General features: G+C 46.2%; 48 protein-coding genes (2 of these 48 cut by a window edge). 5 read left to right on the top strand and 43 right to left on the bottom strand.

The window, feature by feature from the left end; translation table 11 throughout:
- The 4 genes from AC58U0_RS21140 to AC58U0_RS21125 all read right to left on the bottom strand — a co-directional run.
- A protein-coding gene (locus tag AC58U0_RS21140) for a Gfo/Idh/MocA family protein (RefSeq protein WP_497380954.1) crosses the window boundary here: on the bottom strand, positions 1–334 show its beginning. The gene continues 647 nt to the left of window position 1, outside the view; only the first 334 of its 981 coding nucleotides appear in the window; it begins with the start codon at positions 332–334; the stop codon falls past the left edge of the window.
- 69 nt (positions 335–403) lie between these two features.
- Positions 404–1,246 (bottom strand): carbohydrate ABC transporter permease, encoded by an 843-nt coding sequence (locus AC58U0_RS21135; protein ID WP_497380952.1) that lies wholly within the window; start codon positions 1,244–1,246, stop codon positions 404–406.
- Between the two features lie 26 nt (positions 1,247–1,272).
- Complete coding sequence (locus AC58U0_RS21130) at positions 1,273–2,220, bottom strand: carbohydrate ABC transporter permease (protein WP_497380951.1); 948 nt, start codon at positions 2,218–2,220, stop codon at positions 1,273–1,275.
- Between the two features lie 63 nt (positions 2,221–2,283).
- A complete protein-coding gene (locus AC58U0_RS21125; protein ID WP_497380950.1) occupies positions 2,284–3,735 on the bottom strand; it encodes an extracellular solute-binding protein in 1,452 nt (483 codons plus the stop codon).
- Positions 3,736–4,047: 312 nt separating this feature from the next.
- Here AC58U0_RS21125 and AC58U0_RS21120 point away from each other — a divergent pair, with 312 nt between their 5' ends.
- Entirely contained in the window at positions 4,048–5,220 is a 1,173-nt protein-coding gene (locus AC58U0_RS21120; RefSeq protein ID WP_497380949.1) for an ROK family transcriptional regulator, read from the top strand.
- Between the two features lie 214 nt (positions 5,221–5,434).
- Here the strand turns inward: AC58U0_RS21120 and AC58U0_RS21115 are convergent, their stop codons facing one another.
- Positions 5,435–9,481, bottom strand: coding sequence for an FIMAH domain-containing protein (locus AC58U0_RS21115; RefSeq protein WP_497380948.1), 4,047 nt, complete (start codon positions 9,479–9,481; stop codon positions 5,435–5,437).
- A 647-nt stretch (positions 9,482–10,128) separates the two neighbouring features.
- Here AC58U0_RS21115 and AC58U0_RS21110 point away from each other — a divergent pair.
- A complete protein-coding gene (locus tag AC58U0_RS21110) occupies positions 10,129–11,118 on the top strand; it encodes a helveticin J family class III bacteriocin (protein ID WP_497380947.1) in 990 nt (329 codons plus the stop codon).
- A 103-nt stretch (positions 11,119–11,221) separates the two neighbouring features.
- Here the strand turns inward: AC58U0_RS21110 and AC58U0_RS21105 are convergent, their stop codons facing one another.
- The 16 genes from AC58U0_RS21105 to serC form a co-directional block, all read right to left on the bottom strand.
- On the bottom strand, positions 11,222–11,953 hold the full coding sequence (locus AC58U0_RS21105; protein WP_497380946.1) for a glycerophosphodiester phosphodiesterase: 732 nt from the start codon (positions 11,951–11,953) through the stop codon (positions 11,222–11,224).
- 95 nt (positions 11,954–12,048) lie between these two features.
- On the bottom strand, positions 12,049–13,197 hold the full coding sequence (locus AC58U0_RS21100) for a hypothetical protein (RefSeq protein ID WP_497380945.1): 1,149 nt from the start codon (positions 13,195–13,197) through the stop codon (positions 12,049–12,051).
- Positions 13,194–13,949 carry a glycerophosphodiester phosphodiesterase gene (locus tag AC58U0_RS21095; protein ID WP_497380944.1) on the bottom strand — a complete coding sequence of 252 codons (756 nt, stop codon included), beginning with the start codon at positions 13,947–13,949 and terminating at the stop codon, positions 13,194–13,196. The genes AC58U0_RS21100 and AC58U0_RS21095 overlap by 4 nt, the downstream gene beginning before the upstream one ends.
- A 19-nt stretch (positions 13,950–13,968) precedes the next feature.
- A complete protein-coding gene (locus AC58U0_RS21090; protein ID WP_497380943.1) occupies positions 13,969–14,799 on the bottom strand; it encodes a carbohydrate ABC transporter permease in 831 nt (276 codons plus the stop codon).
- 13 nt (positions 14,800–14,812) lie between these two features.
- Positions 14,813–15,745, bottom strand: a complete 933-nt coding sequence (locus AC58U0_RS21085) for a carbohydrate ABC transporter permease (RefSeq protein ID WP_497380942.1) — start codon at positions 15,743–15,745, stop codon at positions 14,813–14,815.
- An 18-nt stretch (positions 15,746–15,763) separates the two neighbouring features.
- Positions 15,764–17,077: an ABC transporter substrate-binding protein gene (locus AC58U0_RS21080; protein WP_497380940.1), complete on the bottom strand. Its 1,314-nt coding sequence runs from the start codon at positions 17,075–17,077 to the stop codon at positions 15,764–15,766.
- A 266-nt stretch (positions 17,078–17,343) separates the two neighbouring features.
- Positions 17,344–18,102 carry an MgtC/SapB family protein gene (locus tag AC58U0_RS21075; RefSeq protein ID WP_497380939.1) on the bottom strand — a complete coding sequence of 253 codons (759 nt, stop codon included), beginning with the start codon at positions 18,100–18,102 and terminating at the stop codon, positions 17,344–17,346.
- A gap of 18 nt (positions 18,103–18,120) precedes the next feature.
- Positions 18,121–19,797, bottom strand: coding sequence for a glycerol-3-phosphate dehydrogenase/oxidase (locus tag AC58U0_RS21070; protein ID WP_497380938.1), 1,677 nt, complete (start codon positions 19,795–19,797; stop codon positions 18,121–18,123).
- A gap of 57 nt (positions 19,798–19,854) precedes the next feature.
- Entirely contained in the window at positions 19,855–24,267 is a 4,413-nt protein-coding gene (locus AC58U0_RS21065) for a lamin tail domain-containing protein (RefSeq protein WP_497380937.1), read from the bottom strand.
- A gap of 42 nt (positions 24,268–24,309) precedes the next feature.
- Positions 24,310–25,125 (bottom strand): HAD-IIA family hydrolase, encoded by an 816-nt coding sequence (locus AC58U0_RS21060; protein WP_497380936.1) that lies wholly within the window; start codon positions 25,123–25,125, stop codon positions 24,310–24,312.
- A gap of 122 nt (positions 25,126–25,247) precedes the next feature.
- Positions 25,248–25,997: an MBL fold metallo-hydrolase gene (locus AC58U0_RS21055; protein ID WP_497380935.1), complete on the bottom strand. Its 750-nt coding sequence runs from the start codon at positions 25,995–25,997 to the stop codon at positions 25,248–25,250.
- 178 nt (positions 25,998–26,175) lie between these two features.
- Positions 26,176–26,733 (bottom strand): glycerol-3-phosphate responsive antiterminator, encoded by a 558-nt coding sequence (locus AC58U0_RS21050; protein WP_057304860.1) that lies wholly within the window; start codon positions 26,731–26,733, stop codon positions 26,176–26,178.
- A 211-nt stretch (positions 26,734–26,944) separates the two neighbouring features.
- Positions 26,945–27,931, bottom strand: a complete 987-nt coding sequence (nrdF, locus tag AC58U0_RS21045) for a class 1b ribonucleoside-diphosphate reductase subunit beta (RefSeq protein WP_497380934.1) — start codon at positions 27,929–27,931, stop codon at positions 26,945–26,947.
- A 22-nt stretch (positions 27,932–27,953) separates the two neighbouring features.
- Entirely contained in the window at positions 27,954–30,038 is a 2,085-nt protein-coding gene (gene nrdE / locus AC58U0_RS21040; protein WP_497380933.1) for a class 1b ribonucleoside-diphosphate reductase subunit alpha, read from the bottom strand.
- The gene (nrdI, locus tag AC58U0_RS21035; protein ID WP_047677314.1) at positions 30,025–30,384 is read right to left on the bottom strand and encodes a class Ib ribonucleoside-diphosphate reductase assembly flavoprotein NrdI; all 360 of its coding nucleotides are present in this window, start codon (positions 30,382–30,384) and stop codon (positions 30,025–30,027) included. The genes nrdE and nrdI overlap by 14 nt, the downstream gene beginning before the upstream one ends.
- A 591-nt stretch (positions 30,385–30,975) precedes the next feature.
- Entirely contained in the window at positions 30,976–32,064 is a 1,089-nt protein-coding gene (serC, locus tag AC58U0_RS21030; protein ID WP_497380932.1) for a 3-phosphoserine/phosphohydroxythreonine transaminase, read from the bottom strand.
- Between the two features lie 142 nt (positions 32,065–32,206).
- Between serC and thpR the strand changes: the two genes are divergently transcribed.
- Both thpR and AC58U0_RS21020 read left to right on the top strand, forming a co-directional pair.
- Entirely contained in the window at positions 32,207–32,998 is a 792-nt protein-coding gene (thpR, locus tag AC58U0_RS21025) for an RNA 2',3'-cyclic phosphodiesterase (protein ID WP_497380931.1), read from the top strand.
- A gap of 115 nt (positions 32,999–33,113) precedes the next feature.
- Positions 33,114–33,974 (top strand): DUF421 domain-containing protein, encoded by an 861-nt coding sequence (locus tag AC58U0_RS21020; protein ID WP_497380930.1) that lies wholly within the window; start codon positions 33,114–33,116, stop codon positions 33,972–33,974.
- Positions 33,975–33,991: 17 nt separating this feature from the next.
- Here the strand turns inward: AC58U0_RS21020 and AC58U0_RS21015 are convergent, their stop codons facing one another.
- The 16 genes from AC58U0_RS21015 to liaF form a co-directional block, all read right to left on the bottom strand.
- Positions 33,992–34,612, bottom strand: a complete 621-nt coding sequence (locus AC58U0_RS21015; protein WP_497380928.1) for an NUDIX hydrolase — start codon at positions 34,610–34,612, stop codon at positions 33,992–33,994.
- Entirely contained in the window at positions 34,609–35,130 is a 522-nt protein-coding gene (locus AC58U0_RS21010; protein WP_497381018.1) for a mismatch-specific DNA-glycosylase, read from the bottom strand. Before AC58U0_RS21010 ends, AC58U0_RS21015 begins: the two co-directional genes overlap by 4 nt.
- Before the next feature lie 229 nt (positions 35,131–35,359).
- On the bottom strand, positions 35,360–36,589 hold the full coding sequence (locus AC58U0_RS21005) for a DUF1501 domain-containing protein (RefSeq protein WP_497380927.1): 1,230 nt from the start codon (positions 36,587–36,589) through the stop codon (positions 35,360–35,362).
- 15 nt (positions 36,590–36,604) lie between these two features.
- A complete protein-coding gene (locus AC58U0_RS21000; RefSeq protein ID WP_497380925.1) occupies positions 36,605–37,924 on the bottom strand; it encodes a DUF1800 domain-containing protein in 1,320 nt (439 codons plus the stop codon).
- Between the two features lie 110 nt (positions 37,925–38,034).
- Complete coding sequence (locus tag AC58U0_RS20995) at positions 38,035–38,586, bottom strand: NADPH-dependent FMN reductase (protein WP_497380924.1); 552 nt, start codon at positions 38,584–38,586, stop codon at positions 38,035–38,037.
- A 181-nt stretch (positions 38,587–38,767) separates the two neighbouring features.
- Positions 38,768–40,192, bottom strand: coding sequence for a type I glutamate--ammonia ligase (gene glnA / locus AC58U0_RS20990; RefSeq protein WP_171691892.1), 1,425 nt, complete (start codon positions 40,190–40,192; stop codon positions 38,768–38,770).
- 239 nt (positions 40,193–40,431) lie between these two features.
- A complete protein-coding gene (gene aroF / locus AC58U0_RS20985; protein ID WP_497380922.1) occupies positions 40,432–41,475 on the bottom strand; it encodes a 3-deoxy-7-phosphoheptulonate synthase in 1,044 nt (347 codons plus the stop codon).
- 130 nt (positions 41,476–41,605) lie between these two features.
- Positions 41,606–42,127, bottom strand: coding sequence for a DUF2062 domain-containing protein (locus AC58U0_RS20980; RefSeq protein ID WP_497380920.1), 522 nt, complete (start codon positions 42,125–42,127; stop codon positions 41,606–41,608).
- Between the two features lie 60 nt (positions 42,128–42,187).
- The gene (locus tag AC58U0_RS20975) at positions 42,188–43,144 is read right to left on the bottom strand and encodes a 4-hydroxy-3-methylbut-2-enyl diphosphate reductase (protein WP_497380919.1); all 957 of its coding nucleotides are present in this window, start codon (positions 43,142–43,144) and stop codon (positions 42,188–42,190) included.
- Positions 43,145–43,191: 47 nt separating this feature from the next.
- A complete protein-coding gene (locus AC58U0_RS20970; protein WP_497380918.1) occupies positions 43,192–44,664 on the bottom strand; it encodes a sensor histidine kinase in 1,473 nt (490 codons plus the stop codon).
- 1 nt (position 44,665) lies between these two features.
- Positions 44,666–45,355, bottom strand: coding sequence for a response regulator transcription factor (locus AC58U0_RS20965; protein ID WP_057304844.1), 690 nt, complete (start codon positions 45,353–45,355; stop codon positions 44,666–44,668).
- A 143-nt stretch (positions 45,356–45,498) separates the two neighbouring features.
- Positions 45,499–47,106: a S1C family serine protease gene (locus tag AC58U0_RS20960; RefSeq protein WP_497380917.1), complete on the bottom strand. Its 1,608-nt coding sequence runs from the start codon at positions 47,104–47,106 to the stop codon at positions 45,499–45,501.
- 143 nt (positions 47,107–47,249) lie between these two features.
- On the bottom strand, positions 47,250–47,663 hold the full coding sequence (locus AC58U0_RS20955) for a YugN family protein (RefSeq protein WP_057304842.1): 414 nt from the start codon (positions 47,661–47,663) through the stop codon (positions 47,250–47,252).
- 87 nt (positions 47,664–47,750) lie between these two features.
- Complete coding sequence (locus AC58U0_RS20950; RefSeq protein WP_497380916.1) at positions 47,751–48,401, bottom strand: response regulator transcription factor; 651 nt, start codon at positions 48,399–48,401, stop codon at positions 47,751–47,753.
- A complete protein-coding gene (locus tag AC58U0_RS20945; protein ID WP_057304840.1) occupies positions 48,391–49,458 on the bottom strand; it encodes a HAMP domain-containing sensor histidine kinase in 1,068 nt (355 codons plus the stop codon). The genes AC58U0_RS20950 and AC58U0_RS20945 overlap by 11 nt, the downstream gene beginning before the upstream one ends.
- Positions 49,459–49,467: 9 nt before the next feature.
- Positions 49,468–50,583, bottom strand: a complete 1,116-nt coding sequence (gene liaF, locus AC58U0_RS20940; protein WP_497380915.1) for a cell wall-active antibiotics response protein LiaF — start codon at positions 50,581–50,583, stop codon at positions 49,468–49,470.
- A gap of 269 nt (positions 50,584–50,852) precedes the next feature.
- Between liaF and AC58U0_RS20935 the strand changes: the two genes are divergently transcribed.
- Positions 50,853–52,142, top strand: coding sequence for an ammonium transporter (locus AC58U0_RS20935; RefSeq protein ID WP_497380914.1), 1,290 nt, complete (start codon positions 50,853–50,855; stop codon positions 52,140–52,142).
- A 43-nt stretch (positions 52,143–52,185) separates the two neighbouring features.
- Here AC58U0_RS20935 and AC58U0_RS20930 read toward each other — a convergent pair whose 3' ends face one another.
- From AC58U0_RS20930 to ytxC, 6 genes are all read right to left on the bottom strand, one after another.
- Positions 52,186–52,563 carry a hypothetical protein gene (locus AC58U0_RS20930; RefSeq protein ID WP_057305109.1) on the bottom strand — a complete coding sequence of 126 codons (378 nt, stop codon included), beginning with the start codon at positions 52,561–52,563 and terminating at the stop codon, positions 52,186–52,188.
- Between the two features lie 78 nt (positions 52,564–52,641).
- Positions 52,642–54,165, bottom strand: a complete 1,524-nt coding sequence (locus AC58U0_RS20925) for a methyl-accepting chemotaxis protein (protein WP_497380913.1) — start codon at positions 54,163–54,165, stop codon at positions 52,642–52,644.
- Positions 54,166–54,312: 147 nt separating this feature from the next.
- Positions 54,313–54,441, bottom strand: a complete 129-nt coding sequence (locus tag AC58U0_RS20920; RefSeq protein ID WP_268795912.1) for a hypothetical protein — start codon at positions 54,439–54,441, stop codon at positions 54,313–54,315.
- Positions 54,442–54,528: 87 nt separating this feature from the next.
- Complete coding sequence (locus AC58U0_RS20915; RefSeq protein WP_497380912.1) at positions 54,529–55,182, bottom strand: 3D domain-containing protein; 654 nt, start codon at positions 55,180–55,182, stop codon at positions 54,529–54,531.
- Positions 55,183–55,371: 189 nt separating this feature from the next.
- On the bottom strand, positions 55,372–57,306 hold the full coding sequence (thrS, locus tag AC58U0_RS20910; protein WP_497380911.1) for a threonine--tRNA ligase: 1,935 nt from the start codon (positions 57,304–57,306) through the stop codon (positions 55,372–55,374).
- Positions 57,307–57,653: 347 nt separating this feature from the next.
- On the bottom strand, positions 57,654–57,671 hold the 3' portion of the coding sequence (gene ytxC, locus AC58U0_RS20905; RefSeq protein WP_497380910.1) for a sporulation protein YtxC. 924 nt of this gene lie beyond the right edge of the window; 18 of the gene's 942 nt are visible here — the last part of the coding sequence; its start codon lies beyond the right edge, outside the window; the stop codon is at positions 57,654–57,656.

The following is a 57,671-nucleotide window of genomic DNA, read 5'->3' as shown; positions in this document are numbered from 1 at the left end:
CGTGCTGCTCGCTGACAGCGGCCATTTCATCCGCTTCCTCGGGCGACAATCCGATGGGCTTCTCGCAAATGATATGCTTCCCGTGACGGGCAGTCCTGAGAACAAATTCCTTATGCATATGAGTAGGCAGGCAGACGTCTACAACATCCGGCCCCGCCTCCGATACCATTTGATCGAAATTGAAATAAGCCTTTGTCTCTAATTTCCCAGCAAGCGCAAGGGCGGCTTCTTCCTGCATATCACACACACCGACAAGCTCAATACCGGGCATTCTAATCCATTCGGCCCCATGAGTACGGCCCATTGTACCGCAGCCGACTACAGCAATCTTCATGCAGCATTCTCCTTTTTGCAAAACAGAATTACCGGCGGAACGTCGTAAAACCGGTTCATGACTCTACATTTAACCCTTAACCGCACCTAAAGTGGCACCCTGCATAATCAACCGCTGGAACAACATGAACATAATGACCGAAGGCACCATCGCAATCGTCACTCCTGCAAACAACGTAACCCAGTCCGCTGTAAACTCCATCATTTTGTTGGCTTGGTACATCTGCACCGCAATCGTATATTTCTTGGGATCGCTCAAATAGATGAACGGCCCCATAAAATTGTTATAGAAGCCCAGGAATTTAAAAATCGCAACCGTAACAATCCCTGGAGTAGACAAGGGAACGATCACCCGCCAGAACACCTGGAAGATCGAAGCGCCGTCCATATGCGCACTTTCCTCCAAATCCTTGGGAAGCGACTTCATAAAGCCTCCGAGCAGCATCAGATAGAACACACTTTCTCCCAGGGAGGATAATAAGATTAACCCCGTTAAGCTGTTCGTCAAATGAAGCTCCCTCATGATCACGTACTGCGGCACCAGGGCGTTAATCCCCGGCAGGAATAAGGAAAGCATAATGAGGCCCCAGATCAACTGCCGTCCCTTAAACTCCATCCGGGTCAAAGCATAAGCGTTAAGCGTAGTAAAGAACAAGCTGAGTACAAGGCTTCCGCCTACATAATAAAGCGTATTTAGCAGCGAACGACCGAAGCCATATTCCGTCCAGGCTGTTGTGTAATTGGACCACTGCAGCTTTTTGGGAAGGCTCCAGATGTCCTTGAAAAATTCCGGATTGGATTTGAGAGACTCATAGAACACCCACACCAGCGGAAACAGTATCGACAAAGCCCAAACATACAGCACCAGACGCCATAGGACGTCCATTAACGTCATTTTTTCCTTCAATTTCATCTTCTCCCCGCTTTAAAAAGTAGGCTCTAATACTCTACGCTTCGGTTTGGCAGAAACTTATCCATCAGCAGTTTGGCCGTGATCAAGATGACGAAGAGAATCATACCGACAGCGGAAGCGTAACCGTAGTTGATGTACTCTTTACCGAAAGCAAGGTTGAACATATAGAGACCGATTACATCCGTGGAGCCGGACGGGCCGCCGTTAGTCATAATCAAAATAAGCTCGAACGTCTTGAGCGTGCTGATCACGAGGAATAGTGCACTGACCCGGACGACGGGCAGAATGAGCGGCAGCGTAATCTTGAATAACCGCGTCATATGTCCTGCGCCTTCGATAATAGCCGATTCATACAGCGACTTGGGAATGGCCGACATCGCATTTACGAAAATGATGACATAGAGCCCGACGCCACCCCAAACCCACGGAGGAATCAGCGCCCACAGTGCCGTACCTTCGCTGCCCAGCCAATAAAAATGGTTCATGTCGATCCCAAGCAGCTTCAAACCGCTGTTAAGCAGGCCGTACGTGCCGTCATATATGAATGCCCATAATAAAGCAACGACAACAATGGATAAGACGTTTGGAAAAAAAAACAAGATTTTCAGGAACTCATTCTCCACATAAGTCTTGTATGTGACCAGATACGCGAGCACTAAGGAAATGAGCACGACAAGCGCCGGTACCGTTGCCATAAAAATAAGATTGTGCTTAAGCGCCCGCCATACATACTCGTCCTGAATCGCGGTAACAAAGTTGCTGAGCCCTACATACTTGGAATCCGTTAGTCCATCCCAATCCAATAACGCATAGTAAACGGATAAAACATTCGGAAGCAGCGTAAACAGTAGATAGCCACCGAACGGCGGCACGACGGCCATGATTAGAAAAATCCACTTCTGCGTCCGCGCTTTATCCAGTCCCATGCTGCCGGAGGAAGTGGGTTTAACTTTCAGTACAGTGGGTTCGGACAAAGGGAAGTCAACTCCTATGAAGGGAAATGGTAAAGGGGAGAGAATCCCTCCCCGCCTATGAACTTATTTCTTCTGAGCTTCTACCGCTTTCTTGAGCAAAGCGTCCGCTTCTTCGAGAATCGGTTTCGGATCCTGCTTGCCTAATACGATCTTCACCGTGGCTTCTTCCACCATCTTATTGGCTTTGGCCAGGTTCGGATCGGAGATGCTGACGGTTCTGTGCGGCTTATAAGAACGGGCATCGTTATCCTTAATGTACTTTAGAATCGCCTGCGCAGAGGTGGACAGCTTAACGACTTTACTCGCATCGTCAATCAAATCTTTTCTCATCGGGAGAGCGCCTGCCTTTTCTGCGGCAAACTGTTGGTTATCTAGCGTCATCAGCCACAGAATGAATTCCTTGGACCACTTCTTATTTAGATCCGGCTTACCCGCCCACATGTATTGGAAGTTAGTGATTCCGCTTCGGATCCAAAGCTTCTGCTCCGCCTTATCCCTGAACGGCACCGCCATAAAGCCCCACTTGAAGCCTTCCGGCGTGGTCTTCTTCATTTCGTTCTCCACATGGCTTCCTGTGGAAACCATCGCGGCCTGGCCTTGAATCACCTGCATCTGGGACTGAGTATGCGTTAAGGCCGGCAATCCTTCCGGGAAGTACCCCTTCTTGCCCAGCTCATACAGTCGGTTCCAGTGTTCCAAGCTTTCCTCGCTCGTAAATTGAGGACCGTTGTACGTTTTATAATTTTCGATCACCTTATCGGCGTTTCCTTTGATATCGGCCAGCTCAAACAGCTTTGCCGGTCCAAAGGCCCAGTCATAGTAATTAGGGTAAACGCCCGGGAAAGTAATCGGAGCCAGGCCGTCCGCCTTAATTTTGGCAAGCAGGTCGTTAAACTCGGCCCATGTCTTCGGATTCTGGTTCCAGCCCTTCTGCTCGAACAACGTCTTATTGTAGAATAATCCGCCGTAGGAGCTTGAGGTCGCAAACTCGTATACCTTTCCGTTCACCTTGGTAAACGATTCGGCGAGGCCCGGCATCATGAGCTCCTTCACTGCTTTCCCCGGTACGTCCGGAAGCTTCTTGTCGAACATATTATCGAAAGGCTCGAGCTTACCGGCTTCAGCCAGGGAAATGATACCCTGTGCTCCGGATGGCGGCGTCGTGTTGAAAATGTCGAACATGTCATTGTCGTTGCTTGCGGAAATTTTTGTTTGAATCATGTTCTTCATGTCCGCCGATGCGGTAACGTCGAAGGATACGTTCGGGTATTTAGCCTGGAAGGACTTCACGGCATAATCGAACCATTCCCTTCCATAGCCTCCCATGAAGAAACCGACCTTCAGCGTCACTTTCTCTGTCTTCGGCAGCCCATTTTCGTAGACTTCCTCTTTAGTCTGATTCTGAGGCTGACTTGCGGAAGGTTGTTCCGTTTTTCCTGTACACCCTGCAAGCAGCGAACCCGACATGGCAACAGCCAGGCTAAAAGCCGTAAGCTTTCCAAATTTGTTTCTCATACTGAAACCCCCTTCTAATTTATAAAAAAAATTGATTTATTAAGTTTAAGGATACAGTGAAATTGTTTGGCGATGATTATCGTTATGTAAGAGATCTGTTAAAAATCGCTGATTCACATGGTATGAACACGCTTACAATTTACACTCAATTAATAAATCAATTTTATTTATTATTATATTACCTGTTTTTTCTTTTAGATACAATAGATATCTTTCGACAAAAATCCCTGCCTTTACCCAGTAATGACCCGCGTGGTAAACTAATTTCTACTAAGAGAATAAACGTGTTCAGTTCAAGGAAGAGGTCGACTTATGTCCACATTGAAACATGCAAGCCACACGCTGCTTAAATCCATTAATCAGCAGAAGGTGCTGCATCTGATCTATTCGGAATGTCCGATCTCCCGTGTAGAGCTAGCTGGAAAAACCGGACTTAGTCAGCAAACCGTCACCAACATCGTCAACCGGCTTCTCGAGGATCAAGTGATCGTCGAAGGCGAACCGCAATCCCTTGAGAGCGGCAGCGGCCGTAAGCGCGTTCCCCTGCTGCTTAACGGTTCCCGATTCAGTGCGATCGGCATTGAATTGTCAGGCACATCGGCACGGGGAGCGGTATACAATTTTCAGCACGTCCGCTTGGCGGAAACCGAAGTGAAGGCAGACCGTTACGAGACCGAAGAGGACTTGCTCCGGGTGATCCGCAGCGTAATCGACAAACTCATGGGCCAGACCCCTGACCCTACCAGCCTGAAGGGAATCGGCTTCAGCGTCCATGGACTCGTTGACTCCTCCGAGGGCATTCTGCTTCGCTCGCCGGGGCTCGGCTGGAAGCGGATACCGCTGGCGAAGCTGCTCGAGGATGAGTACGGGCTTCCCGTCTTTCTGGAGAATGACACCAACTTGCTTGCGCTCAACGAGAATATGGGCGGAAGTCTGATCTCTTCCAAAAGCAATGTGACGCTTAAATTGGGCAGCGGCATCGGGGGCGCCATCGTCGTAGAGAAGATGCTGATCACCGGCTCCTCCTTCGTAGCAGGCGAGGTAGGCCATTATAAGGCGTTTATGCCGCCCTACGATTATGAGTGCTACTGCGGCGGCAGAGGATGTCTCACCACTCTGGCATCCTCAAGGGGATTGCTGCGGACGCTCGGCAGGAGTGTGGAGCAGTTCAGCGAAGCTATCCGCGCCGGAGACCCCGAAACCGTTCAGCTTTGCGAGATGGTGAAGTCGGCGATCGTTTATACCGCTGCCAATATCGTCACCCTGCTCAACCCGGACCGGGTTTTGCTCACCGGGTTCATGCTGCCGGTGTGGGGGGACTCGTTCGTCGACGAGCTTAAAGCGCGAGTGATGGCCCAAGTGCCTCAAACGTGCCGGAACGTGGAATTTCTCCATCTCACCGACGTGGAAGACGAGACTGCGCTGGCCGTCGGGCTTGTCCTGCAGAGCGTGTTCAAGATCCCGCTCGACAGCTTGTCGCTGTAAACCGCGGCCATTTGGCCGAAATGGACTGCCTAGCGAGCTGCGCGTAATCTGGCACAGCACCTGCGCGGGTCCCCAGATTACACTGTGCTGAATGGAGCTCTCACATAAGACCGAAATGAGGCTTTTCTCGCGGTTGCTCCAAACTTTAAGAAAGCAACAAAAAACCCCTGGAAGCATTCCAGGGGTTTTTGTTGCTTTGCGCCTTACAGGCTGGTTATCTGACCCAGACGCGAAGCAGGGCCTCAGCTTTATCATTCAGCCACTGCCGGGCGTCCGCTGCCGCCAATTCTTGATGTGCTATATTAGAGAGGTGCTTCATAAAGTCCTCGATCTTCTTCGCTGCCTGATCCCGCTGTCCCATCTGCATATGTTTGTCAGCCTGGCTTAGCGCATTTTCCAGCTGTTTGGCCAACGGATGGGTAACCTTGCCGGAGGCAATAAAGCGCTGCAAGCCGTTCTGCAGAGCAGGCAAGTCGATCGTTGTCTTAAAACTTACCGAATCGCTGAGCATAGATTCCGCTCCCGAAGAGTGTACGGTCTTTACCTGGAACGTATACACCGTGTCCGGCTCTAGTCCCGTCAAATTGTACACCGTTCCGGTTACCGTAGATACGGCCCCACGACTGTCGTACACCTGGTAGGTCACGCTGCTTCCGTCGGATGCTGTTACCGGGGACCAGCTCAACTGCGCCGAACCCGCAGTCACGTTTGCCGCCATTACACCTTGCGGGGCTTCTACGGTAAGCCGGGTGCGGAAAGACCAAATATCCGAGTAAGTCCTTCCGCCGAAGCTGTCCTCCGCCAGTGCGTACCATTCGTAATTCGTGCTGCCTTTCAGGCCGTTCCAGTTGACCATGGCTGTGGAACCGCTGGCCGCTTGCGCCGATCCGATCGCGTCGTTCGCGTACACTTTTACCGTCATCGCGTCGGTTGCCACTCTTTTTAGCATTGGCTTCAGGTCCAGCGAAAGCTTAAATTCGTCCTTGGTCGGATCGTAATAATTGTAATCGTCCAAATACGGCGAATACGTATTCACATAGACGGTATCCGTCTTCGTATCAAAATGCAGAAGCTTCAAATATCCATTTCCACCATTCGGAATGCCCTGGTAATCGTTAAGAATCTGATATACTTTGCGATCCGGCTGTCCGTCCTTGTTATCGTCAAGCTGGTCGGTACGCAGCGCACTTCCGGTGAAATGACCGCTCATGACCATCCATACGTTAGGATTCGGCACTACCACCTTTTGGTACATCTGATTGCCGGTTGCAGATCTCGCTGCGTTATTTTGCAAATATTCATGAACCACAATGACAGCTTTACGGTCCGGATACTGCTTCAGAACGTTGTTCATCCATCCCATGTCCTCATCATTAAAGCCCCAGCCCATATAGACGAAAATAAAATCGTTGCCGCTCGCCGAGATCAGATCATAGTGACCTTTGTTATCTTTGTACGACTCTCCGTAGTAAGGCTTATCCTTAAAGCGATTCTCTCCGAAATACTTCGAGAATTCCGAGTAATCCGGCACTGACGTCGCTCCTCCGTCGAATACGTCATGGTTGCCCGCAGCTACGCCCCAAGGAATTTGTGCATCTTCCACCACCTTCATGAACTTATCCACACGTTCCCACTGTCCTTTGATGCCTGCAGAGTTTACAATGTCCCCCACTTGCATCACATATTGAATATTCATCAATTCTTTGGCATCGCGCAGGAAATTGACTTGGGATTCAAAATACTCCGGCTGAACTTCCGCGTATATCTGTGTGTCCGGTATAGAGGCAATGGTAAAATCGTACTGCTCACGGCGTGGAATCTCGTCCTGAATCAGGACTTGGACTTTACCGCTTCTTGCATAATTACCGCCGTCCACCGCTGCAGAGAGGGTAAAATCTTCCTCCGAATCCGCCACCGTGGACGCCAGGGAGTCCCATTTCACGGTAATATAATTCCACGCATACAAACTTATTTTACGGCCCTTGAGCGAATGCCCTTCCCAGCTGAGCTCGAGACGGTCGCCAGCGTCTGTTTCCGCCCCCACCTCTACTTCAAAGCGCTGATAAGGAAACTGTTCAGTCGAGTCCGAAGTGACGTAACGGTCATCGGAGGCACCGGCCGCTGTTTGTTCTTCGGCAGTCAGCTGCATTTCTCCCGGACTCGTCAAGGTCAGAGGGGGCTCCACATCAGCCGCATGCTTATAAGCAATCACTCCCGCATCCGCGGCGGTGATCTTTTGCCCTTTAAAGAACTTCACGTTCAGCGGGTCGCCGGTGGGATCGGAAACCGATACCTGCAGGCTCACGTTCGTGTCCGTATCCTGTTCACCGTCCGCCGGCGCCGCTAGGAGCGGCTTACCCGGAAGCTCTGCAGGAGTTGTAAACTTGATCGTTTTCTCCGTCGATTTGCCCCCGGCGTCTACAGCCTTAAGCACAAGATTATGCTCCCCCGGAGTGAGAGCCGCAGAGGAGGTGGAATACGGAACCTCAATGAGCCTGCCATCCAGTTTCACCTCGAAAGATTTGACAGAGGAAGCCGCATCCGATGCGGAAGCTTGTATATCAAAAGCCCCTTTGTAAGTACTGCCTTCCGTAATACTCGTAGTTACTTCCGGACCCTGATTGTCTACCATCACGCTCGCTGTGTCCTTGCTGCCGTCAGGCAGCGACACTTCGACCCGATGAGGTCCATCAACGGCTGATGCGGTATTCCATCGGTAAGAGATCCCGTCCCAATAGCGCTCGGGAATCGTGAAATTGAAGTACACTACCGGAAGGAAGCGTCCGTTATCTCCCATGTCGAGTATGGTTGCCGGATTCGCATATTTCGGGTCGCGGATGACCGTACCGTCCGCCAAAACAAGCCGGACATTGCGGATATTGAAATCATCCAAGCCGGGCTCCGGCTGATTCTCATAATAAGACCTGGTTACTGAACCCGCACGCAGGGCAATCGGATTCGCTTGACCGTACTTGAACAAATCGGGCCGTACCGGTACTACCATAGTTTTGTAGTCCTGAGTGCTGAACGGAATCAAGTGGAGCGTCTCAGTGCCCATGGTGGTCACGTTCTGCCCTTTGTCTATGTCGTCCGCTTCAAATACGAAATAAGCCGTTTTCTCGAGAGCATGTTCCGTTGGACTGACCGGCTGGCCGTCGATCGACAGCGACATGGACCCTTCGGTGGCAGACGAACCGATCAGAACCCGCTCACCTGACAGAATATCGCCTTCACGAACGTTCAGCGCAGGGCTTATCTCATTCCCCGCCAGGCTGAGCGTTCTCGGAGCCGTAGACGTTTCGTTGAAGGTATCGGACGCTTGGAAATAGTAGTCGAGCGTTGGGCTCCCGAACCATTCCATCATCTCCAATGAATAGCGGAAGCGTCCATCGGCGCCGCGCGGCAAGGTTACCATTTTATAATTCGTCGTCTTGTTGGATTTATAATATAGATTAACGGACGCAAGCAAACGATCATCTGCCGCTTCGGCCATCAGCCCAATCGGTTTGATCAGGTCAATGCCGGAGAGATCCGTAAGATCTTTTACCGACGGCGGGACAGGGTCGTTTACAGTACGGACAGGCTCCGCGGGTACGTTAGCCGAGTTGAAGGTTCCCGGGGAGGCAGGCACCGTCTTGGAGCTTAGTTTCTTCATATCGAGACTGCCGTCGTCCGGAACACCGTACTCGACACTCAGATCCGCCGCCGTATCGATCACACCCGGATTATAGCTTGCGCGTACAATGTCTGTTCCCGTATTAGTCGCCACCACGATGGTTCTTTCCCTCAGGTTGTTAAGACCCCCGGGAATCCGGACTATGTCTTTATTTTCAACGAGCGAGGTTTGAAAATGCTGATTAAAGTCAGCCACCTTCTTGGGCTCCCCTGATGGCGTAACCGCCCAGAAAACCATGGTCTGCTTAGGCTGGATGATAATCTGTTCATCGGTGTAAGGCCGCCAGAACAAATCTTTGCCGGGCTCTCCCGGGTACCTGTATAAAATAGAGTAGTCTTTGAAGTCAATCGACTGGTCACTGTTGTTATAAACCTCTAGGTACTCGAAGGGATCCTCTCCCAGCGCATCGTCTCCACCTGAGTCGGGGACAATTTCAGTAATAAGCATGCGGGGAATGCCGGATGCCGCTTCGATGGCGGCTGCGCTTTCTGCAGCTGCAGGTCTGCTAAGCGGCAGCAGAGAACCGGCGACAAGCTGTGTGACCAGCAGGCAGGTGAAGCAGCGTGTTAACGTTTTCTTTTTCACTTGTTAGTCATCTCCTTGGTTTCAATTTACACAATGATTTCGAAGTACAGGAAATAGCTCTATTCGAGTAGTCAATTAATAAATCTATTAGATTTATTAATTGCTGGTAGATATCATTCGCCATCAAGGCCACGTTTCCTCTTTGTTTTTGTAAAGGTTTTTTTGAGATATGGAGATGGATTATATTATGGGACGAACCCGCAAATTTGCCTCCCTGGTATTATGAGGAGCAGGCTTAGATCGAGCCGCCAACCGAGAACGCAAATAATTAACCAACAAATCATATCATGCGTCAAAACGTCCCACTCTCGGTTTTATATTCGCTCTATTGCTTCAACCTAATCAGCTTGGCAAAGTCGGCTGCCAAATATCGCTTGACTTTCTTGAAACAAACTGTTAGCATGAACATGTAATCGATTGAAAGCGCTTACTTTTTACCGTTTATATGAATAAATGTGACGGTTGGAGTCCATGAGAAAACCCGAACAATTTGATTCGCTCGCCTGCGAGCCTGTCTTATTGTTGGGGTTTTTATTTGTTGACCGGGCTCATCCGACAAGGAGGAGGTGCCGCTTGAGGCTTACGGCCAAGTAGCACGGAGCATTGGATCAAGATGTAAAGGATTGCACAACAAAGGAGGTATCAGTATGTTTCAAGTTCAAGCATTGAGCCTTACTAAAAGGCAATTAAAACTACTCACTTCAATTGTTCTCTCAATTCTTATTTCGGGAATGTTTGTTTTACCCGTATTTGCGGCAACTCCTGCTAAAACTGTAAATGCTTCAGCAACACTCGCATACAATCTCAAAGGACTTAATCACAACATGGCTGTTCAGAAAACTTACATCGCTTCAACGTATCTTTACGTAACTCAGCGGTCTGGGGGAACATGCTATCTTTCAAGATTACTCATAAACGGAAGTGACGCAACATACGTTGATGAAATGACCGTCACCAATGCGGGTCATTGCCAAACGCTGGATATGTACACATACAATGGTATTAATTACTTTTATTTCAGCTCGAAAGCGGATCCTTCAACATCGTATTACTGGTCGCTCCAGGTAGCAAGACTTCAATACTCGGCCGGCGCGACATATGATTATACGGATCTTCATCGGTTCACCTATATGAATTACGCCAATGAGACTGGTACAAGTTTAGGTACGACCTACCGTGTTGATAGCGGCGGCAACAGTACCCATACTATTTTCCGCATACAAACTGCAGAAGGAACTGTAACTTGGTCAATTTATGACACGGTAGCATTGAACCAGCTTCTTGACAGCACTGAACAGGTTCGAATGGACAGTGCGGCGGCGGTAAGCGCCTGTGTTACCAGCTTTACGCAGTCGGGAAGTGCTATAGTCAGACCGAATGGATCTTTCCAGGGTGTTGATATGCTCGATAATACGGAAATATATACGTCAGGCGGCGCGGAAGGTCAAACTCCGCAGATTGCTATGATGAACAACACAGGAGCATATAAAGCCCTTGTGAATATTACAAATGTGGGAACCCATGAAATCGAGGGAGTACAAACAAAAAACGGTAACGTTTATTTTAATATAGTTACAGACCCAGTAAATAAACAAAATACGCAGAAAATTTATTACGTTCCTGATAGCATATTTTAAATAACGAACTCAAAATTTAGAATCGTATAACAAAAAGACGAACTGCTATCCGCAGATAACGGTTCGTCTTTTTGTCATTTTCACTCAATATTACCGGTAACAACTATATTTTTAATTGATTTTCTATCGATCTGAACGGCTCCATGCACTGCTTCCACCGCTCCAGTTCATTCGTGCAAACCCAAATGTGCGGGTATCGGGAGCGTATATCGCGCATCTCTTGCTCATCGTCAATCGTCCACGCTATCAATTGAATGCCTTGCTCATCACAGCGTTGAACAAATTCGTCAGTTAAATAAATATATTTAACTGAAACGTAACGGGCGTCAATTTGCTTGGCAAGCGGAAAGACAGAAGGCGTTGCTCCGTAAAGGACTAGCCCAAGCTCGATCTCGCGAGATAATTCGCGCATCCGGACGATCGAATAATGATCGAATGATGTCACGAATACTTGATCAAGGACACCACAATACCGCACCACATCAAGTACTTTCTGTTCCAGTCCCGGATACAGATTGCCGCTCTGCTTCAGTTCTATGTCCACCTTGGCCTTTCCCTTGGCCAACTGCAGCACTTCCTCGAGCGTCGGGATCAGTTGACTGCTTCCGGCGTCCAATTTCCGCAGCTCGTCGAACATGAAATCCACCACTCTGCCCTTGCCGTTTGTCGTCCTGTTGACCGTCGTATCATGAATAACGACAGGTATGCCGTCTTTGGTTAACTGTACATCCAACTCCAAATGACTATACGATAAGTCTAAAGCTGCTTGAAAAGATGCAAGCGTATTCTCAGGAACCTTCCTAGGATATCCTCTATGGGCCAGGCCTAGAATCATTGCAGCTCATCCTCCTCAGTTAGATAATGAAGTTGAATTAAATCATCGAACTTCCATTATCATACATGAATTGTTCACAGCTTGTCACCCAGGTCTTACTCCTGAAGCGGCAGAATTTGAATCCTGTCCAGCGCGTAGCTGGAAGAAGTTTTGTACTTGGCTGCCCCAGACTCAAATAGGATATACAGCTGTCCATTCGTTTCGAACAACCCTTCGGACATGGGGGGTGCTTCCATTTTACTTTTCAAGCTTTTGCTATCCAAGAACCAGACGGGAACATCTTTGCCCCGAACCGACACAGTGGTATGCGGTTTGTCTACAGTCATACTATTGACGAAACGGTGCAGTGTACTTGCATTATTGCGACCGGATGATTGACTGAGCCATATGCCGTCCTTTGTAACAAGCATGCCTTGAATGCTGCCCGGCAGCGACATAATATAGTCTGGAATAGCAGGTGTCGCCCCCTGCTCCTTTGCCACAGGCAGGTCTGCCTCTGCATCCAGCTTATAGCCGACCGCCCATGCTCTGTGTTCTTTATCATCGCGATTCGTCATGTAGTGTGACTTATCCGTCGGGTAGTCAGTGCCTTGAGCAAACTCGCCGATCCATAAGACGCCGTCCGCATAAGTAGTAAATGAGGCACGCGTATCGTTTTTCACTGAACCTTTGAAAGTAAGCTTACCATTATCCGCTTTTTGGATATCTTCCGTATTGAAAAAGTTCACATCTTCTTCCGAAGAAATCCAGATATGCTTCCGACTTGCCGTGATCCCCCCTGCATGCCCCTTGTAAGGAGTGCCATCGCTTTTATGAAGCTCAAGCGCCTTAACCATTTTCCCGGTATCGGCTTCTATTACCGTTAGCAAGCTCGGCTTGCCATCTTCTCTGTAGTACGAAACCAGGATCCATTTAAGGTCTTCCAAGTAGGCTATGCCTTGTGGGATGGCATTTTGTTTTAATGCAGGGACGATGGGACCTTGCTTTGCTTTTTGCAAAAAGGTTTTGATCTCCGGCATGTCGACACGGATTTTAATACCCGCTTCTTCTTGTGTAATAACGGTGGGTGTCTCTGCAGCCTGGCTGTTGCCAGACTTATTCACCGCCCCGCTGGCAGCTCCGGCTTCAGCGGCCGGTTTCGTCGACACTGATGACGGCGTGGTCGAAACCGATGAAGCCCCCTGTTGGCAGCCGGATAGCGCCGCTAATCCTGCAATGAGAACAATCCATGCCGTTCGTTTCATCGTCTTGCCCCCGCACTAGCCGTATGCGATAACAAAGTCCTCAGCTTGCCTGGATAGTCCGTAATAATTCCCGAGACACCATAATCAATCAACTTCACCATATTTTCTTCGTCATTGACCGTGTAAGCAAATACGTGAAGACCATGTGCAACCGCTTCACGCACATCTTCAGCGACGATTCGAGTATGCTTGGGATGCAGCGAGTATACCGGCGTCCCTAAGCCTGCCGCTAATTGGTTATGCTGCCCTGGGGTAAAATCATATAGAAGACCGATCTTGATTTCCGGCTCAAGAAGCTTCAAAAACAACAAACATTTATGGTCGAATGAAGAAACAACGACATTTTGAATGCGATTCTTGCGTCTCATGAGCTCCACCAAAGCAGGCTCTAATTTACGCCCATAGGAATATTTGATTTCCACATTAATCATGACATTCGCCGGTACGAGATCGAATACTTCTTCCAGCAGCGGCACACGCTCACCCGCATACTTCTCATGAAACCATCGACCTGCATCAGCTTGCTTCAGCTCCGCGAGCGTCAATTCGTTCACTTTACCGCTTATGTCCGTCGTCCGATTCATTGTGTCGTCATGAATAACGACAATTTCTCCATCTTTGGATAAATGTATGTCTAATTCAATCGCGTCGCAACCTTGCTCAAGTCCGAGAAGGAAAGCCGCCAGCGTATTTTCCGGCGCTTCCCCTTTCGCTCCGCGATGCGCGATGACTAACAATGGTTGTTTTGTCATGATGCACGAAGCTCCTCTCTTACTTAAATGTTGAGTTCGCCATGGCGGCAACAATATATTTCTGTGCGAACACAAACATGATAACGATAGGTAAAATAACCAAGATACTCGCAGACATCAACAGATGAAAATTAAGCGCCTCGTCGCCGGCAATTGAATCCCGCATCATGGAAATACCGACAGTCAGCACGCGCATTTTATTCGTGTTGGTCATAACGAGCGGCCAGAAGTAAGCATTCCAGCTGTGAATAAAGCTGATGACGGTCAAGGTAGCTACCGTCGGCATCGCCATTGGGGTCAGTATGCGATAAAGCACCTGCAAACGACTCGCTCCATCCACTTTAGCTGCCTCAATCACATCGTTATTAATCGATCGGAACATTTGGCGCAACAGAAAAATGCCGTATGCTGAAGCCGCGTGTGGAATGATCAATGCGTAGTACGTATTAATCCAACCTATTTTTGACAGCATCACGTAAATAGGTACGAACACGACCTGCTCTGGAACAATCAGTGCGGCCAGTACAAGAACGAACAGGGCATCTCTGCCTGGGAACGTACCTTTGGAGAAAGCGTACGCAGCCATGATGCCGATGTTAATTTGCAGAAATACGATACCGATAGTCTGGATAACCGTATTTACGGTAAAACGATAGAAAGGAATCACCTTAAAAGCGCTTGCGAAGTTTTCCCACATCAGCTTTTCCGGCCAAAAGCTCGGTACAGCCATGCGCAGCTCACTCGATGTTTTCAAAGCAGTAATCAGCATCCAATAAATAGGAAAAAACATAAATAACGTAATAACGATTGCGACAATGACCCGGGTACTGGTAAACAGCGGATTTTTCATATGTCACTGGCACCTACCCTTCGTAATGGACTTTCTTCTTGGACACATACATTTGCACCATGGTCAGCAAGACGATAATGAGGAAGAACATGATAACAAGAGCCGACGCTCGGCCTGTTCGAAACTCGGAAAACGCCATTTCATAAATCCAGTAGACCATAGCTTTCGTTGAATCGAGAGGGCCTCCGTTCGTGAGGACATCGACTGATTGGAACACTTGCATCGATGAAATAAAGTGTGTAACGACCAGGAACAATGTTGTCGGAGACAGCAGGGGCAATGTAATTTTCCAAAACTGCGTCCACTTCGTCGCCCCGTCGATGCCGGAAGCCTCATAATATTCGACCGGGATACTTCTAAGTCCGGCGATGAATATAATCATCGTAAAGCCGACGCCTTTCCAAACCCCAATAAGGACAAGCACCCAAAGCGCGGTCTTCGTATTGGTCAGCCATTGTATCGGCTCCAACCCCACCCAATTCAGCAATTCGTTCACCAATCCATATCGACCGTTGAAAATCCACAGGAAGATCATCGACACGATAACCATCGAGATGTAATGCGGCATGAAGATGATCGCCCGCATAAAGCCGAAAAACTTCGAAACCGAGTTAAACAAAAGAGCAAGTAACAGCCCGAGTCCGAGTGTAAGCAAAACGTCAAATATGGTGTACGTAAAAGTCACTTTGAGCACTTTATAGAACGTGTCACTAGTCAGCAAATAGACGTAGTTGTCGAAACCGATGAATTTCTTCACCGGCTTCGTCATATTCCAGTTTGTAAAGCTAAGGTATAACGAATTTAGCAGAGGATAATAGATAAACAGAGTCAATATCACCAATGCGGGCACTGCAAACGAAAAGTCTTTCAAGTATTCTAACCAACGGGTATTAGACCGTTTGGTCGCTTGCTGTACACGGACCGGCTGGCTTTCCGTCGCTTTCATGGCGACTCCCCTTTCTTTCTAGCTTTCGTTCAAAATCGCATTGATTTCTTTCACAGCGTCTTTCATAAGCGGTACTGGATCCCCATTTTCAAGAAGCATTTTACCGACCACTTCCATGTACTTCTTGCTGAATTCCGGATAAGTCGGGTGCTGCGGACGGCCTACAACATTGTCGAAATTATCGAACACCGCTTTGTACTGCGGCAGCTTCTCAAAGTACTTCTTGCCTTCTTCTGTCGCCAGAACGGACTTGTGAGTTGGCAAGTAACCTGTGCCTTCCGCCCACTTGATATTGTTCTCAGCTGCAGTCATGAACTTGACGAACTTCCAGCCAGCTTCCTTCTGTTTAGCGGGAGCTCCATCCATCAAAACAATGCCTGCTCCACCGATGTGCGATTTGCGTTCTTTGTCGCCAGGCAGGAATGAAACGCCTACTTCAAATTTCGCATTTTGCAGGTAGGTTTTCAAGACAGCTGAAGTATGCTCAACCATCGCTACTTTTTCTTCTAAGAACATTTGGCGCATGGTGTCCGAAGCACCTTTGCCGTACCCCATATGCATAGAGCCTTCTTTAGTCCATTTTTCGAAGTTTTGAATCCACTTCAGACCTTCAGGCTGGTCAAGCAGCGTTTTCTTATGATCTGGACTCAGTATCGCACCACCGCCGTTAGATACCCACGGATCCATGTACCATGTATCCCAGCCTGGTACGGAGAATGCGTAACGACTCGTTTTCCCGCCTTCCTTAACCGCAACCTTTTTATTGAAATCTTCAATTTCAGCCCATGTTTGCGGCGGTTTAACATTCAGCTTATCGAGCATCGTTTTGTTGTAAATCATAACGCTTGTGCTGACGATTAACGGGAAGCCATATTGCTTATTGTTATAAGAATACGCTTGCAACATCCCTTTGGAAAAATCGTTCATATCTACTTTATCGCGGGATATGTAACCGCTTAAATCTGCAAACACACCACTGTCAGCAAAGTTAGGTAACACTGAAACTTCCACATTGGTGACGGCAGGAACTTCTTTAGCCGCAACAGCCGCCTGCAGCTTCTTATGCAGATCGACGTATGCACCTTGGAACACCGGTTCGACCGTGATGTTCGGATACTTTTTCTGGAACTCGCCAATCATGTAATTGACTGCGGGCATTTGCACTTCAGCATGAGAATGCCAATATTGAATCGTAATCGGCGAGTTGTCTTCCACCACCGGTGCAATTGACGCTTCCGCCGGTGTTTGCTCCCCACCGTTCGAGCAGCCAACCGCTGTTGTTAACATAAGAGAAGATGCCGCAAACAAGGGAAACCATTTTGTTAATTTCATTGTAAAATCCCCTTTCCATTTTTGGTATTACTTTTGGAGATGAAAAAAGGAGAGCATTGAGACACAAGAAACAAAGGAGCCGCGCAATTACCACACGGTCCGTTCGTCTCTTGGGCTGTCTCAATGATCTCCGACCCAATCGTTATGAACGAATTAAAGCGTTTTCACTGTTACTAGTATTTCACATAATTACGTTATAGTCAATACAACAGTATATTTCAGCATTTATTAACATCATATACAAGAAGTTCAACGATTTGTGCAATTTATCCTACCGCATGCCTGCTTGACTTCCGGGAACCTGATACCATGCTAAAGGTTTTCGACTCCGTAGACAAAATATGCGCTGATGTAGAGATCGTATCCAACGCCTTTATTAGCGTCTCCCCTTGGCTTGCCTTCAAACTGAAACGCAGCTCCACGACCGCCTCCAATACACCGTCCACTTCGGTCATGCCATCAGGCTTCATCTGGACGTTCACGATATGAATGCCGTTCTCGCCGAATTTGGTTGCAATGTTGCCAAGCACGCCGGGCTTATCGACGATTTTTATCACTACCTCCATCGTTCGCCGATTGCGCATTAAATATTTTTCCCATTTGTTAAGTACAACCAAACTAAGTAATACCATAACGGTTGCAAGCACCGCACAATACAAAAAGCCCGCGCCGACGCACAGACCGATCGCCGCCACCACCCAAACGGAAGCGGCAGTCGTCAGACCGGACACAGTCAAGCCGGTCCGCATGATGGTACCGGCTCCCAGAAACCCGATGCCGCTAATGACCTGAGCCGCCAGTCGTGCCGGGTCTACCCGCACTTGCGGCTCGTTAACGAAATCGGAGAAGCCATATATCGACAGCAGCATAATTGCTGTCGATCCGATACAGACGAGAATGTGTGTGCGTAAACCAGCCGCATGGTTGCTCCATTCCCGCTCCAAGCCTACGAGTCCCCCTAACCCGGCAGCCAGTAGAATTCGTATGGTAAGCTCTAGATCAGTAATATGCCATACACTGCTCATCTCTTATCACCCCCTTCTTTAGATAGCATGATCATTTACCGGGAGATCGTTAATAGAAGCGAATAGCGCTTCCATCATGTTGAGCTGTTTTTCCTTCTGAGCCCCGTCGTAAGACAGGTGATTGCAAAGTATTTGAAATACGTCCTCAGCATATTTCTCCGCCTTACTCAATTGGAAATAGGTCCAACCTGTATGCAGTCTCAAGAAATCGGACACGTCGACAGTCATTTCTTCTTCCATGCAGTACATCAACTCTGCATACAGCCAATGCAATTCTATAGGAATGTTTTGCTGTTTCAAAGCCGGTAGTCGGTCCATAATGCGAAGCGCATTCGAACCGAATGTATCAATCCAATCTTGCATGACCATTTGATTTACGCCTTGTGCGGCTCCCAATCTCACCATTTCTTTCTTCCAATCCGCATAGCTCGCACCGCTCAGGTGAACTTCTCCACCGCTTACCGTAATCTTATCCGTACGGCAGGCCGGGTAGCTTCGTCCAGTGGTGTTATGCAGCTCGCTGGCGACAAGATCGACGACTTTCTCGGACATTTTGCGGAAACCTGTCAGCTTGCCGCCGGCTATGGTAATCAGCTTGCTGTCGGAAACAAAAATCTCATCCTTTCTAGACAGCTCGGAAGGGCCTTTGCCTTCTTCGTAAATGAGCGGTCTAAGCCCAGCCCAATGGGAACGGATGTCATCTGTTGTAAGCCCAATGCTAGGGAACATAAAATTCACCGCACGAATAATATAGTCGCGATCCTCTATCGTCGTTCTTGGGCTCTCAATGGATTGCGAATAGACGGTATCTGTTGTGCCGATATAGGTCACCTTGCCGCGTGGAATGACGAACACCATGCGGCCATCCGGTGTATCGAAGTAGGCAGCCTGTTTTACCGGAAAGCGCTCGTAATCAACAACGAGATGGACACCCTTAGTTAAGAACAAGCGTTTCCCTTTCAAGGAACCGTCGATATCTCGCACCTTATCGACCCACGGGCCGGTTGCATTGACAATATGTTTGGCATTAATTTGCGTATACGTACCGTTGATGCGATCGTGTACACGAACACCCACCGCTTTACCGTCACGGTAAATAAACTCCGTCACCTCGGCATAGTTCACGATGCTGGCGCCTTGCGCGTAAGCAGTCTTCATAATGTCAATCGTTAGCCGGGCGTCATCCGTACGGTACTCGAAATATAGCCCGCCTCCCTTCAAGCCATCCTGCTTCAGCAGCGGCTCGAGCTGGGCTGTTTGCCTACGGTCAAACATTTTTCTCCGCTCCTTGCGGGCGACTCCTGCCAGCCAATCATAGATGTATAGACCAATCGACGAGGCAAGGTAACCGTATGTCCCGCCTTTATATACAGGAAGAAGCATCGGTGCGGGAATGACAAGATGCGGCGCATTTTTGTACAAAATTGCCCGTTCCCGTCCAACCTCCTGCACAAGCTTGACATCTCCCTGCTTCAAATACCGCAATCCGCCGTGAATAAGCTTCGTAGAACGACTGCTTGTGCCGGAACCGAAATCGTTCTTCTCCAACAAGCCGACATTCATACCGCGCGAACTTGCATCGAGCGCGATACCTGCACCTGTGACCCCACCTCCGATAACCAATATATCTAGCTCGCTCTGCGACATTGTCTCTAAAATAATCGGCCTGTTAGCTGCTGAAAATGTAGGTCTCATGTATGGTTCTCCTCCATGTAAAATATAAAACACTGACGCTCCGACTTGTTCGTCTGCTCAATTGACAGAGGTCCTGTGTTTCCTTCCCCCGGCCTCTTCTGGGCTAACAATTACTTTCAATTCAAACGTTTTTCCATCGAATACGATCGAAATCATTTCCATACCCGGTTTAATGGCCCGGACTAACCCCAATCGGCTCACCTCGAGAGCCCCAGAACTACCTTTGAGCGCATAAGCAGCCAGTGAAGTTACATCACTTTCGGACCCGTCCGCATAAACAGCTTTGACCTCAAGCTGGAACTCCGTACCTTCGGTCATCCGTCCGCTCGAAGGAAAGTCTGCGTGAATCGAGTCCGGAGAGCTTACCCGAACGGAAGCCTTGAGCACACTCTCGCCGGCCGTACCGGTAATCGTTCCTGTGCCCGGTTTTATGCCACGAATGCGACCTTCTGCTGTGACCTCGATAATTGAAGGCTCGCTGCTCGTCCATATATAGCTGCCTGTTACGTTCTCTGCATTGCGTTTACCTCGGTCTGCGAGTACGATCGCCTGCGCTTGAGCGCCGATCTTCATTTCCAGAGGAATACCTGCTAATGTCCGATTGTCATATACGCGCAGCTGATCAAGATTCAGCTTAAGCAATCGATCCATCGAATATGACGACATGAAGCGCATATGGTTCGCACCCGATTCGAAGTTCACATACAGGTTGTCGGCACCATCCTCCTTGCGGATGAACATATTCTCGGCACCGCTTGGAACATTGATCGAACCCGTTTTATTCATGTTATCCAACAACCATACCGGAACGGTAACGCCTCCGATGGACGTTTCCGCATATTTCGTAGACAAGTCAGAGACGTTCGGCATTGCATAGCGCACAATCGAGTTGTAAGGCCGCCCCTGGTTGTAAGTGAGCAGCACTTCTCCCTTGTTAAAGGCAACGCCTTGGATTTTATCACCGATACTTATCACATATTTAGGCACAAATTTGTCCATGCTCTCTTCTCGAAAGCTGGGTGTATCCGATGGAAGTCTGTCGTTTAAATCGAGCTCATAACCAACGATCCACGACAAGTGAGACTCCCCGTTTCGATTTTGCATCTGATGCGACGGACTTGTCGTATAAGAAGGCGGGTTGCTGTATTCTCCAACCCACAGCATCCCATCCTCATACGACGCAAATGAGGCATTCGTCACAACGCCGAACGAATCCGCAAATTGTGCGAAGCCTTGGTCCGGCGTATCAATCAGCGTCTGAATCGGCATCCGGTACATCCTCTTGCCGGATGATAGCCATATATTATCCCGGCTTACCGCAACACCGCCCGCATGCCCGGTGTAAATGGAACCGTCAGGATTTTTCAGGTTAACATATTTCTCCAAAGTTCCTGTCCTTGCATCGACGATTGCTAAAGTGCTGGGATCCCCCGTATAGTGATACGCAGCCATCAGTATCCATTCATGCTGGTTATCTGCAAAATATGACATCCCCTGAGGAACATGACCTTGTACAAGACCCGGCATGATCGGACCTTTCCCCCCGACATCCCATGCCGCCATGTACCGAGATTCAGTAAGAGCATTCGCAGGGCTCGGCTCTCGTTCTACCTGAGTCATCAGCGGGTAGGTTGGCTTAGCCGCAGCCGATACGCGCGCGGATTCGTTGCCGGAGTTATCTATCGCGCTCAATTCGAACGTCACCGCAACCTGACCCGGAAGTGCCGGTATCGTGTACGACGTTACCGATGTTGGCAATATCACCTCAAGCTGTCCGGCCATGTACAACTGATACCCTGCCAAGTCCGATTCCGCATTTGGCTGCCAGCTGACAGTCACTTCACCTCGGTTTGGCTCCGCTTGAAACCCTGCAGGTGCTGCAGGTGCAGTTTGGTCATGCGTCGACTCGCGAGGAATTTGCGTAGAGTTAACTACACCAGGCGTCCCGGTTTGCTGAACGCCGACGGTCCGCATGTCAGTGCCGCCGAACATCGGATAAGCATAGGTGATTCCTTTTTTCTCGAGAAATTGGCCGGCTGTATACGTTGCCGAAACGAGAACAGTACCGTCCGGCTCGACGATATCGATGATACCGCCGTTGTTGGATAATCCGCCTGCGCCGTCACCATACACGAAAGCCGAATCTGGAACATATTTTGCTTCTTGGAAGCCGTAATAGAAAAAGTTAAATCCGTCTGGCTTTAAATAGTTAAGCCCATTCGGACGTACCCAGAATTGAATGCTTTTTTTCGGCTCGATGGGAGTCGGCTGGTCGAACGTCCAGGACCAGCTTTTCGCAGCGTCATCTGGCTGGGTGAAGCGCACTGTTTTGCCGTTCAGATCGAACGGCTGCAAATGCGGATTGTACAGCTCGATGAACTCATACGCATCGTAGACATCGCGCGATTCGAGCGGCTCTGTGTTCCATGTGTCGGGAACAATTTCCGTTATCATTACCCCCGGCATTGTATCAGCCGTCGGTGTTGCAACTTTCGGAGCCGTCAAATCAGATTCTCTGCCAGCCGTATCGATCGTGCTCACCTGCAGAGAAACCGCCGTCCCGTTTTCCAGTCCCTCCATAATCGCCTTATTCTCCGGCATGAGCAGCTTATTTAGCACCACGCCATTCACATATACGTTCACATAGGCAACATCTGGCTCGATCTTATCGCTCCAGGTCACCTTCACTCCGCCGACACCAGCCGCTACCTGTATGTCAGTAGGGGCAGCTGGTCGCACCATATCAGCCGGATCCGCTACCTTTTGCACCGGGTACAGAAAACCCGGATTTGCCTGCATGGAAAATCTGTCGGCCGAGACAACCCCATTACCGCGATCCGGAATAAAGTTGGCACTGATGCTTTCGCCGATATCTTCAACCTTGTAGGTCGTATCAGTAAGCACGATATTGTCGGGATCTAGAAATTGTACACGGCGCGACGCCGAATTCGACATGCCGCCGTTTACGACTACGATCATCTGATCCTCCACAATCGAGCTGCCGTAAGCCAGATTGAATTCGGGCAGTCCAACCTGCTGTACGTTGGTGTTTTTGAACCAAATAAGGAATGTCCCTTGCGACGCAATCATTTTGTTTTCCGTGATGGGATAATCATAAACGGTTGTGCCTGCCATGTATTTTAAAGTAAATCCTTTGACGTTAATGGGCGTTGAAGTAGAATTGTACAGCTCAATAAACTCGAACGCATCAGTCCCACCGGTTTTGTAGTCGATATTTTTCGTGTTTGGCGCCATTTCTGTAACTATAAACGAGGGGGCGGCCTGCGGTTTTTGTGCAACCACTGCGGGCTGCGCAGACATTAACCCTGACTGATTAACGGTATAGACAGCGAACGTGACACTTTGGCCATTCGTTAAGCCTGTTGCCACATAGGAGGAGCCTGTCACCAAATCCGGCAGCTGCACGCCGTTCTTATAAACTCGGTAACCAGCAACATCCCCCTCGGTAGAAGCGTCCCAGCTCAAACGAATCGCCTTATCACGAGGAAGCGCTTGTAAGCCAGTCGTAACAGCAGGAATAACCGGAATGCCCGCCTTTCCGCGTACCGGGAGCGAAGCTGGGGATACGCCTCCGTCAGCATAGACGGACGATAACGTAAACGTATAATCGGATCCATTAGTCAGACCGGTATATGTATATGTCATATCAGTAACCGACGCCATTGAAAGACCGTTTCGGGAATGAATCCGGTAGCCGATCACATTCGAATCGCTGCTCGGCGTCCACGACAGCGTTAAGCTGCCGTCTCCCCCAGCTGCAATCACGTCACTCGGCGCCACTCCTGGCACTTCATCGGAGGCGATACGTCCCGGCGTTGCTGTCTTATTTCCGCCGTTATGCACCATAGAAATCCCAGAGGAAGGCTGCTTAAATGAAATGCCTTTGTTTTCGAATGTATCGTCGTTATCAGAATTCACGAAATATGTGGCGACAACGATTTCCGAACCGAGCAGGTCGACTAGGGAAATGCTTATATTTTTCTGAGAAGAGCTTCCGTTGTACAAGCCAGAAACGTTTTGCAGAACTTGTATACGGTCATTCGGCAGTTCGGACTCAGCGATACCATAATTGCTTCTGAACTGGTCACGTGTCAATTGTGGTGTGTTTCCACTGATCACACTATTTTGAGTCCAAATCAGTACCGTTTCACGAGGGGGAATTCGCACGTTACCACCAAGTGTTCCTTCCCATTTAAAAACACCGTCAATTTTCCCCTGAAGCTTGTAACCCGTCAAGTCAATCAGTTCATCTGAAGCGTTGTAAAGCTCGACGTATTCGTAACCATCATTTGAATTTACATTTACCGTGTCCGGAACCAACTCCGTAATAAATACGGTCGATGCAGCAGATGCCGATACACCAGGGATACCGATCCCGGTCACGACCGAAGCAGCGAACAGTAACAGAGCAACCGAGCGAACGACTATTTGTTTGAACTTACGATTCATAGCTCTCCTCCTCTTATTAACCTATGATCTCGCCGTCTCATTTCAATCCAATTCTAATGTACTTGCAGTCTCTTCGATAACCTCCTCTAACAAGAGGTCACATACAGAATTAAGAATATAATCCGGTTGATAGTTCGATTTGGAAATATCTTCCTTTCGTGTAATTCCCGTCAAAACCAAAGCCGTATGCAAACCCGCTAGTTTACCCATCAAAATATCCGTTTCAAGCCGATCGCCTGTCATTAGACATTGATCTGCATTTAGCTTCAAACTTTCCAATGCCGCTTTGGCCATATAAATGGACGGTTTACCGGTAATAAGTTCAATTTTCTTTCCTGTTGCTCCTTCAATAGCTCCGATCATCCCCCCGCAATCCGGAACATCGCCCCCCTCCGTCGGACAAGTTCTATCCGGATTTGTGGCAAGGACCATAGCTCCTTTCTTAATCGCTTGATAGGCAAAATTGAGATGAGAGTAGTGAAACTCACGATCCCATGAGGTGATGATTACATCTGTTTTTTCAGGTGATTCTGCGAATGTAAACCCCGCCTGCTTGAATTCTTCTTTGATCAAATGTTCCCCGATCACGTATATTTTACAGTCTTCGTATGTTTCTTTTAAAAACCGAATGGTAACCAGCGTCGGACTCAAGATTTGGTCAATCCCGACTTTTATGCCCAAACCGTTCAGTTTAGCGACGTATTTGTCTCGGGATTCAATCGTTTTATTCGTTAAAAACAAGATTTTTTTATGTTTCGATTGTAGGTATTCGATCACCTCAGCTGCGCCGTCAATCAAGCGCCCCCCCAGATAAATAGTGCCGTCCAAATCAAATATATATCCTGCAAAATCTTTCATCTGTTCCAACTCCTATGTCTATAAATTCAAAAAAATCCCAAACCCTAAGACAGACTTCACCTTCCGGCTAAAGTCAGTCTGATAGGTTTGGGATTCTACTTGTCTCTTTCCCTTACACATCATCATAGATTAATTTTCATGAAATCAAAGCCAATGATTATTTTATCCTTAATAGCTATAACCTGACTCCCGAGGACGCGATCATAAGGCTCAGCATCGGTTAAATGAACGGCTACCACCTGATCAATACGTTCCAATGGATAGTAATTAATTATTTCCTGTAAGCTCGTATGGTTAACCAGTGGACTTTCGGCTGTTGTCGCTTCATGAATCAATACGTCAATCTGCTTTTGTTCTTTGATCCAGCTATTGGGCTCCGTGTCTGCCGAATAAACCAAAACCTTGTCTTTGTACTGGATTTTTAATCCAACGGTCGGACCTAGATGCAGACTTGGAAAGGTCGATATCATTAACTCCTCTTCTTTTATCAACAGTGATTCCGATCTCCACGCATACGTATGGATCTGAACTTCAAATAACACAGGCCATTGATGAATATCAATCACCTCTAGCCATTTCTTTAGTTGGACCTCATTCTCAGAGGAACAATAAATGATCAGAGGCTTCGTTCGACCTGCTAGCCACATTCCCCATAGTAGGGATGGTAATCCGTACACATGATCAATATGAAAATGGGTGAAAATGACCTCCTTCACTTGATGGACGCTAATTCCCAATTTAGCAAGCTTGCTCAAAGGACTTCCCCCAACGTCTACCATCGTGCAATCTTCCCTGTTTTGAATGAGGAAATAGGTGTTATCTCTTTCCATCCCGCCAACAGCGCAGGCTGTCCCTAGTAAGGTAATTTCCATTTTGTGCAATTCCCCCCCTAAAAAGATAAAGAACCCGCAACTACACATGAATTCACTTTCCCATTAGAAAGTGAATTACAGTGTAATCAGGGGTTCTCATTAGTCTCTACCCAAGATACAAAATAATCTAATATTGCTACTATATAACAAAAATCATGAAAGCGCAATCATTTGATCGCTATTGCCATAACTCAGATTTCCCTGTAGAGACTGCCAACGCCCCAGCGTGCAAAGCCTCGTCTATTTCCCTCTGATTGTCAACCAGTCCCCCCGCAATAATGGGGTAGGGAGTCATCGAAGTTAGCCCCTCGATAATGTGGGGCATAATGCCAGGCATGACCTCAATCGCATCCGGCTGGCTTTGCTCCGCCGCTTTGATCCCTCTTAGCACGGCGCTGTGATCAATTAGGAAAATACGTTGAATGGCCATCAAATTCATGTCTTTCGCAATCCGAATGAGGTTACCTTTTGTAGAAATAATACCGGTAGGCTTTACATTTTTCGCTAAATAAGATATTCCGGTCCGATCAGCCACTATTCCTTCTATGAATTCTACATGAATAAAGACTTGCTTACCAGCGCCCTTTATCTTATCCACCAATTCCTGAACATTGAAGATGGAGCCTATTAGCAGAAAAATAATATTGGCCTGACTCTTTATAGCAAGCTCTAGTTCTTCTTCTTTTTGTACGGTGGCAATGGTTTGATGCTCTACAAGATCGATTATTGGATACATATAAACTCCCCTTTCAAACAGATAAATAAAAACCCTGACCACAATGAACATACCCCTCCAGTTGAAGGATATGATCACGGGAAAGGGTTTCTCTCTATATTCGAACCTGACCGTATTCAATGGATATGATTTAGTTTGAATTATAAAATCGGTATCGACTTTTGTCAACACAATATCACTCCGTTAAATCCGTAGCTAACCATGTTAATGTTCAATCCCCAAAAAGGAAATCATCATCCGTCAAAGCTTCAACGTGAATCGTGCGGACATAACCATTCCCTTTTTTCGAGAAAAAGTCATGCTGCTTCGTCTTCGTGCTCAGACCGTTAAGAACAATCGGATTAATATCCTCTTCTTCGAAAATGGGGTCTACGCCCAGGTTCATGAATGCTTTATTGGCGTTGTAGCGTAAGAAAGCTTTCACTTCTTCTGCCAAGCCCAAAGTCCCATAGAGACTTTCTGTATAGCTTTCCTCATTGGCATGAAGCTCCTTCAGCAAGGCACACAATGTCACATACGCCTCATCTTGCTCAGCGGGACTTAACTCTGCATAAACCTCTTGTGCCAACACACCGATATACAGGCCATGAATACTCTCATCGCGTAAAATCAAATCGATGATTTCTCCGCTGCTCGTCATTTTACCCTGTCCAGCCAAGTAAAGCGGATAATAGAAGCCGCTATAGAACAAGTAGCTCTCCAGCAGGACAGATGCTGCCATAGCCAAATACAGCTCTTTAGGAGTTCCAATGTTTTCGTAGAAATGGGAAATCTTGTTTGCCTTGAACTGCAAGTAAGGATTGCGTTCCACCCAAAGGAACAGCTCATTGATTTCCTCCGTTGTAGACAACGTGGTGAAAATACTGCTGTAGGACTTCGCATGTATCTGTTCCATCATCCCCATGAAGCTCAGCACAGCTTTGCGCTGGAGTCCATCGACATGCTCAAGAATCTTCGGCATGCCAACGCCGCCTTGCATAGTATCGAGCAGCGTAAGGCCGCCGAGTACTTTCATGTATAGCTCACGTTCTGCACCGCTTAACGTGATCCATGACATTTTATCATCAGATAATGGGATTTCCTCATCTGTCCAGAACTGCATAATATTTTGATTCCAGAAAGTGATCGTAAAATCATCATCGGGACGATTCCAGTTCACAGCTTTCTTGGCATTATTTAGGGTAGTGGCCGTACTCATTTATATTCAATCCCCTTCCAAATTACACCGAGCAGCTGACGCATTCCTCAACGGATAGCTGATTTGTTCGCGTGTAGTAGAGCGATTTAAGTCCTTTGTGTGCCGCATAGAGGTATAGTTTAGCAAGTTGTCTCGTCGAAACATCGCTATTTACATGTAAAATGGTTGAAATCCCTTGATCCACATGTGTTTGAATCTCAGCAATAAGATCAAGAATCTTAAACTGATCCATTTGATAAGCAGATTTATAGTAAAAGAAATTATCGCGTGCCATGAAAGGCATCGGATAGTACGTTGTTGAGTTCGCGTAAGTTCGAGTCTCGATAGGTTCAACAATCGGCATGACACTCGAAGTTGCATTTTGAATATAAGAAATACTTTGTGTAGGAGCAACGGCCAATCGGTAAGCATGATAAAGACCATTGGTTTTTACATCTTCTTTTAGCTTAGCCCAATCGCTTGGTGATGGAATCGGCATTCCCTCAAACAAGGACTTCACTTTATCCGTAAGCGGACGGTAATCCGTCTCCGTATACCGGCTGAAGTAGGCACCATTTGCATATTCAGATTGCTCAAAACCTTCAAAGGTTTGTCCTGAAGATTTGGCAATTTCCATACTTTTCTCAATGGAATAATAGTTCATAGCCATGAAGAACGTGCGGACGAAATCTTTGGCTTCATCACTCTCATAGCTAATTTTGTTCTTAGACAAGTAGCCATGAAGATTCATAACACCGAGACCAACGGAGTGCAGCTCACGGTTCGCTTTGGCAACCCCCGGCGCATTGCAGATCGTCGTCATATCACTAACAGAAGTTAAAGCAATCATGCCCTCGTGAACGGTTTCGCGCAGTTTCTTACGATCCATTACATTTGCAATGTTCATGGAAGCAAGGTTACAGCTGATATCTCTAAGAATAAGATCATCTTGGCCGTAATCGTTGATTTCCGAAGTTTCTTGCAGTTGGAAAATCTCTGTACAGAGATTAGACATTTTAATCGTACCGATTCCTTTCAGGGCATGATCCCTGTTAGCATTCGTACGGTTCATCATATATGGATAACCGGATTCCAGTTGGGTAGTCGCAATTTTAACTAGCATGTCACGCGCACTCATGACAATCTTTTTCTTCACCTTCGGATTGGCCAGCAGTTCGTCGTACATTTCATCGAGATCGATATCATCCAAATGCTTACCATAGGCTTGCAGTACCGTGTAAGGAGCAAATACATGCAACGGCTGGTTCTCTTCAGCCAACTTGTAAAACCTGTTCGGTACAATGAGACCGATGGACAGTGTCTTCAGACGCGATTTCTCATCCGCATTAATTTTCTTACTATCTAGGAACTCCATAACGTCCCAGCCGAAAATGTTGTAGTAAGCAGCTCCTGAACCCTTACGCTGACCCATTTGATCTGCATAGGAGAACGCATCCTCCATAAGCTTAAGTACCGGCATAATACCTTTTGCCGCGTTTTCCACACCTTTAATCGTTTCACCGCGTCCACGAAGCTTGGACAAGTTAACGGCTACACCGCCGCCAATTTTGGAAAGCTGCATGCAAGTAGCAAGCACGTAGTTAATAGAGTTAAGCGAGTCGTCCATCTCCAATAGGAAGCAGGATACCATTTCGCCTCGGCGGCTCTTACCTGCATTAAGGAATGTCGGTGTCGCTGGTTGCAAGCGTTGTTCCATCATCGAGACAGCAAGAACACGCGCTGTTTCTACGTTCCCACGTCCCAAGTACAAAGCAACAATAGCAACGCGATCCGGGAAATGTTCCAGATATAAGGACTTGTCATCACTGCGTAAAGCGTAATCCGTATAAAATTTCGAAGCTGCCATGTAGGAGGCGAACTCGAATTGATTATCGTGGGCCACTTGATAAACATCGTTAACTTCATCTTGCGTATATTTCTCATATACGTTCTCGTAATAGTTATGATCGATCATATAACGAACTTTAGAAGAAGTATCGGGGAAAGTGAGGCTTTTACTGTGGACTTCCTTCATAAAAACTTCAACAGCTTCTTTATCCTTCTCTAGTTGGAAAAAGCCATCCGCTCCGCGTTGCATTAATAAATTATTCAGCTCAATGTGCCGCAATTGCATGTACCCCCTGAACAAATCGTTCTACGTCATTTTTGGTGCCGGATAACTCAAACTTGGTTAACACAGGCACATCGTACTGCTGTGAGATCGTATCTGCGCTTTTGGCAAATCCGTCTCCCCAGTTGCGGTTACCACTCGCTGCTACTCCGATAAGACGAGAGGCATTGCTTTCTAGGAAAGAAGCTACCTTAGGAGGCACTTGACCAAAACCGGTTGTATAGGTAACGAGCACGAAGGGCTCGTCCATCTTCATCGCTTCCTCAATTTGAATCGCTGGCATTTTGAGCTTAGCAATAAATCGGCGAACATTTCCCGTCTTCGAATCGTAAGCAATCAGCATGGGCTTCCGTCTCCTAACACTCTCTTATTCTCTATCTAGTACCGCTTATGTAAGTAACCCTATATGTAGTAAACAAATGAATCATTCCGTGCAATCCAAGCTGGAATCCGTCATTGTCCTTTCGACAAAATATGCGAATTTCAGAATCTCTTAACCAAGGAAAAAGGCAGTAATCACGGGGTTTATAACGGAATTTGATTCTATTTTTTCACAATTTCTAGCAGTTGTGTGTTTCGCTTTTTTCACGATATCTAGTTGATAGATTCAAATTTATATCAATATATTGTGTTTGTCAACGAGTAAAAAGGATCATTTTGACTATCAAAATACGTAAACCTAGACAGGACGTGGCTCGGAAGGCTTTGAAAATTTTTTTTCAATTTCGACTTGAAATTTTCGGAATTGTCGAAAGCAAGATTAGGGCTTTGAGCTCACTAGATATAGATCCATCCCGTCCCAAATACAGACTCACCAAACCGCCCCAGAGTCCGTCTAAGGTCGTTCATAGCGATGATGCTACATTCCTATCCTCAAACAAAAAAAGCTATTCACACGCACACGAGGGTGCCGCGAATAGCTTAATCTTATTTCTTAACCGTTACGTTTTTGGAAATCACTCATGAAATCAGCAAGCGCTTTGCAGGATGCATAAGGAACAGCATTATACGTAGATGCTCTCAAACCGCCTACACTGCGATGACCCTTCAACCCAACAAATCCGTTCTGCTCGGTTTCCTTGATGAACTTCTTCTCCAACTCTTCATCCTGCAAACGGAACGTGATATTCATTGCGGAACGACTGCCCGCATCAACAGGACCACGGTAGAAACCACCGCTTTGGTCAATTGCGCTATAAATTAAACCTGATTTCTCAAGGTTGTTTTTCTGGATGACAGCTAGTCCACCTTGTTCCTGAATCCATTTCAATACTAGGTTCATCATATAAATGGAATAAACCGGTGGTGTATTGTATAGGGAATTGTTTTTGCTATGGATTTCGTAGCGAAGCATAGTTGGAATCTTTTTAGGCAGATCCTGTAATAAATCTTCCTTTACAATAACCACAGTTACACCAGAAGGACCTAGATTCTTTTGCGCTCCTGCATAAATCATGCCGAATTTCGAAACATCAACAGGACGGCTCAAGATATCACTGGACATGTCCCCAATTAACGGCACATTCCCTGTATCCGGGAAACTTTGGAACTGAGCGCCTTCAATTGTTTCATTCGAAGTCAGATGCAGATAAGCGGAATCCGGATGAATATTGATTTCACTCAAGTCGGGAATTTTCATAAATTTCTGTTCTTTCGAGCTTGCTGCGATGGCAACTTCTCCGAACAAGCTTGCTTCCTGAATAGCTTTCTCCGCCCATGCACCTGTAAGCACATAGCTGCCAACTTTACCTGGCTTTAGAAAATTAAGCGGAATCATAGCGAATTGTGTACTCGCACCACCTTGCAGAAACTGCACTTGGTACCCATCAGGGATGCTAAAAATTTGTTTCAACAATTGCTGAGTTTCATTATGTACTTGCTCGAACTCCGCGCTGCGGTGAGATATTTCCATAATGGACATGCCGATGCCTTTAAATTCGACAAGCTCCTCTTGTGCTTTCTGCAGTACCTCGAGAGGTAATGCCGCAGGCCCTGCGTTAAAGTTATAAGCCCTATTTCCCATGAATGACCACACCTTTGCTTTTTTGTATTATCGCTATGATAGCAATATTCTCTTCATGCATCAAGTAAAACCTCCGTTGGCAATGCTAGGAGAAGTACGAAGAAGTGAACAGATTTGGATACTAAAGGAGCCTAATTTACTTATGACCTTGCTTGATACAATAGGAGAAAGTTATACAAACACTGCGAATTCTGAAAACTCCAACACCTCAAGTTCCGCGAACGCTTCAAGTTCAACGAATGCCTCAAGTTCAACAAATACCTCAAGTTCCATAAACAAACCAAGTTCCACGAACAAACCAAGTTCAACGAACACCTCAAGTTCCACAAACGCACAAAGAGCCACAAACACCTCCGATATGTATCGGCTGTTCGTAGGCATTCAGCTCCCGCAAAACGTCCAGCGGGAGCTCGACATATGGAAAGACAGCATCCAAAAGGTGCTGCCATTCCAAAAGTGGACGCATCCGCAGGATGTCCACGTCACGTTAAGCTTCCTCGGCGACGCATCCGCCGAGACAGCCGAAGCGCTGGCGGCCGACCTGCGCCAGCTTGCTGCAGCTGCGCTGCCGCTGACCCTGCACGCCGAGGGCCTCGGCGTGTTCGGACCTCCGGCGGCGCCGTCGATCCTCTGGGCGGGCCTCGCCGGCGACCTAGACGCGCTGGCTGCGCTGCAGCGCGAGGTCGCGGGCGTCTGCGCCCGCCACGGCTTCCCGGCCGAGGCTCGCGCCTACCGGCCGCACCTTACACTAGCCCGCCGCTTCCGCGCAGCGGCGGGGCCTTTCAAGCGCTCCGCCCTAGCAGCGGTAGGAGCGCCTGCCGGCGGCTGGCCCGTGTGGCAGGTAGAGGACATCGTCCTCTACCGCAGCCACTTGGGCCGCCAACCGTCGTACGAGCCGCTTGCCGTGTTCCCATTTGAGGAACAACCTACTTAATACCTTCCACATCATTTCCGAACTGGAATTTATATCTTGTTTTTGTATAACTTTCAAGTATTCTACAAACAATTTAACCAATCGGATTAGATTTAATAAAAATGGAGGAACGGATATGCCTGATTGGTTTGAAATTGTTTTACGCACATTATTAGCGGTTGGCGTACTTTTCGTTATGACGAAATTATTAGGTAAAAGGCAAGTTTCTCAACTTTCCTTGTTCGAATACATTACCGGTATCACAATTGGTAGTCTTGCGGCTTACATTTCAATGGATTTGGATACGGATTGGTATCTAGGTTTGGTATCCTTAGCCGCTTGGGTCGCGTGCTCTTTAGCGATTGAATTTTCGCAGCTAAAAAGTAAAAAAATGCGCGATTTTTTTGATAGTAAAGGAACCGTACTTATTAGAGATGGAAAAATTTTGGAAGATAATTTAAAGAAGGAACGACTCACCACGGATGAACTCATGGAGCAATTACGAAAGAGATCGGCATTTAAAGTGGCTGATGTTGAATTTGCGATCATGGAGCCAAACGGGGAAATTAATGTTCTATTAACTCGTGAAAACCAACCCTTGACGCCAGCCCATTTGGGCATCAAAGTTGCGCCTGAGAAGGAGCCCCAGGCGGTTATCATGGATGGTGAAATCATGGATGAAGCATTAGCTACCATCGGTTTTAGCCGGGGATGGCTGAAAACTGAGCTAGATAAATTGGGTGTGACGATTGAAAATGTATTTCTAGGCCAAGTCGATTCTTACGGCCAATTGTATGTGGATTTGTTTGACGACAAAATCATGGTACCTGTGCCGCAGGAAAAAGCAACCCTTTTTGCTACTTTAAAAAAGTGCGAAGGCGATCTGATGTTGTTCGGGCTTACTACGAAAAATAAAGATGCCAAAGAGATGTACGAACGCTGCTCGAAGCAAATGGAAGAAATCATCGCACAATTGAAACCCGTACTTAAGCGGTAAAGTCCTTACGCGCTTGGCTAATCGAGCAGCGTCTGTGCTGTATGGTCGCGGGCTAGTTCGAACATCCGCTGCAGTTGTTCAGTCGTGTTTCGCTCCACCGAAAGCGGCGGCAGCTCCCTCTCGCCGAAGAACTGAGCGCCGGTCGTTTCCAGACCGGCTTCAAGTGCTTCCCCGCCCACCAGCTCGCACAAGATGAACATCTTGTACACGTGGTTAGCCGAGGGTGGGTGCGCGTGGCGCTTCTTATCGAAGACCGCCAGCAATCGCACCGGCTTGACCTCATAGCCGGCCTCCTCGCGGGTCTCCTTGACGGCGACCTCCGATGGTGTCAGGCCGATATCCGCCCAGCCCCCAGGAAAAGCCCAAGCACCGTCGGCTCTTTCCTTCACAAGCAGCAGCTTGTTCTCTCTCAAGACGACGGCTCGAATATCCACTTTCGGCGTCTGATACCCCGTGTCGCTCGCGAATAAAGCCGTCACCTTATCGATCGGTGTCTCTGAGAAATAACTCATCATCTCCACGCTGATCTTGCGCAGCGCCTCGTACCGCTCCAAATCATAGCCATTCTCTCCGTAGGTAAGCCCTGCCTGACTAATAGCCTGAATCTCTTTAGCCCACTCCAACCATGGAATATTCATCCGTTCCCCGACTCCGTTTCGATATATTTCTTGATGCCGCTATAAATATCAACCATCTCCTCCAGCTTCATCCGAACAAGCCCGCTAGAAGAGGGACATACATAGTCGATCACACCTTCAACCACCGGATCCTGTTGACTCCCCCAACTCATCCCCCTGCGGCCGCTATATTGTTCATATACCCCTTTTCCTACAAAACAGGCAACACGAGGTCGAAAGGCCTGAATCTTTTGTTTCAAAATAAGTCGACCTTCCCGGTATTCCTCAGGCGTAATTTCTGCAGCCGTTAACGAAGGGCGAGCCACGATATTCGTAAATCCATACCCGAGTTTCAGCAAATCCCCATCCTCTTGAGGTACATACAACCGAGGTGTTAATCCCGCTTTGAATAGGATCCGATAAAAGCGATTATTCGGATTCGCATAATGATGACCCGTCTCTCCGGATCGTATACTAGGGTTATACCCCACAAAAAGTATCCTTAAATGCTCCTGCAGATGATCCGAAATAGGCTCTATGCTCAACGTTAAGTCACCTCCACCGGCACGACTAATTTTTTGTCTTTTCAATAGGTTACCATGAACGACCAAAAACCAAAAGCCGAGGCACAGGACCCCGGCTTCCACAAGAAAAACCTGCCCGAACCCATTCGTTTGAGCATGGATAGGGAATTGCTTATGGTGTTCCAACCCCCGCATCATGAAATCGTGTTTCATTGACCCCTACCACGAAACATATAAATTCTGTTTATAAAAACTTTAAAGACTCATAGGACTTGCCTAGCACAGCGGTCGTATCACCTTTTAACCATTTGTCAATAAGCGTGCTGTAAACGGACCGGAAATCAACCTCATACTTCAAATCGCCATTGTCCAAATTACTCAGGCTCGGGTACGCGCCATAAAGACCGCCATTCACCTTGCCTCCAATCACAAACGTCGGAGCTGCCGTTCCATGATCTGTTCCGCCGCTACCGTTCTCTTTCACCCTTCGCCCAAACTCCGAAAACATCATCACCACAACACGGTCCTGCAAGCCTTGCGCCTCCAAGTCTTTATAGAACGCTGTGAGACCCTCGTCGACTTGAGTCAGCACTTTGGCATGCTGTACTTTCTCATCCGCATGATCATCGAAACCGCCAATCTGTACATGGAATATTCTTGTGCCCGATTTGCCGGCCAGCAGCTTGGATACTAAATGGAGATCCCTTGCAAAATTAGTTTTCGGGTACTCCACTTTATTCGCATAGGTAGCCGTTAAAGCTTGAATTGCTTCAACACTCTTGAAGGCCTCATAGCCGCGCCCAGATACGACACGAAGCTGTTCCCTCTGATTCTGTACACCATACATCTCCAAGAATGCTTTGGTGATCCGATTTTTGTCCATCATCGCAGTTTTCGGATCAATCAGATGATACGTTTCTAGAGATTGGATCACGGGAAAGCTCATTTTCTCCGAAGCAAAAGCCTTGCCGCCTGCGCCAATCTGTATAGCTTTGAGCGGATTGCTGCTATCCCGCAAAGAAGACTCTGCATAGCGTGCAAGCCAACCGCTCCGACTCATCTGCGCTGGCTCGGCTGTCTGCCAAATTTCCATAGAGCGGAAATGAGAATGATCGGGTCCTGGATATCCAACTCCTTGTACGACTGCCATTTTCCCAAGTTTATAGAGTGCAGCGAGACCAACTAAACTCGGATGCAAGCCTACTTGATTATCTAACGGAAGCACATCCTTCTGCTGGTAAGCCAGCGTTGGCCGCGCATCATAGTAAATCCCTTGCCCATAAGGAATTAACGTATTAATGCCATCATTCCCGCCACTTAACTGAACAACAACAAGCACAGGTTCATCCACATCATCATCAAAACCGCCAGCAAAAATCGATTTTCCCGTTTCCGTAAATAAAGCCCCGCCTAGGCCTAAAGTCGCAAACATGGCTGTTCCTTTTAGCAGAAAATCCCTTCTCGATAACTTCACTTTTCTCACCCCTTGCTATTTCATTTGAGCTTCCGGGCTAATCAGCACTAATTGAAGCAAGCCTCTTAAACCCGCATTCTTTTGCTTTGTATGTATAATGGTATCATCTGCGTAAGCGCTTAAACCCTGTAAAGTCTTATCCGATAAATCAGTGATTCCTATCCGCTGACTCCACAATTTCACCCATTCTTCCGGACGGTCCTGTTGTTCAGGTGTATACTCTGTCGATGATAGCACTTTGCCGTTAAGCTGCTTGGCGATGGATTCGGCAAATTGGTACCTTGATAATAAGGAGTTTGTGTTCAGCCATGAGACGCCTCCTCTCCAACCCGCAACATCCGGCGGAGAATATAGCTCCTGTCCCATCCTCCTCATTGCTTGTGCATGCCCTTTAGAAACAGTTAGCTTACAGCATTTGAGAATACCTGCAACATAATCTGCCGGTGTTTTGATGAGAGATAACCGCAATTTCTCCTCATAAAATTCGTCAGATAGGAATAGCTCCTGCAGCACTTCCCCCACAGTAGCCTTAGCAGATATATGGTCGGCAACTTTTTGAATCCAACTTTCGGAGGGACTGTCCGTAGCAAAATATTTGAGCAGCTTTGTAGCAAGAAAGGTCGGCAGCGCTTTTTGATGGAAAATAATATCAATTACATCATCCGAATCCAACTTCCCTGTTTCTTCAAGCAGCGTTTTCGAATCATTGTCGTGTTGTTTGGGATTAAAATCTACTTTATTACCCTTCTTATCATAGGTCCATCCCGTGAAAGCGCGCGCTGCTTCCTTCACATCCGTCTCTGTATAGTGACCGATACCTAACGTGAATAGCTCCATGGCTTCGCGGGCATAATTCTCATTCGGTTTACCTTTTTTATTCCGATTCACATCTAGCCAGATCATCATGGCAGGATCTTTGCCAATTGCGAGTACGAGCTCTTTGAAATTTCCTAAAGCATGTTTGCGAAACAGTGTATTTTGCTGAACCATTAGCGTGACATCGTTAACCTTAAAATTCGCCGTTGCAAAATGGCCATGCCAGAACAACGTCATCTTCTCAATGAGCGGAGCACTAGAATATACCATCCGATATAACCAGTACATTTGTTGATCGGCTAATTGCAGCGGATCTAATGATTTCTTACCATCAGCGGTTAATTGATCAAATGGGGTTAGCGATGGCGATTGATCGATCAACGCTTCTCCTGCAATAAGCCGTCGCACCGTTTCCTCACGTCCAAGTACAATACATGCAGTAACTTCTTCCCCAGTGGAACCAAATCCGGCTCGATGTAATAAATGAACGACTTCCTTGTTAGTCCATGGTGCTCCCATGATCTCCCCCCTCGCCCTATTTTCCAAACTGTACCACAGAAATGTGTCAAAAGTGTGTGGAAATAAAAACAAACCAAGACAACTGTCCTTGGTTTGTTTTATTCGGATTACTATACTTTTGCAGCTAACTGTTTGCTTAAATCGAGGAATGAACCAACAACACGACGAACACGTTTTTCGACATCTGGATGGATATCTTGATAGGTTACACCCGTTTGGAAGCTCTTCCGCTGATCGCCTCCAATAGATAGCCAATCTGGGCAGTTAATGCCATGCAGATTACGTACAATGGTTTGCATCTGCGTCAGAGAGCTTACAGCAACTGCACCGCCTGCTGAACTAACAGATAAGACGACCTTGTTATTGAAATGATCTTGTCCTAAATGATCAAGCGCATTTTTCAAAACACCAGAAATTCCACTGTGATATTCCGGTGTTGCCAGTACGATCCCCTCTGCTTCAAGCATGGCCTCTTTTAATTTTTCAAGAGCTTCATGCCCCTCGTTTGCATCATCTGGTGTATAGAAAGGGAGCGGTGTCCGATACAAGTCAATCAACGTCACCTCGTGGCCCTCTAAGGTCGCTAGATGCTTGATATATTCAGCAAGTCTTGTACTTGTCGCTGATCTCTGATTACTTCCTGCTATCATAGTAATTTTCATAATGATCTTCCTTCCATATCTAATTCATGCATTCATTATATCTGAATTTCCATCAAATAACATTACTAATTATAATGATTATCAAAAGAGTTTTAGTATAGGTAAATGAAAAAGCTGCTTCCTCCATAGTAACCTATGAAAGAAGCAGCTCGTATGTTATTCATGTATAAGTGCTAAGGAATTAGCAATCGAAGTACAGGTTGTACTCGTGCGGGTGAATACGGATTGCTACAGCTTTCGCTTCGCCACGTTTCAATTCGATATAGTTATCGATGAAATCTTGTGTGAACACGCCGCCTTCGATCAAGAAGTCGGAATCAGCTGCAAGAGCATCCAAAGCTTCATCTAATGTACCAGGAACGCTGCGGATCTCAGCTTTCTCAGCATCGGACATTTCATAGATGTTTGTATCGAAAGGACCGTATCCAAGAGCACGCGGATCGATTTTCTTTTTGATACCGTCAAGACCTGCCATCAGCATTGCTGCGAAAGCGAGGTATGGGTTAGCCGTGCTATCCGGTGTACGGAATTCAATACGACAACCTTTAGGTGTCACAGCTGCGATTGGAATACGAACTGCTGCGGAACGGTTACCTTTGGAGAATACAAGGTTAACCGGCGCTTCGTAACCAGGAACCAGACGTTTGAAAGAGTTTGTACTTGGGTTTGTCAAAGCGATCAATGCTGGTGCGTGGTAAAGAATACCACCGATATAGTTGATTGCCATTTCACTCAGGTTTGCATATGCTCCTTTTTCATAGAACAAAGGCTCGCCTTCATTGAAGATGGACATGTGTACGTGCATACCGCTACCATTGTCACCAAACAGTGGTTTAGGCATGAAAGTAGCAACTTTACCATATTCTCTAGCCGTGTTAGCAACGATATATTTGTATTTGAGCAGGTTATCTGCTGTTTTAGTCAATGTGTCAAAGCGGAAGTTAATTTCAGCTTGACCCGCTGTAGCCACTTCGTGATGGTGACGCTCAATACGAAGACCTGCATCAGCAAGCTTGTTGCACATTTCGGAACGAATGTCTTGTTGGGAATCCATTGGAGCTACCGGAACGTAACCGCCTTTAACTGGAACTTTATAACCAAGGTTTCCGCCTTCTTCTTTACGGCCTGTGTTCCAGCCTGCTTCTTCGGAGTCAACTTCGAAGTAAGACTTATTCATGCCATTTTCGAAACGCACATCATCAAAGATGAAGAATTCGGATTCTGGTGCGAAGAATGCTGTTGTACCAACACCCGTTGTTTGCAAATATTCTTCAGCTTTTTGAGCAATGCTGCGTGGATCGCGATCATAACGTTCGCCTTCAGGCGTATGGATATTGCTCATAATGATCAAAGTTGGGTGCGCTGTGAAAGGATCAATGTACGCAGTCTCAGTATCTGGCATCATAACCATGTCAGATTGTTCAATACCACGGAATCCTGGGATGGATGAACCGTCAAACGCGACTCCGTTAACGAAAGTTTCTTCATCTACTTCAGTAGCAGGCAAAGAAATATGCTGTGCTTTTCCGGAAAGACCTACGAAACGAAAATCTACCCACTCAATATTTTTTTCCTTGATAAGGTTCAACACATTTTGAACTGACATTTTAAAAACCCTCCCATTTCCGTACATTCAACGTACTTTACATGATTAATGTTCAACTTTTGGTTGTTATCTTGCACATATTATATAGCGATTAAGCTTACACAGTCAATACTTATGTCAGGTATTTTTTATTGATGTGTAAGCTATGCTCACACAATTTCACATATTTGTCCCATATCCAGAAATAGGAAAACTGGCTTCCTCTCTCGAGGAAACCAGTCATCTTAGAACTATTCCCATTACGCCAAGATAACTTCTTTATGTGTATCAAACTTTTTACCAAGCAGTGGAGCAAGTTTCTCAAGATCAACAAGTAAATTAGCGAATTGATCAGGGAACAAGGATTGAACACCATCACCAGTCATAGAATTGTCTGGATCTGTGTGCATTTCGATGATCAAACCATCTGCTCCTGCGGCTACGGATGCCTTCGTCATAGGAACAACAAGCTCTCTACGGCCAGTACCGTGACTCGGATCAGAGATTACCGGAAGATGGCTCAATTGTTTAAGAACCGGAATTGCCGATAAATCCAATGTATTCCGTGTGTACGTTTCGAATGTTCGGATTCCGCGTTCACAAAGCATAACATTCGGGTTACCGCCAGCAAGAATGTATTCAGCAGCATTCAAGAATTCATCATATGTTGAGCTGAAACCACGTTTGAGTAATACTGGCGTTTGAATGGTTCCCAGCTTGCGAAGCAAGTCAAAGTTTTGCATATTGCGTGTACCTACTTGCAGGATATCCGCGTATTGTGCACATACATCAACATAGTCAGGTGTCATAACTTCTGTAATTGTAAGAAGACCATGCTTCTTACCCGCTTCAGCCATCATGATCAAGCCTTCAACGCCAACACCTTGGAAGCTGTAAGGACCTGTTCTTGGTTTAAATGCGCCACCGCGGAGAACTTGACCTCCCGCTGCTTTCACTAAACGTGCAATCTCATCGATTTGCTCTGGTGTTTCCACGGCACAAGGGCCACCCATAACAACAAGCTGCTCCCCACCGATTTCAACACCTTTAATTTTGATAACCGTATCAGCCGGATGAAAGTCACGACTTGCTAATTTATAGGATTTGGAAATTTTCACGACTTGCTCAACTCCTGACATTTGACGCAACTGTTCGGCTAATTTAGGATCTGCTTGACCGATAATTCCGATTACTGTGCGATCCTCACCTTTGGAGACGTGAGCTTGAACACCTTGCTTTTCTATGAATTGTACAATTTCCTGAATACGCTCATCTGACGTTTTGTTGGATGTAATGGCGATCATCTTCAACACGCTCCTTATTATATGGGTTGGAACACTTGTATACTTCAACGCTTGTTCGCTTCTACGCTTTTAACCGCTAAAGTAAATATACAACGCTCGACGAGTTTTCGTCAAGCGTTTAATTTATTTGCTATTCTTTTGTATTCGAAGGGGCTAGTTGATCTTTACGGATTCTACGTTTTTCTTTGCGACGATTAGTATGATATTTAAGTAAAAGCACCACTGGGAAGTAAGCAATAACCCCAAGTACCAATCCAACCACCATACCGCCTACAATCAGATCCAAACCACCTCTAATAATATTAGAAAGCATGTGCGGTAAATGATGTATCAGATAAATCTTGAAGTGTTTCGGTACCAACCAATCCCCCACTTGCTTATTGAGTATTGAGAATGGAATATAAATCACTTTTCCAAACACAAAACCAATTAACGCTCCGGGTAAATTAGCTCTTAATAAATAAACCAACGGAAAGATAAGAACGAATGCAAAACCGGCTGTAGGTAAAGTAAACATCTCTACAAACAATCCAATGGAAAAGCCGCGTGCTACTTTGGAAGGACCGCCTTTGGCACGTAAGAGAAGTAAATATTTATATTTAAACCAGCGCTTCGTACTTTTCCAATCGTAGCGAGCCTTCACTTTCATCATTTTCACCTTCTGAGTGCTTTGCATGCTGGTCTCAATCCCGCCCTGTGGAATAAATAAGGATTACTCACTGCTAGCTGCTTTGGATTTAACAGCCGGAATGAGCTTCTTCATATTAATAGTACGTGTAATTCCCCAACTGGTTTCATCTTTCGCATCATAGCCTTCCAAGTAGGAAATGACCTCTTTGGTTATAGGTGTCGGAGTTGAAGCACCCGATGTAACACCGACCTTGCGCACATTGGTTAACCACGAGCGATTAAGCTCCGTGATATCAGATATTCTATACGCTCTAACTCCTGCAATTTCCTCTGAAACTTGCGCTAAGCGGTTCGAATTATTACTTTTCGGATCTCCAACTACGATAACTAGATCGACTTCCTTCGCTTGTTCAGCAACCGCTTCTTGTCTAACCTGCGTGGCTAGACAGATCTCATTATGAATCTCAGCTTTTGGGAAAAGTTCAAGTAAACGATTCATGATATGCTTAATGTCCCATTGGCTCATTGTTGTTTGGTTCGTAATAATAATACGTTCGGCTTTAATGTTTAGTTGGTCAGCTTCTTCAAGCTTCTCGATGAGGTGTACTTGATCCGGAGCTACACCTATTGCGCCTTCCGGCTCAGGATGAGCTTTCTTCCCGATATAGATAACTTCATAGCCGTCGGCAACTTTTTCTCGAATTAAATCGTGTGTCTTCGTTACATCTGGGCAGGTTGCATCCACAACGGTTAAGCCCTTGTCTCGGGCTCGGCGCCTTACCTCAGGGGATACCCCATGAGCAGTGAAAATGACCGTCCCTGTTTCGATTTGTTCTATTATTTCAAGTCGGTTCTCGCCATCTAATGTGATGACACCTTCTTCTTTGAAGAAATCAGTAACATGCGCATTATGAACAATCATGCCTAATATATAAATAGGTCTGGGAAGATTTAAGTTTTTAGCAGTTTGCATAGCAAGTGCCATAGCATCTACAACGCCATAACAATAGCCTCTGGGTGATATTCGGACTACTTCCATTTCTTCCACCTGCCTAAGAAAACATTATTTTCTTTCATTATAGCTGATTATACGGAGAGAGGAAAGTTTGCTGGGAGCCAAATCATAAAGGTACTTCCCTCGTCTTTGCGCGTTGTCACTTCAATAGACCCGCCGTGTTCATCAATAATCCATTTGGCAATCGATAAACCAAGTCCAGTTCCTGACGTCAGTCCCCTGGATAAATCTGCGCGATAAAATCGGTCGAAAATATGAGGAATATCCTCTTTATCCATGCCAATTCCCGTATCGGCAATCCGAATACCAATAAAGCTATCCGTTCGCGACGCCTCGAACCTTACGGTTCCAGCAGGTGTATACTTGAACGCATTTTCGATGAAAATAAACAACAATTGCTGCAAGTAATCCCGGTTCCCTTGCACGACCGCGTGTTCTAGTGCATCTAGATCACCCACTTGCCAATCAGCAGTATGCTCTAGCAATTGAGCCCGCCTTACCACTTCTTGAACGAGCGGCATGATCTCAACTGGCTTCTTCTCCATAAGAACGCCGGCATCTGCTCTCGCCAAAGCCAGAAGATCATTAACTAGTCTGCTCATTCGCTGTGCTTCACCTGCAATATCATGCATCGCCTCGAGTGACATCTGCATTTGATCAGGCGTAGCAAGTTCTGTACTCCCCGAAGTTTGCTTCCACATCTTTTCCAACAAGTCGACATTTCCTCGAATCGTTGTCAGCGGTGTTCTCAGCTCATGAGAAGCGTCCGATACGAACCGGCGCTGAGCGCGGTACGCTTCATCTAATTCCAGATAGGTGATCTCAATACGAGAGAGCATCCCATTGATCGTCTCCGTCAAGCGCCCAATCTCATCAAGTGGACCGTCATAGTGGATACGCTTCTCCAGATCATCGCTGCTTCCTATTTGATTCGCGGCATCAATGACGCGTTCGATCGGCTTGAGCGCTTTGCGTGCCAAGAACCATCCAAGTGAAGCTGCCACAATAATCGTGAGTAATGCCCAAATCATCAGCGTATACCCAAGGGTAACGGACGTTTTTTCATAACTGCTAATCGGTACAGCCGCTTGAAGAACCCCGATGAGCTGGCTCTGATCATCGGACCTGATCGCTTGATTATAAATGAGGAAGTCTTGCCCAAGTACCTTAGTCTTTTCGAAAAAACCATCCTCTTGCTTTAATTTATCAATCGTATTCTTCGCAAAAGGCAAAGTAACATCATAGTATTGTAAGTTAGCCGAGCGATTAAAACTTTTAAGTGCAACATTATATAATTGCAGAAACGTATTCGTAGAGTAGAAATCTCTGCTTTCGAGTTCCAAATCAACGACGAGTCCCTTTTGCGAAAGAGCAAAGCTCTTCTGAATACGCAACGAAGTGTTCTGTGCTTCCCTTTTCACATCTTGGCGAATTTGATCGTATAGGAAGTAATTCAAGAAAAAATAAAGGACAATGCCAAAGAGCAGCATGGTTAGTGCCAATATACCTGAATACCAAAGCGTTAGCCGCAAGCGAAGAGACATATTAAGTTTCCCCTCTCAATACGTAGCCTGCCCCCCGAACCGTTTGAATCAATCGTTTATGGCCAAATTCTTCGGTTTTTTGGCGCAGCAGCGCGATATAAACCTCCAGAACATTGGATTCACCGCTATAATCGTAGCCCCATATTTTTTCCATAATAATATCCCGTGAAAGGACACGCTTCGGATTCTGCATAAACAAATGAAGTAAATCAAACTCCTTGGTTGTTAACTCAATCAGTTTCTCACCGCGGAAAACCTCACGTGTATCCAAATCCAAAATGGTATCCTCATAACTCAATCTATTCGTTTGCTGCTCAGGACGCTCCGTTCTCCTTCTTAGAAGTACACGCACTCTGGCCAGCAGCTCTTCAAGCGCAAACGGCTTGACCAAATAATCGTCTGCCCCGAGATCCAAGCCTTTCACGCGATCACTGACTTCATCTTTTGCTGTAAGCATAAGAATCGGTACCTCGCTGCCGCTTTCACGCACTCGACGAACGACCTCCCAGCCATCAATATGCGGCATCATGACGTCCAAGATCACCAGATGTGGTTCCGATGTTAACATTTGCTTGAGACCATCCGCACCGTTGGTCGCTGTGACGACGGAATATCCTTCAAAAGCCAAACCTCGTCTCAACATAGACGTAATTTTCTCATCATCATCAATAACCATTATGTTCTCTCTCATCGACTGGACCACCCTTCTTTCAACCATTGTAACAAATTCCGCTCCAAGCAAAAAGAAGCAGAGCCTGCAAGCTTGCGGCCGCGGGACTCCACTTCCTTTTATTCCGAACTAACCTTCATTTATCTCTCTAATTTTTCTTTTTATTATTGGGCAGGTGTCTCGGCTAGCGCATTTTTATCCCCGACTGTAATAGGTACTTCCATACGCTTGCCGTCTCGAATTAGTCCCAAAGTGACCTTGTCGCCAACTTTCGCTGCCTGAACTTTAGTAATCAATTCCTGCGAATTTTTCACCTTGGCTCCGTTAATATCTACAATGACATCGTATTGACGCAGACCAGCTTGGAAAGCAGGACTTTTACGTTGAACGCTGCCAACTAATGCCCCGTCTGTGTTCGAAAGCTTCAATTCACTTACCCAGTCTTTACCAATATCTTGTAGGCCTACACCTAAGTAAGGAACCGGTTCTTTAGGAATTTGAACATTGTTTTTAAGATTTTCAAGAACGGAAGAAATTGTGCTAGTAGGAATGGCGAAACCAATTCCTTGTGCTTGAGAACTAACGGCCGTATTAATACCAATAACTTCACCATTCAAGTTCAGTAAAGGTCCGCCGGAATTACCTGGGTTAATGGATGCGTCCGTTTGCAGTAAGTGCTTATATTCGCGAGTTCCTTTCGCATCTGGAATGCTGATAGGACGCTCCTTCGCACTAAGCACACCTACAGTAACTGTGTGGTCGAAGCCGTATGGATTACCGATGGCTACAACCCAATCCCCAACATTCACATCTTCAGCTTTACCAAGTGGGAGGATTGGAAACTCTTTATCGCCTTCGATTTTGAGTACAGCCAAATCCAAATCGTAGCTGTTACCTAACAATTTAGCTTTAAATGGCTTATCATAACCTTCTACCGTAACTTGAATTTCATCAGCGCCATCTACAACGTGCTCATTGGTTAAAATATATCCTGTTTTTTCGAAAATAAACCCTGTTCCCATACCTGCCGGCTGCAGTTCGCCATTGCCGGAATTATTCTGATTAGGCGTTGTATTACCGCCGCCATTATCCCCAAAGAATTGACGGAAGAACGGATCATCAAAGAGGGAATTACCGCCACGGCTTGTTTGCTTCGGTTTCACGAGCGATTCAACCTTAACAATTGCAGGCCCAGCGTTCTGTGCAATAGCTGAAATGTTCCCTGGACGAACAACATCCAGCCCAACATTTTTCACTTCGCCTCCATTACTGCTTCCGCTCTTCGTCGCAGCTGCTGTGGAGCTGCCCGAAGCTAAAGGCTGATTGCCAGTAAACAAATTCATTTTATCAGCGCTGAACATAAGTGCACCTACGACCAAGGCGCCTGCCATGAAAGCTGCAAAAACGCTTTTCACAGATGAACGCTTTCTTGCGTTTGGATCCCAAGGACCTGAGCCTTGTGGGACGCCTGCTTCAGGTCCAAAACTAAAAGGACGCAAGTTCTTAGGCGGAGTAACTTCAACACTGGAGGTTCCCTCCGTTCCCGAAGAAGAAGTTGTAAGCGAATGCCCTTCGTTTTCTTCGTTAAAAGCCGACTTGTAAGGGCCATACGAATAATAGTAGGAAGGTCTTGCTTTGTTAGGATCTTGTGGATTTTGTGTATCTTGCGGGTCTTGATGATTAGAATCATTTCGATTAACGCGATCATTGTTACTGCTATTGTCGTTCTGCGGCTTAAAGAAGTCGCTATAGTCTTTCTTATTGTCTTCCATAGTTCTTACCTCCATTTGATTAATAAAGTTATAAGTGCATGCTTCTTGAAGGGTTATGTCTTGCTCTCTGTAGTTCTATCATGCACCTACAACCTTAAACGAATATTAAAAAACAATAAAATGGAGGTAAAAAAAGGGCTAACTCATTGTATCCAAGCTTGTTCCACTTTATGGAGCAGTCCAGCGGCTTCTTTCACCCATTTATCTTCGATTTTGGCATCGGGATCAAGCGGGGTTTGGAATTGATCGATCAAAGCGCCATAGGTTTCAGCTTCCGCATCCTGACTAAGCCCTTCATTATAAACATGCTTCAGAACGAAAGGAGTTCCCACTTCGACGATCGCATCCGTTGATTCGGCGTCGCCATCAATCCTTCCTGTCACAACTTGAAAAGGAATACGCAGCCAAACTAGATGATCTTCATCTAAATAGTGGTCAAAATAGCCATGATCGTAATCCCAATTACCGCCCAGAGCAAAATCGAATTCATGCAGGTGCTCACGGACACTGTCGAAAGATTCTTGAACCTGCTCCAATGATGATGATATTGTTTTCATTCAGACACTCCTTAAGCGCTCATATTATTTTACTTACGCATAGAATGTGTCAAAATCTTGATTTTATGTGTGTTACGTTCCTTATTATCAAACCAAGCCTTTGCGGTGAGCGAAGATAGCAAGCTGAGTCCGATCCTCTAATTCACACTTCATTAGAAGGTTGCTGACGTGTGTTTTGACCGTTTTGATACTAATAAAAAGCTCTTCTGAAATATCTTTATTACTTTTTCCCTCTGCAATCAAAAGCAATACTTCTCTCTCTCTCGAAGTCAACCCTTCTTCCTCAGGTGTACTATTACGCTGCCTAATCCCTCTTGTAAGCGCCAAGGACACTTCTGAGTTCATAACCGGCATACCGCGGTAAGCGCTCAGAATCGCATGAATCAATTGGTCGGATGAAACCGTCTTCAGCATATAACTGATGGCACCCGATTCGACAGCTTCAAGAACCTTCGCTTCCTCCAAGAAGCTGGTCAGCATAATAACCTTAACCTGTGGAAATTTACTGCAAATCAACTTGGTGGCGCCTATACCATCCAGAACCGGCATGGTTAGATCCATCAAAATGACATCCGGCAAATGATGAGAAAGTTCTTGATTTAACTTATCGAACGCATCCTGGCCATTGCTTGCTTCCCCTACAACTTCCAAACCGGGTTCTAGTGAGATGTAGGTTCGAAGCCCCACCCGAACCATGTCGTGATCATCTACGATCATCACTTTAATATTACTGCTCATTTATTTCTCCACCTCTTTCCTTCATTAGAAAGCTCGACTGTCCTGTAAAACGCGGAATGCGCACTCTAACTCGAGTTCCTGATCCTAACTTGCTGTCTATCTCCACTTCCCCACCAAGCTTTTGCGCTCGCTCTCTCATTGTTGATAAACCATGTGAAGCCGATGGAATGTCTCTACGTTCAAAGCCTTGACCGTCATCCTGCAGCTGAAGCACATACTGATGCTCTCTTTCATATATAGCTAGGCGAACTTGCTTGGCAGAAGCGTGCTTAACTACGTTCGCAAGACCTTCTTGTATAATGAGGAAAAATTGATGTTCAATCGCTTCAGATATCGTTTCATGCAGAGAAACATCAAGCATGCCCTGCAGCTCATGGTTTCGGCAATATTCCGGAAACCATTTCTCTAGGGCTTCTTGTAAGCTCATATCCCCCAATTCGATGGGTCTTAATTGCGAAATGAGTCCGCGCATCTGCTTCTGGGCATGGTGAGACATTTGAATAAGCTGATTCATAACGCCCGGCGCCGCATCCGGGTTTCTCTCCAAAATTTTGGGTAAAGAGGATGCTGACATATGAATGGCGAACAGCTCTTGACTAACCGTATCGTGCAAATCTCGCGCCAGTCGGCGTCTTTCCTCAAGCACAGCATTTTCGGTGAGCTCCTGATCCCGAATCGCCTCGGCCTCACCCAATTTTTGCAGCAGCTGAATGCGCTCTTCAACGGCAGAGGCCATGTTATTAAAAGCATCATACAAATACAAGAATGGTTCTACGGGTTCCATTTCAATCCGGCTGGAGAAATTCCCTTTGGACAATTCGAGCATGGCCACATGCAGCTCATCCACTTTACGCTGCCATCTTTTGGTCGCAACATACCCCACCGTTAGACAGACCAAGAGAATGGCTATGACGAACCACATTCGGAACTGCCAAGAAACAAGCTCCTCCTTATAATATTCAAGCACAATATATATGCTAGATACCGTAAGTAAACTCGAGATAAGAAAGTAGTTCAGCAGCTGCCACTTCATATTGAACATTCGCAATTTGTACATGCTCCATCCTTAACCTATCTTTTTGATTGTAATGTCACCAATAAACATGCTCGTGGTTACAATTATTTTCCGGTCAGCCTCTTCATAGTGCGAGGTCTGCGTTCTCACGCTGCGCAGAAACCCACTCTCACGCCGATCAAGCACTTTCATATCTCCGATAAATGAACTTGCCATTACACGAACCTCAACATCAATATCATTGGGAATGAATATTTTCACATCCCCAATAAATGCTGAAACATGAATGGTTGTCTCTCCCAAAGGAATGGCTGCACGAGTAAGATCTATGACAGAATCACCAATGAAATGTGAGATCTGAATCGGCTTCAGTTCCCAAGCTTCTTGTCCCAGATGCACATCTCCGATAAAACCATGCCGATGAAGTACATCACCAGAGTTGAAGTTACGTACAAAATCATCGTACTTGTGCCCATGATGGTTATAAGCATGCGTTTGCGGTTGTTGCGGTGGCTGAGGGTGTCTACTTGGATCTGGTTCCCCCGGCGCGTCTGGCACATCCCACATCTGCTTATCATGAAACTCGCCGTGAATATCCTTGAGTACGGCTTTTTCTTCGTCACTGAGCTCATGCTTTACTTCATTAAAAGTGGATTTACTATCGCGCTCCTTCTCATTTGTAGGCGATGGCACTCCATCACTCCATTTAGGTTGATCCCAAGGATTTCTATGTTTTTCATGCTGCAATCTTCTAGCCTCACGTCTTGCCTGTCTAGCCTGATCTTTCGCCTCTTTAATAGAAGGCCAATCCGGTGACTCTTTCTTGCTAGGTTTAAAAATCACATTTAATCCAAATAGGATTAAGGCAATAGGTCCCAAAATCTGAAACATCTCTCCAACCGATCGATCGGTCAGCTTTAAATTCTTCAGGAGAAAGATCGTTCCCATACAGCACACGAGTAGACTCCAAATTGAGCCTCCCCAATGATACCTACGCTGCCAAACAAATCCAACGAGACCGTAGAAAATAAGAATGACAGGCCAATAAGTGGAAAACATATAAGCAAGATCAATATCAATAAATCCTAATTGGTTAAGTAAATAAAGGACACCTGCCGTTACGAGGACAAGACCCCAAATTATTCTTTGAAACATATGCGGATTCATACTTCTTCCTCCATTTGTGTACAACGTCGTTAAGATACCTCTAGTTTATAAGATACAGCCATGAATGAAAAGAGACGAGAGATTGATGGTTTCCTCGGTCTAGAGACTGAGTTTTAATCAAAAATAAATGAATAACTGACATCAATTATTTTAAAAACGAACAATAGCCATCATATGTTATGTATTCTTACGTATTTCGTTGACATGCTTATCATCAGAACCGTATAATTGGTGCAAAGAATTCCTCAAACATAAGGAGAGATCAGATTATGGATGCAATCCAACAGCTTTCTAGCGGCCTAGATACCATATGGGTGGTTCTGACAGCTGCCATGATTCTATTGATGGAAGGCGGCTTCGCTTTATTGGAGGCTGGTTTCGTCAGACAAAAAAATGCGGTAAGTATCATCATGAAAGTATTTGTTGATATCTCTTTCGGAGCACTTATTTTTTACTTATTCGGCTTCGCTCTTATGTACGGGAAAGATGTTTCCGGACTAATTGGAACTACTGGCTTCTTCATGGGAGGAGATTTAACACATATCGTTTTAAATATCTCACATGAGACTTATTGGCTATTCCAGTGCGCTTTTGTTATCGCTGTGATCTCGATCGTATCTGGCGCAGTAGCCGAACGCATCAACTTCCGTGCTTACATTCTATACACCATCGCAATGACTGGTTTAATTTACCCTATTGCTGGCCACTGGGTTTGGGCCGTCAATGGATGGCTCGGCAAATTAGGCATGGTTGATTTCGCAGGTTCAGCTGTCATTCACGCACTTGGCGGCTTCTCTGCTCTTGCCGCAGCTATGATCATTGGTCCGCGGATTGGCAAATTTTCCACTAGCGGCACGGCTAACATTGTACCGCCGTCTAATTTGCCGCTTGCCTCAGTAGGCGCATTTATCCTTTGGTTCGGTTGGTTCGGCTTTAACTCAGGAAGCACACTAAGTGCCACCAACACTTCGATCGGTCACATTGCAGTAACCACCATGCTGGCGGCAGCAGCGGGCAGCGCAACGTGCATCCTATTCACCATGATGCGTTACCGTAAAGCCGATCCCCCTATGGTTATCAACGGCGCTCTTGCAGGGCTCGTTGGCATTACCGCAGGCTGTGCTTTCGTTAGTGATGCTGCCGCCATTTTGATCGGAGCTATTTGCGGAATCGCCATGGTTTATGCAACAGAAATGCTAGAAGCTAGACGGATTGATGATCCCGTCGGTGCCTTTCCAGTTCATGGTATCAGCGGCAGCATCGGGACTCTCGCTGTAGGATTATTCGCGCAACCTGACGCCATCCGGGAAGGTACTGCTGGTTTATTCTATGGCGGCGGCTTCAGCCTACTAGGAGTTCAAGCTTTAGGGCTTGTTACCGTTTGTATATGGGGATTCGTTATTACTTGGGGTTGTATGAAGCTAATTCAACTTATCGTTCCGCTTCGAGTTAGCAGAGATGAGGAATTAGTCGGATTAGACGTCGGTATCCACGGTGTTCCAGCTTACAGCCAAGAGGATGGATTTCTGGACTTAGAACAACTAAAGAAAGGCCAATGACAACAATAAAAAACCTTCCAAATGGAAGGTTTTTTTGTTTGTATTAAGAAAGCAGCTCTTCAATCTCATCCGGTACTGAGATCACATCGCCTGGTTTGGATTCATTCATAATTTGTCTCGCATGGGCAATTTCAGCTCTTAGCTTCCTAACTTGCTCCATGGGTTTCTTCACATAGTGGATATATTCGACTGCAAGATGATGATCAGGTTTCTTACCAGAAAACATGCGGCGAAATGATGACATGGTCTGATAAGCGCGCTCTTCTTTCATTCTTTTGATTTCGTAGCGCTCTACTACCTGCTCAATATCCAGGACCTGCTGTTCCTTGCGGACAATGTAAGCTTCCAAGAAAGGAAGTACCTCTGCAGCTTTCCTTGGTGTTTTTTGAGGTTTTCCGTCCAATCGCAAAGCATTCAGCATGATCACTCACCTATCTCCCCGTGTCAAGATTTATAACAGTAATCTTATTTTACACCAAAATAGTCGATTTGAGAACCTTTATTTCAATATTAAATCAATTCCTACAACACCAACAGGGGTTCCTGTGTCATCTATTATTGCTTTTGACATCGTGATACATGGTTTTTTGGTAATAGCTGACACGTATTCCGGAGAAACGAACAGTTCTCCCCCCATTGCACGCTTCCACCACTCTCTGCCCTTTGCATTAACTAACCCTGCCTCAGGCATCGAATAGATGAAGGTTCCATCCGCGCGGTTAGACCAGATGGCTTCAATTCCGGCCGTTTTCTGCAAAATAGTGCCTAAATGGGAAGCATGCTTAGTATCAAGCAATGAAGTTATGTCAGGTATTAGCACAAGTGAGCTAAGTACTTGCTTCATTTCCTGGATATTTACATGAATCGTACCTTCTTTATTTTGCATACCTACTGCTTGTATCGCCTCTATCAGTTCCTTAGAGGAACGATCTAGATTTTGGTTGATATGCTGCAGCATCGAAACTTCATGGCGCTGCTTTTTCATTTGATCCAAGGTAATCTCCACACTAGACATCGTCTCATTCATCAAATCAACAACTTGACCCAGGGATGTTCTTGTACCTGAGACAAGCGAGGACTGAGTCTGAGTGGAGCTTGTTGTACTCGATACAAGACTATTAACATTCAGAATCAACGCGAAGATCGTATCGATCTTGTCTTTTATTATTTTCATCTCAGCTATCCCATGAGCGACGGATGCTTTCTCTTCAGCAACTGCTGTCACGACTTGTGAAACACCGCTCTCGATTGATGCCAATAGTTCGGAAGATTTCGTAACCGCTTCGTGACTTTGTGTGGCCAGCTTCTTAATTTCCTGTGCGACCACAGAAAAGCCTCGTCCATGCTCACCCGCTCTGGCCGCTTCAATGGATGCATTAAGCGCGAGCAGCGAGGTTTGAGAAACCACTTCCGCAATAAAGGTATTGATTTCTTCTATCTTTGATGTATGTCCTGTCAAATCCTGAATCTTCTTCTGCATGGTATCATTATTAATATGTAGATCATTCATAACTTCATCCGTGGCATTCAGTGACCGGCATACATCGACCACCGTATCTTTGGTTTGCTCACTCTCTTGATGCATATGTAAGGACGAATCTAGAATTTGGTCTGCTGCAGCCGCTACCTGCTGAATCGCAGCGAATGCTTCCTGCAACTGTCCAACGGCTTGATTACTTCGAATCTTCAGATCCTCTTCCCCTTGAATTGAAGCATCGGCTATTTGCAAAAGATGTCCGATCGAACGATTCACTTCCTCAACAGCAGCTGCTAATCTATCCGCTACAACCTGAGATTCTTGTATAAACGTTCGGAATTGCTCTTGTTGACCGTTATTATCGTGGCTATTAGATGACCTTAATGATCTGGAACTAAGCCAAGAAACTATACCTATAAACAAAAAAACAGCCAAACTTGCAGCCGTAAACCATCGAGAGGAAGTAAATAACTCGATTACACTTACTGTAATACCAATGAGAATAAGAGCATATAACCAAGCTTTGTGTTTCATTTCTGCGCGCATAAGCAATGGAACTCCTCCCAAAAGGAACCTAATGTTAGTTTTTGTTACATTATATCGAAAATAGGAGATGTTGAAAAGAAATAAAAAAAAAACAGAGACCTTTTCAGATCTCTGTTCTTCCATCACTTTAAACTTATTGATATTTCATTATTTGTTTTGGTTTTGAGTATTCGTTTGTTGCTGTTTGTTGGTTGCTGATGTTTCCGCAGCAAATTCTACGTCTTGAGCTACATTCGAACTCAAATTTCTATTCTTGTTATTCTTGTTCTTAGCCATGTTCAATCACCTCCTGTAAGATTAGGATTTCCCAAACAGGAGATTTTATGATGGAAATGTGCGGCTTATTGAAAAGCTAATTTTTCATTATAGCGATTTGGTAGGTGCGATGATCTCATCCTTTAGTTGATTCCAGATGAGTTCAGTTACTTTCCCATGCCCTTCTTTGACAATAAATACTTTAACCGTCTTCTTGCCCCATTCTTTATAAACCTGATCCTTTGTATCGAAATACAGATCAATTTTCTTACCTTTAATTGCGCTGCCTGTATCTGCAACAACGCCGTAGCCATAACCAGGAATAAACAAGACAGTTCCAAGCGGAAAAACGTTCGTGTCTGCTGCGATCGTTGATAAAGATTTATCATCCCGCTTTACTTTAATACCTGAATACGTGATCCCGTACTCAGGATGATCCGGATTTTTCCCTGTTGATTCCTTCCCTGCAAAATAACCGGTGGCTGTCACTTCGACTGCCTTGAGCTTGGACAAATCTGAGTCTAACTTTGGAACATAACGATAATTGATTTGTTGCAGGTTTTCTTGCGCAACCGGCAGTGAAGCAGGTGCCGTTTTAGCCGGAATAACCTTTGGTTGCTGATCTTGTATATGGGTGACGGAGTTTGCCGTCGTGTAGCTTTGGTCACTTTTGCCCGTCGTCTCTTGTCCGAAAAGTGCCATCAGAACAACGATGATCGACGCACTAAACCATTTAGACTGAGTCAAAAAATTGGTTAACATTACTATTTTTTAATACCTCCCCTACTATTGCAGGTTGTCCAATACCTACCACCTTTAAACCTCCGGATGCAGACTCACTGTTTAAGGTGTCCTATTCACGCTCCCCTATACATACCCAAATAACTGAATTTGAAAACAAAAAAAAGCAGAGAAGAATATCTTCTCTGCTTCATTTATAGGTTATAAGTCTTAAAGCTTCTTGCTTATTTCCTCATTAATCATGCCAATCACTTGTTCAATCGGATGGGTACCTAGATCCCCTTGACCACGTTTTCGAATCGATAAGCTTTCGCTCTTCACTTCGTTTTCACCGACAACTAGCATATAAGGAATCTTCTCCAGCTGCGCTTCTCTAATCTTATATCCCAGCTTCTCATTACGATTATCTGCCTCAACACGAATGCCAGCTTCCCGTAGACGCTCAGTCACGAGATTCGAGAATTCTTCGAATGCCGGAGATACCGGAATGACTTTGGCTTGGATAGGCATTAACCAAGTTGGCAGCGCACCAGCGAAATTCTCAAGCAAGAAGGCTGTCATACGCTCCATAGTACTGATAATCCCTCTATGAATAACGACTGGGCGATGTTTTTGACCATCTTCACCTGTGTATTCAAGCTGGAAGCGCTCAGGGAGCAAGAAATCAATTTGCGCTGTTGAAAGTGTTTCTTCTTTCTTGAGTGCTGTTTTGATTTGAACGTCAAGTTTAGGACCATAGAAGGCAGCTTCACCTTCAGCCTCGTAGAAATCAAGTCCTAGCTCTTCAACAACCTCACGCAACATGCGTTGGGAAGTTTCCCACATTTGATCATCTTGGAAATACTTTTCTGTATCCTTAGGATCCCGATAGGAAAGACGGAAACGGTAGTCTGTAATTCCGAAATCCGCATAAACCTGACGAATCAGGTTCACAACGCGGGAGAACTCTTCTTTAATTTGATCCAAACGGCAGAAAATATGAGCGTCATTCAGTGTCATGGCACGAACACGGTGTAGACCCGTTAAAGCACCAGACATTTCATAACGGTGCATAGTTCCAAGCTCAGCAATCCGGATCGGCAGATCGCGGTAGCTGCGCATATCGCTTTTATAAACCATCATGTGATGTGGACAGTTCATTGGACGTAGAACAAGCTCCTCGTTGTCCATCACCATTTTCGGGAACATATCCTCGCTGTAATGATCCCAGTGGCCGGATGTTTTGTACAACTCAACATTAGCGAGAACTGGCGTGTAAACGTGTTGGTAACCCAAACGCTCTTCCAGGTCAACAATATAACGTTCCATTGTACGTCTCAATTTAGCACCGTTTGGCAGCCAAAGCGGTAATCCTTGCCCAACCTCACGTGAAAAAGCAAACATTTTAAGCTCTCTGCCCAGCTTACGGTGATCGCGTTTCTTCGCTTCTTCCAATAGATGCAAATGCTCATCCAACTGCGCTTTCTTAGGGAAAGCAGTACCATAAATACGTTGCAGCATTTTGTTCTTCGCATCTCCACGCCAGTAAGCACCAGCAACGCTCAATAATTTGAACGCTTTGATTCGGCCAGTTGATGGAAGATGCGGTCCGCGGCATAAATCAAAGAATTCGCCTTGGTCATAGATCGTAAGTACCGAGTCTTCCGGCAGATCACGAATCAATTCCAGCTTAAACGGATCTTCCATTTCAGTGAAAATGCGAATCGCTTCCTCACGGGAAACAACGCGGCGAGTAATCGCCAGGTTCTCACCGGAAATACGTTCCATTTCCTTCTCGATTTTCACCAAATCTTCAGGATTAAGCGGTGTTTCCAAATCGATATCATAGTAAAATCCGTCTTCAATGACAGGTCCAATCCCTAATTTAACCGCTTTTTCACCATAAATGCGTTTGATCGCCTGAGCCATCAAGTGCGCTGTGCTGTGACGATACATCTCTAATCCCGCTTCGCTATCGAGCGTTAGAATTTCTACATCTGCATCATTTTCCAAAGAGAATGACAGATCCACAGATTTCCCGTTAACTTTGCCGCCAATCGCATTTTTCTTCAGTCCGGATGAAATGGATTCCGCCACTTGCTCAATGGTCGTTCCAACTGCGTACTCTCTAACCGCGCCATCTGGTAATTTCACTTGTACAACCATTTTTGTTCCTCCTATAGGTTCATTTTTGAACGCAAAAAAGCACACTGCATCCCAAAAGGGACGAGTGCGCTCAGCTCGTGGTTCCACCCTAGTTCGATTCGCTGCATGCCCACAGGGGTAAGGCGAATCCTCATCAGCATTCGGTAACGGGAATGACTCCGGTATTGTATACTAACGATCCTGCAAGTCAGGTCGAATTCCACAACACGGCTACAAAGGGGTAAACGATCTGAATAGCTGAAGGAGATTGCAGCCGAGTCTCCTCTCTCTGAGCAGTTCTTACAGAAAGTTCATGTCTTTGATATTAACGCCTTCGATCATTATTATAATTGCCTCTTCGCTCAAGGTCAAGGGGACAGTTGATC

It is taken from the genome of Paenibacillus sp. J31P190 (assembly GCF_059692075.1).
Note: the sequence above shows the minus strand (reverse complement) of the source record. Positions and strands in the feature narration are given on the sequence as shown.

What these genes read in the sequence shown, in the direction of transcription:
- liaF (WP_497380915.1), bottom strand. Translation starts at nt 50,583, where the DNA reads ATGAATCCGCATATGTTTCAAAGAATAATTTGGGGTCTTGTCCTCGTA.
- AC58U0_RS20930 (WP_057305109.1), bottom strand. Translation starts at nt 52,563, where the DNA reads ATGCTGAATGCTTTGCGATTGGACGGAAAACCTCAAAAAACACCAAGG.
- AC58U0_RS20950 (WP_497380916.1), bottom strand. Translation starts at nt 48,401, where the DNA reads ATGAGCAGTAATATTAAAGTGATGATCGTAGATGATCACGACATGGTT.
- AC58U0_RS20970 (WP_497380918.1), bottom strand. Translation starts at nt 44,664, where the DNA reads ATGTCTCTTCGCTTGCGGCTAACGCTTTGGTATTCAGGTATATTGGCA.
- AC58U0_RS20945 (WP_057304840.1), bottom strand. Translation starts at nt 49,458, where the DNA reads ATGTACAAATTGCGAATGTTCAATATGAAGTGGCAGCTGCTGAACTAC.
- serC (WP_497380932.1), bottom strand. Translation starts at nt 32,064, where the DNA reads ATGGGAAATAGGGCTTATAACTTTAACGCAGGGCCTGCGGCATTACCT.
- AC58U0_RS21015 (WP_497380928.1), bottom strand. Translation starts at nt 34,612, where the DNA reads ATGAATATTCCATGGTTGGAGTGGGCTAAAGAGATTCAGGCTATTAGT.
- AC58U0_RS21000 (WP_497380925.1), bottom strand. Translation starts at nt 37,924, where the DNA reads ATGGGAGCACCATGGACTAACAAGGAAGTCGTTCATTTATTACATCGA.
- AC58U0_RS21135 (WP_497380952.1), bottom strand. Translation starts at nt 1,246, where the DNA reads ATGAAATTGAAGGAAAAAATGACGTTAATGGACGTCCTATGGCGTCTG.
- AC58U0_RS20995 (WP_497380924.1), bottom strand. Translation starts at nt 38,586, where the DNA reads ATGAAAATTACTATGATAGCAGGAAGTAATCAGAGATCAGCGACAAGT.
- AC58U0_RS21020 (WP_497380930.1), top strand. Translation starts at nt 33,114, where the DNA reads ATGCCTGATTGGTTTGAAATTGTTTTACGCACATTATTAGCGGTTGGC.
- thpR (WP_497380931.1), top strand. Translation starts at nt 32,207, where the DNA reads ATGACCTTGCTTGATACAATAGGAGAAAGTTATACAAACACTGCGAAT.
- AC58U0_RS20915 (WP_497380912.1), bottom strand. Translation starts at nt 55,182, where the DNA reads ATGTTAACCAATTTTTTGACTCAGTCTAAATGGTTTAGTGCGTCGATC.
- AC58U0_RS20960 (WP_497380917.1), bottom strand. Translation starts at nt 47,106, where the DNA reads ATGGAAGACAATAAGAAAGACTATAGCGACTTCTTTAAGCCGCAGAAC.
- AC58U0_RS21065 (WP_497380937.1), bottom strand. Translation starts at nt 24,267, where the DNA reads ATGAATCGTAAGTTCAAACAAATAGTCGTTCGCTCGGTTGCTCTGTTA.
- AC58U0_RS21085 (WP_497380942.1), bottom strand. Translation starts at nt 15,745, where the DNA reads ATGAAAGCGACGGAAAGCCAGCCGGTCCGTGTACAGCAAGCGACCAAA.
- AC58U0_RS20920 (WP_268795912.1), bottom strand. Translation starts at nt 54,441, where the DNA reads ATGGCTAAGAACAAGAATAACAAGAATAGAAATTTGAGTTCGAATGTA.
- AC58U0_RS21080 (WP_497380940.1), bottom strand. Translation starts at nt 17,077, where the DNA reads ATGAAATTAACAAAATGGTTTCCCTTGTTTGCGGCATCTTCTCTTATG.
- AC58U0_RS21095 (WP_497380944.1), bottom strand. Translation starts at nt 13,949, where the DNA reads ATGACAAAACAACCATTGTTAGTCATCGCGCATCGCGGAGCGAAAGGG.
- AC58U0_RS21105 (WP_497380946.1), bottom strand. Translation starts at nt 11,953, where the DNA reads ATGATTCTAGGCCTGGCCCATAGAGGATATCCTAGGAAGGTTCCTGAG.
- AC58U0_RS21060 (WP_497380936.1), bottom strand. Translation starts at nt 25,125, where the DNA reads ATGAAAGATTTTGCAGGATATATATTTGATTTGGACGGCACTATTTAT.
- thrS (WP_497380911.1), bottom strand. Translation starts at nt 57,306, where the DNA reads ATGGTTGTACAAGTGAAATTACCAGATGGCGCGGTTAGAGAGTACGCA.
- aroF (WP_497380922.1), bottom strand. Translation starts at nt 41,475, where the DNA reads ATGATCGCCATTACATCCAACAAAACGTCAGATGAGCGTATTCAGGAA.
- AC58U0_RS20965 (WP_057304844.1), bottom strand. Translation starts at nt 45,355, where the DNA reads ATGAGAGAGAACATAATGGTTATTGATGATGATGAGAAAATTACGTCT.
- AC58U0_RS20935 (WP_497380914.1), top strand. Translation starts at nt 50,853, where the DNA reads ATGGATGCAATCCAACAGCTTTCTAGCGGCCTAGATACCATATGGGTG.
- AC58U0_RS21120 (WP_497380949.1), top strand. Translation starts at nt 4,048, where the DNA reads ATGTCCACATTGAAACATGCAAGCCACACGCTGCTTAAATCCATTAAT.
- AC58U0_RS21110 (WP_497380947.1), top strand. Translation starts at nt 10,129, where the DNA reads ATGTTTCAAGTTCAAGCATTGAGCCTTACTAAAAGGCAATTAAAACTA.
- AC58U0_RS21050 (WP_057304860.1), bottom strand. Translation starts at nt 26,733, where the DNA reads ATGTATCCAATAATCGATCTTGTAGAGCATCAAACCATTGCCACCGTA.
- glnA (WP_171691892.1), bottom strand. Translation starts at nt 40,192, where the DNA reads ATGTCAGTTCAAAATGTGTTGAACCTTATCAAGGAAAAAAATATTGAG.
- AC58U0_RS21075 (WP_497380939.1), bottom strand. Translation starts at nt 18,102, where the DNA reads ATGAGCAGTGTATGGCATATTACTGATCTAGAGCTTACCATACGAATT.
- AC58U0_RS20925 (WP_497380913.1), bottom strand. Translation starts at nt 54,165, where the DNA reads ATGCGCGCAGAAATGAAACACAAAGCTTGGTTATATGCTCTTATTCTC.
- nrdF (WP_497380934.1), bottom strand. Translation starts at nt 27,931, where the DNA reads ATGAGTACGGCCACTACCCTAAATAATGCCAAGAAAGCTGTGAACTGG.
- AC58U0_RS20955 (WP_057304842.1), bottom strand. Translation starts at nt 47,663, where the DNA reads ATGAAAACAATATCATCATCATTGGAGCAGGTTCAAGAATCTTTCGAC.
- AC58U0_RS21125 (WP_497380950.1), bottom strand. Translation starts at nt 3,735, where the DNA reads ATGAGAAACAAATTTGGAAAGCTTACGGCTTTTAGCCTGGCTGTTGCC.
- AC58U0_RS21100 (WP_497380945.1), bottom strand. Translation starts at nt 13,197, where the DNA reads ATGAAACGAACGGCATGGATTGTTCTCATTGCAGGATTAGCGGCGCTA.
- AC58U0_RS20975 (WP_497380919.1), bottom strand. Translation starts at nt 43,144, where the DNA reads ATGGAAGTAGTCCGAATATCACCCAGAGGCTATTGTTATGGCGTTGTA.
- AC58U0_RS20980 (WP_497380920.1), bottom strand. Translation starts at nt 42,127, where the DNA reads ATGATGAAAGTGAAGGCTCGCTACGATTGGAAAAGTACGAAGCGCTGG.
- nrdI (WP_047677314.1), bottom strand. Translation starts at nt 30,384, where the DNA reads ATGCTGATTGCTTACGATTCGAAGACGGGAAATGTTCGCCGATTTATT.
- AC58U0_RS21070 (WP_497380938.1), bottom strand. Translation starts at nt 19,797, where the DNA reads ATGAGACCTACATTTTCAGCAGCTAACAGGCCGATTATTTTAGAGACA.
- AC58U0_RS21090 (WP_497380943.1), bottom strand. Translation starts at nt 14,799, where the DNA reads ATGAAAAATCCGCTGTTTACCAGTACCCGGGTCATTGTCGCAATCGTT.
- AC58U0_RS21055 (WP_497380935.1), bottom strand. Translation starts at nt 25,997, where the DNA reads ATGGAAATTACCTTACTAGGGACAGCCTGCGCTGTTGGCGGGATGGAA.